Source organism: Streptomyces sp. NRRL S-37 (genome assembly GCF_000721605.1).
Taxonomy (GTDB): Bacteria; Actinomycetota; Actinomycetes; order Streptomycetales; family Streptomycetaceae; genus Streptomyces.
Genome location: NZ_JOIZ01000021.1, coordinates 114771 through 169207 on the forward strand (window position 1 = coordinate 114771; position 54437 = coordinate 169207).

A 54437-nucleotide genomic window follows, 5' to 3' on the forward strand; every position below is an offset into this window, starting at 1 on the left:
GGCCGAGGTCGATGGCGGTCTGCCGGACTTTGTCGGGGCCGACGTCGACGGCCATCTGGGCGTAGACGGCGTTGACGGATTTGTCGGTGGCTTCGCGGACGGTGATGTCGCCGTAGTCGCGGTGGTCCTCGTTCTCGGGGGCGTAGCGGTCGCCGGGCCAGCCTTGGACGGGGCGTTCGCTGGTGCCGTCGTAGCGGGTGTTGGGGGTGATGGGGTGGCCGTCGCGGGTGCGGGAGCCGTTTTCGACGGCGGCGGTGAAGACGAAGGGTTTGAAGCTGGAGCCGGTCTGGAAGTCCCGGCGGGTGGCGTTGGGGGTGTACTGCTTGACGTAGTCGATGCCGTTGTACAGGGCGACGATCTTGCCGGTTTTGACGTCGATGGAGGCGCCGCCGGCGCGGACGTAGGTGTCGACTTTGCGGTTCTTCTTGTCGAGGCGGTCCATGAGTTTGTCGTTGACGGCGTCGACGAAGGCGTCCTGTTTGTCCTTCTGGAGGGTGGTGGTGATGCGGTAGCCGCCGGCGTCGAGGGTGTTCTCGTCGATGATGCCGTTCTGGACGAGCTGGTTTCTGACGATGTTGACGATGTAGCCGCGTTGTCCGGACAGGCTGGTGGAGACGGTGGTCCTCTGGGGGGTGGGGAAGGTCAGGCGGGCGCGTTCGGTGGGGGTGAGCCAGCCTTCGTCGACCATGCCGTCGAGGACGTAGTTCCAGCGGTCTTCGACGGTGTCGCGGTTCTCGGGGTGGGTGATGACGTCGTACTGGCTGGGGGCGTTGACGAGGGCGGCGAGGTAGGCGGCGCGTGCGGCGTCGAGTTCGGAGGCGTCGATGCCGTAGTAGGCGTGGGCGGCGGACTGGATGCCGTAGGCGCCGCGGCCGAAGAAGCTGGTGTTGAGGTAGCCCTCGAGGATCTGGTCCTTGCTCTGGTTCCGGTCGAGTTTGATGGCGATGAAGAACTCTTTCACCTTGCGGGTGACGGTCTGTTCCTGGCGGAGGTAGTAGTTCTTCACGTACTGCTGGGTGATGGTGGAGCCGGATTGTCTGCCTTTGCCGGTGAGGGTGTTCCAGGCGCCGCGGACCATGGCCTGGGGGTCGATGGCGGATTCGGTGTAGAAGTCGCGGTCCTCGGCGGCGAGGACGGCGTGCCGGGCGTCTTCGGAGATCTGGGAGAGGGTGACGTTCTCGCGGTTGACCTCGCCGTCGCGGGCGAGGACGGAGCCGTCGGCGTAGAGGTAGACGTTGGCCTGCTGGGTGGCGAGGGCGTTGGCGGCGGGGATCTGTACGAGGTGGTAGCCGAGGAAGAAGCCGCCGATGACGACCGCGGCGGCGATGAGGAGGCCGCCGATGAGCATGCGCCAGGTGGGGAGCAGCCGGCGCCATCCGGTGCGTTCGGGCCTTGTGGTGGCGGCGGCCGTCTGGAGTGTTCTCGGTGCCCAGCCCTTCCCGGACTGCTTCCCGGACTGCTCTCCGGGCTGCTTTCCGGGTGGCTGCGGCTGAGGCTCGTCGCTCATGTCGTGCACGGACTCCTGTTTCGCCTGGCTTGTTCCACTACGCCGTGGTGTGTGCCTCTTATTCAAGACTGTCCCATCCGGCGGCGCGTCTCCGCCGACGCCGCGCGTGGCGCGCGTACGCGGCTTGTCACACACATGGCCCCAACGAAAATGCGTGGCCGGGGGTGTGGCGGGCGCACTAGGCTCCTGCGTTTTGGTGCCGGATGCGGGAGGGGGGCGGGGCGTGGGCTCGGCGCGCTTGTATCTGGCGGTCGCGGTGGGGGGTTTCCGGCGGTACGCGTCGTACCGGCTGGCGACGGCGGCCGGGGTGTTCACGAACACGGTGTTCGGGCTGATCCTCGTGTACACGTATCTGGCGCTGTGGGAGGAGCGGCCGGGGCTCGGCGGGTACGACCAGGCGCAGGCGGTCACGTATGTGTGGCTGGGGCAGTGTCTGTACGCGACGCTGGCGATCCAGGGCGGGGGTGCCGAGAGGGATCTGATGGAGCGCATCCGTACGGGTGAAGTCGCCGTCGATCTGTACCGGCCGGTGGATCTGCAGGTGTGGTGGCTGGCGGGTGACGTGGGCCGGGCGGCGTTCCAGTTGCTGGGGCGGGGGGTGGTGCCGTTCGTGTTCGGTTCGCTGTTCTTCACGATGGCGCTGCCGGCGGAGGTGGCGCCGTGGCTGGCGTTCGCGGTGACGCTGCTGCTGGCGGCGGTGGTGAGTTTCGCGATCCGCTATCTGGCGGCGCTGAGCGTGTTCTGGCTGATGGACGGCATGGGCGTCAACCAGGTGCTGATGATCACGGGGGTGTTCTTCTCGGGCATGGTGCTGCCGCTGAACGCCTTCCCGGGCGGGCTGGGCGAGGTCGCGCGGGCGTTGCCGTGGGCGGCGCAGATCCAGGTGCCGGCGGATGTGCTGATGGGGGAGCGGGATCCGTGGGGGGCGTTCGCGTTCCAGGCGGTGTGGGCGGTGGTGCTGCTGGCGGCGGGGCGGCTGCTGCAGTCGGTGGCGACGCGGCGGGTGGTGGTGCAGGGTGGGTGAGCGGGGCGCGGTCGTGGAGGGGCTGCGGGCGTACGGGCTGATCGCCGGGATGTGGGTGCGGTCCGGGATGACCTACCGTGCGTCGTTCGTCTTCACGGTGTTCGGGAACCTGCTGATGACGGGCCTGGACTTCGTGGCGATCCTGCTGATGTTCTCGCAGGTCGACTCGTTGGGCGGCTGGTCGCTGCCGGAGATCGCCCTGTTGTACGGGCTGTCGGTGACGGCGTTCGGGATCGCGGACCTGCTGCTGGGCTCGATGAATGTGCTGGGCGCGCGGATGCGGGACGGTTCGTTCGACGTGCTGCTGGTGCGTCCGGTGCCGGTGCTGGCGCAGGTCGGCGCGGACCGTTTCGCGCTGCGCCGGCTGGGCCGGGTCACGCAGGGCGCGGTGGTGCTGGGGTGGGCGCTGGCCGCGGTCGACGTCGACTGGAGTGCGGTGAAGGTGCTGCTGGTGCCGGTGATGGTGGTCAGCGGCGCGGCGATCTTCTCGGCGGTGTTCGTGGCGGGCGCGGCGTTCCAGATCTTCGCGCAGGACGCGGCGGAGGTGCAGAACGCGTTCACGTACGGGGGGACGACGCTGCTGCAGTATCCGCCGAGCGTGTTCGGGAAGGATCTGGTGCGCGGGGTGACGTTCGTGCTGCCGCTGGCCTTCGTCAACTGGGTGCCGGTCGCCCATGTGCTGGGCCGGCCGTATCCGGTCGGTCTGCCGGGGTGGGCGGTCTTCGCGTCGCCGCTGGTGGCGGTGGGCTGTGGTGTGCTGGCGGGTCTGGCGTGGCGGACGGGTCTCAGGTCGTACCGGAGCACGGGGAGTTAGCGGGACATGGATGAGGATTTCATCGAACTCGACGGTGTGGAGAAGGTCTTCGACGTCCGCAGGAAGACCGGTTTCCTGAGGCGGGAGCGGCACCGGGTGCGGGCGGTCGACTCGGTCTCGTTCACGGTGGCGCGGGGGGAGATGGTCGGCTACATCGGTCCGAACGGTGCCGGGAAGTCGACGACGATCAAGATGCTGACGGGGATCCTCACGCCGAGCGGGGGCCGGCTGCGGGTCGCCGGGATCGACCCGTCCCGCGAGCGGACCCGGCTGGCGCACCGTATCGGGGTGGTGTTCGGGCAGCGTACGACGCTGTGGTGGGACCTTCCGCTGATCGACTCGTACAAGCTGATGCACCGCATGTACCGCATCCCGGACGCCCGGTACCGGGAGAATCTCGGCCGGCTGACCGAACTCCTGGATCTGGGGGAGCTGTTGGAGGTGCCGGTGCGTCAGCTCTCGCTCGGGCAGCGGATGCGCGGGGACATCGCGGCGGCGCTGCTGCACGATCCGGAGGTGCTCTACCTCGACGAGCCGACGATCGGCCTGGACGTCGTCTCCAAGACCAGGGTGCGGGACTTCCTGCGGCGGTTGAACGCCGAGCGGGCCACGACGGTGCTGCTGACCACCCATGACCTGCAGGACATCGAGCAGTTGTGCTCGCGGGTGATGGTCATCGACCACGGGCGGCTGGTGTACGACGGTGCGCTCACCGGGTTGCACGAGGTGGGGGAGAGCGAGCGGACCCTGGTGGTGGACCTGGAGCGGGAGCTTCCGCCGATCGAGGTGCCGCCGCCCGCGCGGGTGGTACGGGTGGAGGGGCCCCGGCAGTGGCTGGCGTTCCCGGCGTCGGCGTCGGCGGCCGAGCTGGTGGCGCGGGTGGCGGAGCGGTATCCGCTGGTGGACCTGTCGGTACGGGAACCGGACATCGAGGCGGTGATCGCGAGAATGTACGAGGAGCGGGCCGGGCGGGCTCTCTCGTAGCCGGGCGGCGGAGACACCTCGTAGGCTGCTGGTATGACCGATGACGCAGCCGTCCCGGACCTCCGCGCCTCCGACGCCGACCGTGAGCGGGTCGCCGAGATCCTGCGGGACGCCCTCGCGGAGGGCCGCCTCGACATGGAGGAGTTCGAGGAACGGCTGGACGCGACGTACAAGGCGCGCACGTACGGGGAACTGACGCCGATCACCCGCGACCTGCCGGACCAGGGGACGTCCGCACCGGTCGTGTCCCTCACCAAGCAGCCGGAAGAAAGCGGCACTTGGCGCGACCGGATCGTCGGCGGCGACGACGCGGGCACGTCGTCGTGGGCCGTGGCCGTGATGTCGGGCTTCCAGCGCAAGGGCCGCTGGACGGCGCCGCGCCGCTTCAACTGCTTCGCCTTCTGGGGCGGCGGGGAGATCGACCTGCGGGACGCGTACTTCGCGGACCGCGAGATCGTCATCAACGCGGTCGCGATCATGGGCGGGGTGGAGGTGATCGTCCCGCCCGGTGTCGAGGTCGTCGTGCGCGGCATCGGCGTCATGGGCGGCTTCGACCACCGTGAGGAGGGCGTACCGGGTGAACCGGGCGCCCCGCGCGTGATCGTCACGGGCTTCGCCTTCTGGGGCGGGGTGGGCGTGGACCGCAAGCTCCCCCGCGCGGAGAAGCAGCGCCTGCGCGAGGAACGCCGCAGGGAGAAACTGGAACGCAGGCAGGAGCGCCGCCGCGAACTGGAGGACTCCCACCGGGACCACCTGGACCTCCACCCCCGCCGGGGGGAACACGAGCCCCACGGCCGCGACGACCGCTGAGCCGGCCCTTTCAGCCCCTCCGGCGTTTGAGGAGCGGGGTCCGGGGCGGAGCCCCGGTTTCGGGACGGGAAGGGGCGGCGGGGGCGAAAAACCCAACCCTCGCCCCCTGCGACCTACAACCGCGCCGGAGCCCCACCCTTCAGATCATCCAGATCAAAGACCTCCGCCATCCGGGCATACCCCCGGTCACTCGGATGAAGATGATCCCCGGAGTCGTACTCCGAACGGAACCGTCGCGGATCGTACGAATCCCGAACCGCCTCGTCGAAGTCGACGACCGCGTCGAACACCCGCCCCGCCCGGATCTCCGCGTTGATCACCCGCCGCACGTCCTCCCGCGCGCCGGTGTACCCCCGATGCCCACGGAACGGCATGAGCGTCGCCCCCACGACCTTCACCCCCCGCGCGTGCCCCCGCGCGACCAGCTCCTCCAGCCCCGCGACGATCGCGTCCGGATCACCCGCCCCCGGATGACGCAGGATGTCGTTGATCCCGAGCACCACGACGACGACCTTGACGTTCGTCCGCCCCAGCACGTCCCGCTCGAACCGGTTCAGCCCACTGGGATTCTCCGCGGGCCGCCCCAGCCCGTCCGTGAGCACCCGGTTCCCGCTGATCCCCTCGTTGACGACGCTGTACCGCGGCACGTCCCGCCCGTCGGCGACGGCCGACCGCAGCCGGTCGGACAGCACGTCCGGCCACCGGCTGTTCGCCCCGGTCGTCGAGGTGACGCCGTCCGTCAGCGAGTCACCGAGGACGACGACCGTCCCGTCCGCCTCGTCGCTCAGCACGTCCAGCGCGGTCACGTACCGCCAGAACGTGCTCTGTCCGGTGTACGCGGCCCCGGTCGTGTCCCGGGTGTGCTCGCCGTCGGCGACGTACGAGATCTGGCGCGCGTGCCGGTGATAGGTGACCGGACCGGAGGGGGTGGGGGAGTACGTCGTGATCAGGACGTCCCCGTCGTGCGGGACGGCGATGCGCACGACGTCGCTGACCACCTGCCCGCCCGCCGGGATGACGACCGTCGGGCTCCCGGTGAAGGTCAGCGGCCGCATGGTCTCCGCGAGCGCCGCCGCCGTGTCCGGGTCCGCGGACACGGCGATCGAGGCGTGCGTGAGGGTCAGCGGTGACTGGCCGTACAGGTTGGACAGCGTGACGCGGGCGCTCGTACCGCCGGCGCCGGTGTGGACGACGTTGCGCACCGAGCGGCCCGCGAGGCCCGTCGTCTCGGTGCCGGGTTCGCCCCCGACCGGGGAGGTGGCCCAGGAGCCGGCCCAGGTGCCGGTGGAGGCGGGCGCGGCCGGGCCGTTCCGCGCACCATGGCCACCGGCGACGGTGCCGCGCTCCCGTGTACCGTCGCCGTCTCCGACGCCGGCACCGGCGTAGATGGCGGCGGAGACCGCCAGGACCGCGGCGACGACCGCGGCGAGCAGGGCACGCTGCTTGGCGGGAGGCGCCTGCGGGCCCCCGTCACGACCCCGGGTCATGCTGTCTGTTCTCCTCGGACGACGGGAGCGGGAGGCTCCGATCTGATGAACCCATGATGATCCACGGGCGGGGAAGACTCACACGAGGGACCGCTGCGGAACCCCTAGGTGATCCCCCTGGACAAACCCCCTCCGAACAGACGCCGGGAACTCCTGTCGCGTTCCAGGAGTCGGTCAGGAAGGGACAATGTGTGAGAGATCACCGGACGGGTGGAGCGGATGGAACGGACCGGCACGACAGAGGAAGCGGAAGCGGCGAAAGCGGCGGTGACGGCGGAAAGCGCCGGCCGGAGCGCCGAAGGCCGGCATGCCCGCACCGGAGCCTTCACCAACCGCGCGATGAACACGTTCAGCCCAGCGGACGAGGAGAAGCGGCGCGGGGTGCGCCGGATGAAGCTCACCGCCACCGGCCTGCTGCTGTTCGTCGCCGTCGTCTACGTCCTCGCCAAGTGGGCCTCCCACCAGGGCGCCGGCCCCTGGGCGGGCTATGTCGCCGCCGCGGCCGAGGCCGGCATGGTCGGCGCGCTCGCCGACTGGTTCGCCGTCACCGCCCTCTTCCGTCACCCTCTCGGCCTGCGCATCCCGCACACCGCGATCATCCCCACCAAGAAGGACCAGCTCGGCGTCTCCCTCGGCGATTTCGTCGGGGAGAACTTCCTCTCCGAGGACGTCGTACGGCAGCGGCTGCGCGCCGTCGGCATCGGCAGCCGGCTCGGCGCCTGGCTTTCCGTCCCGGAGCACGCCGACCGGGTCACCGCCGAACTGTCGGCGGCCCTGCGCGGTGCGCTGACCGTGCTGCGCGACTCCGACGTCCAGGCGGTGGTCGGCGAGGCCATCACCCGCCGCGCCAACGCCCAGGAGATCGCGCCCGGCACGGGCAAGCTGCTGGAGCGGATCGTCGCCGACGGCGGCCACAAACGGGCCGTGGACGTCATCGTCAGCCGCGCGCACGACTGGCTGGTGCTGCACGGCGACACCGTGATGGACGCCGTCCACGGGGGCGCGCCCGGCTGGACCCCCAGATTCGTCGACCGCAAGGTCGGCGAGCGCGTCTACAAGGAGCTGCTGCGCTTCGTCACCGAGATGCGCGACATGCCCACCCACCCGGCGCGGGGTGCCCTGGACCGCTTCCTCACCGACTTCGCCTCCGACCTCCAGTCCGACACCGACACCCGTGTCCGCGTCGAACGCCTCAAGAGCGAGATCCTCGGCCGGGGCGAGGTGCAGGACCTGATCGCCTCCGTGTGGACGGCCGTACGGTCCATGATCGTCTCGGCGGCGGAGGACGAGCGCAGCGAACTGCGCCTGCGCGTGCGTGCCTCGCTGCTCTCGCTCGGTGCCCGGATGTCGCTCGAGCCCAAGGTGCGGGGCAAGGTCGACGGCTGGCTGGAGAGCGCGGCGGTGTACGTGGTCACCACCTACCGCAAGGAGATCACGTCCCTGATCACGGACACGGTGGCGAGCTGGGACGCCGAGCACACCACGAAGAAGATCGAGGCCAACATCGGCCGTGACCTCCAGTTCATCCGCATCAACGGCACGGTGGTCGGCTCCCTCGCCGGCCTGCTGATCTACACGGTGTCACGGGTCCTGGGGGCGTAGCGGTTGCCCGCACCTCTCGGGGTGGCCCGCCGAGAGTGTCCGCGGGCGCGGCGTAGTTGTTCGCGCAGTTCCCCGCGCCCCTGGGGGTGGCCTGCTGAGAGTTTCCGCGGGTGCGTCGTGGCCGGTCGCGCAGTTCCCCGCGCCCCTGGGAAGCGCCCCCACCGTGGCTTCCCCCTCCCCCTCGCCTTCCCGACCAACGGCGACAGCAACGCCCTCAGGGGCGCGGGGAACTGCGCGATCAACCCCAACGCACCCGCAGGAACCCACGACGGGCCGCTCCCCCAAAGGGGCGCGGGGAACTGCGCGAACACCCACGAAGCCCCGCCGGGCCCCACCGCACCCCCGGCGCTGAAAGGCAAGCGTGAAACCCCCACCCAAGGGCATACGGAGTTTCGCTTCGTCAGGGAGGGAGCCCATGACCACCGCGCACCCCGGGACCGGACACCGCACCATCACCACCCGCATCCCCGCCCGTCTGGACCGCCTCCCGTGGTCCCGCTGGCACTGGACCGTCGTCATCGGCCTCGGCACCGTGTGGATCCTCGACGGCCTGGAGGTCACGGTCGTCGGCAACATCGCGAGCCGCCTGTCCGAACCGGGCAGCGGACTGCCCATCACCTCCGGCGAGGTCACCGGCATCGCCGCCGCCCTCTACGTCGCCGGCGCCTGCGCGGGCGCCCTCTTCTGGGGCCGGCTGACCGACATCTGGGGCCGCAAGAAACTCTTCATGATCACCCTCGCGGTCTACCTCGCTGCCACCGCCCTCACCGCGGTCGCCTTCGACACCTGGTGGTTCTTCCTCTTCCGCTTCCTCACCGGCTTCGGCATCGGCGGCGAGTACGCGGCCATCAACTCCGCGGTCGACGAGCTGATCCCGGCGAAGTACCGGGGCCGCGTCGACCTGCTGATCAACGGCAGCTTCTGGCTGGGCGCGGTCGGCGGCTCCCTGCTGTCGATCCTGGCCCTGAACACCGACGTCTTCCCGGCGAACGTCGGCTGGCGCCTGACCTTCGCCCTCGGCGCCGTCCTCTCCCTGGTCATCCTCCTCGTACGCCGGCACGTCCCGGAGAGCCCGCGCTGGCTGCTGATCCACGGCCGTGACGAGGAGGCGGAACGCATCGTCGGTGACATCGAGCGCCGGGTCGAGGCCGAGCGGAACGAGCCGCTGTCCGACGTCGAGGACGAGCTGACGATCCACCAGCGCGAGAACGTCACGTTCACCGAGATCGCCCGCACCGTCTTCGCCAAGTACCGCAAGCGCTCCGTCCTCGGCTTCTCCCTCTTCATCGGCCAGGCGTTCCTCTACAACGCCATCACCTTCGGCTTCGGCGCGATCCTGACCACGTTCTTCGACGTCCCGTCCGGCAGTACCGGCTACTACTTCGCCGTCATCGCGGCCGGCAACTTCCTGGGTCCGCTGCTGCTCGGCAGGCTCTTCGACACGGTCGGCCGCCGGGTGATGATCTCCGGCACGTATCTGCTCTCGGGCCTGCTCCTTTTCGGGACGGCCTGGCTGTTCGACCGTGGCTCGCTCAGCGCCACCACGATGACGGCCTGCTGGTGCGCGGTCCTGTTCTTCGCCTCGGCCGGCGCGTCCAGCGCCTACCTGACGGTCTCCGAGGTCTTCCCGATGGAGACCCGGGCCATGTCCATCGCCTTCTTCTACGCCCTCGGCACCGCCGCCGGCGGCATCAGCGGCCCCCTGCTGTTCGCGAAGCTCACGGAGTCGGGCGTGGTCGGCGACACGGTCCTGGCCTTCCAGATCGGTGCAGGGCTGATGTGCGCGGCGGGCCTGGTCGCCGTGTTCCTCGCGGTGAAGGCGGAAGGCCGCTCCCTGGAGGACATCGCGGCCCCGCTGTCGGCGGCCGGGGCGAAGGCGGGGGCGGCGGGAAGCTGACCGGGCCGCGGGGCCGCGGCGGGACCCTTGTCGGACACCGGACGGCGACATCAGGCCACTGGTCTTTGAAAGTGCAACTACCCCCTTGTTCGAGGATCGTCACACGGGTGACACTCGCTGACGGCGGCCGGCCCCCTCGGCCCGGTGGTCCGGGCCGGCGGGAACGCCGTACCGCCTCGTGCGTCCCCATGCCCTCGATCATGGAGGTACCGATGAAAACAAGCCGTCGCGGGGCCGGATTACTCCTCGGTCTGTCCTCGGCCCTGACGTTCTCTCTCCTCGGCGCGTCCCCGGCGTCCGCCTCGACCTCGACGTGGACGCTGGAGGCCGAGGGGCAGGAGTTGTGTGTCCGTGGTGGGTTCTCATGGACGTACGCCTTGTCCCCGGTGTCCGGAAGCTGGTCGAAACCCATCACGACCGGCATCCGCAACCTGCCGGGCAAGTCCTCCGCCAACCTGGGCCGTCAGATCATCCCCCCGGGCACGAACGAACGTGACCCCGCTGACGGCAGCCTGCCCGTCAACGGCTACGTCTTCTTCTCCCTGGGGCTGGCGCCGGGCGGTGAGTACACCGCCGAGATCTACGCCACCGACGGCGAGCGGACCGAGACCGACCAGCTGAAGATCGTCTACCAGGACGAGTACTGCCAGTAGGCCCCGCGGAACGATCCTGAGCCATGGTGCCCGGGCACCCGGTCCGTCGGCCGGTCAGCCCGTCGGCCGGTCAGCCCGTCGGCCGGCCGGCCCGGGCATCATGGCGCGGTCGCCGGAACACCGTCGCGCGGCCGCCCTCCCTCAGCCCCGTCCCCGCCGGTCCGCCACCGCCCACGAGGCGAGCGCCACGGCGCCGGCCACCCCGAACACGGCGGGCCAGGCGCCCACCTTCTTCGCCAGCGGGTGCGACCCGGCGAACGCGGCGACGTACGCCACCGACAGCGCTCCCGCCGCCCGGCCCCCGGCCCGCTCCCGCCACTGCTGCGCGGCGGCGGCCCCGGCGGCGGCGAGGACGACCCCGCCGAGCTGCCGCTTCCGGGTCCAGCGGGCCACGCCGTACCCGCCGACGAGTCCGCTCGCGGCCACCACGGAACTGGGAACCTTCGTCATGCCTGCTGCCTCCTGCCACTGCCCCCGGCCCGCCGGGCCGGGGTCGTCCGGACTCCGAGGCTAGCGCTCCCGGAGGCGGTCCCCGCGCCCAGGTCCGCCGCCACCCGTGTGACACAACCTGAGTCCAGGCTTGTCAACTTTCCTCCACCGAGCTATATAAGAAGGCAAGACCGTAAGGGCATCGCACCGATGAACCCACGGAAGGAGATGACCGTGATGCTCATGCGTACCGACCCGTTCCGCGAATTCGACCGACTCGCGCAGCAGGTCTTCGGCGCCACCGCCACCGGCCGCCCCTCGGCGATGCCGATGGACGCCTACCGGGCGGGGGACGACTTCATCGTCCACTTCGACCTCCCCGGCATCGACCCCGAGACGATCGACCTCGACGTCGAGCGCAACGTCCTCAACGTGCGCGCCGAGCGCCGCTCCCCGGCTCCCGAGGGCGCGGAGACCGTGGTCGCCGAGCGGCCCACCGGCACCTTCACCCGCCAGCTCTTCCTCGGCGACACCCTGGACACGGAGCGCATCGACGCCTCGTACGAGTCCGGTGTCCTGACCCTGCGCATCCCGGTCGCCGAACAGGCCAAGCCGCGCCGCATCCAGATCACCGGCGGCGACAGCCGCAAGCAGATCGGCGGCTGACCCCCCCTCGCGGGGCCCGCGCACCCCGCCCACCCCACGCGTCCCGCGGACCCGCACGGTCCGCGGGACGCGCCCCCGCGCACATCCGGCCCGCAGGACGGCACATGCCCGGCAAGAACCGGGGCATGCGAGAACCGGAGACCGGGGCACTGGAGAACCGGAGAAGGAGAGAAGCACCGGATGACCACGCTGACACCGCAGAAGCCCGCGACCTCGAAGCCGGCCGGAGGCGTCCCGGCCCCGGCCGCAGCGCCCCGGGACGACAGCTGGCATCGACTGATCGACGCGGTGAAGGAGTCGGGCCAGTACCCGACACGCGCGCAGGCGGAGAGCGTCACCCGGATCGTCCTCTCCGCCCTCGGCGGTCACGTCGTCGGCGACGAACGCGTCGACCTGGCCCGCGCCCTGCCCGAGGAGGCGGCCAGAGTGATCGCCTCGCAGATCCCGGTGACCCGAGAGATGACCGCCGCGGAGTTCGTCGACTCGGTGGCCGCCCGTATCGAGGGCGCGACCCCGGCGACCGCCCGCTGGGACGTCAGCTCGGTCCTGAGCGTCCTGCCCGACCTGGTCGGCGACGCCCTGGTCACCCGCGTCCTGGCCCAGCTGCCGCCGGGCTACGCCCTGCTCTTCGGCCGCGCGGAGCTGTCCCTGGCGTGACGGCCGGGCCACGGCCCCTGCATACACCCCCGCACAGCAGAAAACCGCCCGACGTGACCCGGCCCCGGACCCGTGTCCGGGGCCGGCTCATGTCCGGATCCCGCCACCGCCCGCAAAACGGTTCGACGCCGCCCCTCCCCACCCGCCACCCTGTGGGCCGGACATCACACCGACCGACCGTCCCCGGAGGACCGTTGAACCCCACCATCCGCCACATCACCTTCGACTGCACCGGCGACCCCTACGACCTCGCCACGTTCTGGAGCGCGATGCTGGGCAACCCGCTCGCCGACGACGACAAGCCCGGCGACCCGGAGGCCCTGATCGCGGACCCGTCCGGCGGACCCGGTCTGCTCTTCGTGCGCGTACCGGAGGGCAAGACCGCCAAGAACCGCCTCCACTTCGACCTCAGGCCGACCGGCCGCACCCGCGCGGAGGAGGTCGCCCGCGCCATCGGACTCGGCGCCCGTCAACTGGCCGACCACACCCGCCCCGACGGCGGAGGCTGGGTCACCCTGGCAGATCCCGAGGGAAACGAGTTCTGCGTGGAGCGCGGCGACCTGGACTGAACCGGGGGCCCGACGGCCGGAGCGTACGTTCGTACACCCGGGAGTGTACGATCGTACGCATGCCGACGGACGACTACTTCGCGAACGACCCGCGCACGAATCTGGAGCGCATGCTCGCGGGCGACCTGTACATCGCCGACGACCCGGAGATCGCCCGCCGCCAGCAGCGCGCGATGCGGCTCGCGGCCCGCTACCAGGCCGCCTACCCCGAGAACCCCACCGAGGCGAGGCCGATCCTGACCGAGCTCCTCGCCTCGGTGGGCGAGGACGTCGAGGTACGCCCCCCGCTGTACGTCGACTACGGCAGCAACATCAGCATCGGCGCCCGTACCTTCGTCAACTACAACCTGACCGCCCTGGACGTCGCACGGATCACCATCGGCGAGGACTGCCAGATCGGCCCGAACGTCCAGCTCCTGACGCCCACCCACCCGGTGGAGCCCCAGCCCCGCCGGGACAAGCTGGAGGCGGCCCTGCCCATCATCATCGGCGACAACGTCTGGCTCGGCGGCGGCGCGATCATCTGCCCCGGCGTGACCATCGGCGACAACTCCGTCATCGGCGCCGGCGCGGTGGTCACCAAGGACATCCCCGCGAACGTCGTGGCCGTCGGCAACCCGGCCCGCCCGGTCCGCACCGTCTGAGCCCCGACCGCGAGCCATGGCCACCGGACACACCGACCCCCGCCGCCGCGAGCGCATCCTCGCGGCGGCGCTCGACCTGATCGCCGAGGAGGGCGTGGCGGGCGTCTCCCACCGCAAGATCGCCGCCCGCGCGCAGGTGCCGCTGGGCTCGATGACGTACCACTTCACCGGCATCGACGACCTGCTGCTCCAGGCCCTCACCGGCTACGCCGACCACGTGGTGACCCTCTTCGAGCACCACCTCACCGGCGCCACCACCCCCGACCAGGTCCGGGAAGCGGTCACCGACCTGATCCACACCCTCTCCGAGGGCCCCCGCCGCGACCTGATCCTCGTCCAGGAGCTCTACACCCTGGCCGCCCGCCACGAGCCGTACCGCGCCCTGTGCGCCCGCTGGATGCGCCGCAGCCGCACCCTCCTGGAACAGCACTTCGACGCCGCCACGGCCCGCCGACTGGACGCCCTCATCGAGGGCCTGCCCCTCCACCAGGCCCTGGACGACACCCCGCCCGACCGCGCACTGACCCGCGAGGCGGTCTCCCGTATCACCGCGGACACGTAACCGGCTTCCGGCCCCGGGGGCCGCCCCCACGGACGAGCCCCCGGGTCCCCAGGCCCCCGGGTCCCGTCAGGACGGGAGGGCGCCGAGCTGACGCAGTTGCGTGAAGACGTCGACGACCCCCCGGAGCTCGGTGATCCGCCCGTCCGCGAAGCGGAAGATGAAGATCTCGCCGTAGACGACGGACTTCCCGGTGGGCGGCAGCCCCCGGTACTCGCCTCGATGGGTCCCGGTCACCGTGTTCCTGCACACGACCTTGTCCCCCTCCGTGATCGTCTCCTCGACGGCGACATGCAGGTCGGGGAACGCCCGCAGCAGCACCTCCCACACCCGCTTCAGCGCTTCCGCACCCGTCACGCCCATCGGTACCGGCGCGTGGAAGAGCAGGTCGGGCGCGACGAGTTCGTCGACGGCCTTCGCGATGACCTCCGGATCGCCGCTGTTCACGGCGGAGTGGAAACGGTCGAGCACCGCCGCGTTGCTCGCTTCCGGCATACGGACTCACCCCTGTTCTCTGCTGGACACTGCCTCAGCGATATGACGACACGGCCGCCGCGCATGTGACACGACGCGCGGGACGACACCGGATCGTCCTCCCCGCCGCTGCCCGGCCGTCCTCCCTGTGGGTGAGCGACGGCTGCCGCACCGGCACACGTCCGGGTGAACGTGTACGCTCCGCGCCGGTGTTCGGCACGGCCCCCCGCAGGGGCCGTGGGCAGCCCTGTCGCGGGCCACGGAACGTCCGACGGCCGCGCGGAGCCCCGGACGGCCCGTGACGGAGCCGCCGGATCCCCTCGTCCGGCGTCGCTACGATCTGCGCCGCTGTGGGCCGATGCCTCCGCACTCACCGCCATGCACGCGATCGACCTGCCGTTATGCAGCGATGCAGGCGGCGTGGACGCCCGGCCGTTCCGCACGACCACGGGGAGAGACACATGGCGCACGAGCCGGAGGTCCAGGACCAGGGGCGACGGCCGGGGGAGCGGCTGGCGCGACTGCTGCGACGCTGGTGGGAGGAGGCCGGGAGCACCGCGCCCGGCGGCACACGGCCCACACAGCAGGCACTGGCCTCGAAACTGGGCATCGACCAGACGACGCTCTCCCGCTACCTCAACCCCAAGCACGCGTCGACCGCGCCACCGAGGGTGGTGGAGGCGCTCCACACCCACCTGCGCGCCCCGGCGGCGGAGCTGGAGCGGGCACGGGAGCTGTACAGGGCGGTGCTGGAGGAGAGCAGCGGCCAGGCGGCGGCGGCCGTCGGCAACGTCCCGGAGCCCGCCGGCACGGCCGGTGCCGTGGCCGACGCCGCGGACGGCACGGACGGGCGCGGCACCCCGGGCCGGCCGGAACGCTCCCGGTGGGTGCTGCCGGCCCTGGTGGCCGCGGTGACGGTACTGGCCTTCATCGCCGGGGCGGTCGTGCGCGACCAGTACGCCCCCCGCCCCGAGGCCGCGGCCGACAGCGTGGCGGCCGGCGCCGTCCCGGTGAGCGGCGCGCCGCTGGAGTGGCCGCTGCTGAAGAAGCGGAAGGAGGACCAGTTCACCCCCGGCCGCGCCCTGCAGCACCTGCTGAGGGCGCACGGCTACGAGGTGAGGACGGACGGGTTCTTCGGGGACGAGACCCAGGAGGCCGTCATGGACTTCCAGCGCAGGAACAACCTGTCGTCCGACGGCAAGGTGGGCAAGGACACCTGGCCCGAACTGGTGATCCCCCTCGGGCGCGGAGCCGACGGGCACGCGGTCCTGGCCCTCCAGGAACTCCTGCACAACACGGGCCAGGGCGGCACGGAGGTGTCGGGGAAGTTCACCGCGGCGACCGCCGAGGACCTGAAGTACTTCCAGCGCCACCACAGCCACCACGGCCTGCGGCCGAGCGGCAGGGCGGACGTCGACACCTGGCTGGCCCTGCTGGTGTTCCAGCGTCCGCCGTCCGCCGCCCCCACCTACCAGAGCCCCACGAGCCCGCCACCGTCCACACCGGCATGAGCGAACCGGGCGGCCCGCCCGCGTGAGGCGTCCGCGCGGGGGCGGGCCGCCCGTGTGAGACGTCGGTACGGGGGCGGGCCGCCCGTGTGAGGGGCCGTACGGACGGGCCGCCCGCCTACGTGGGAGTCCGTACGGCCCGCCCGCCCGCATGCCGCCCGCCCTCCCGTGCCGCATGATGCGCGACTTGCCCTCCTGGCAGGCATAACCACAGGTCAGGCCCCCTCCCCGCAGGCTGCACGGAGCCTGCATGGATGCGCCTGTGCAGACCCCCCGGAATGTCTTCCCGCACCCCGTTCCCACGGTCAGTCTGGTTGCTGTGCCCGGCGCTCCCCGGCCACCCCGATCCGCCCTCGTCGGCGGACGGCGTGCCCGGGGCGTGGCGCCGGTGCGCTTCCTGACCACTCTCCACCCGAAGGGGTACCTCCATGTCCGCTGTCCGCAAGTCCGTCATGTCCGCGCTGTCGACGATCGTCCTCGCCGGTGGGCTCGCCTTCGGCACCGCCGGCACGGCGAGCGCCGCCACCTGCCCGTCCACGGCGTCCCCGAAGATCGACGGCGCGGTCGCCGCATGGTCCCTGAGCTGCGTGAGCGGCGGCGTGCGGGTGTCCGGCTGGCTCGAGGACATCCGCATGGACAACAAGTGCGCCTTGGTCCGCATCGTCGGCGGCAACGGCGAGTACCGCACGAAGCAGGCATGCGGCTCCGGTGTCCGCGAGCAGTTCGACTTCACCTTCGGCGGGACGGACTCGGCCCAGGTGCGCCTGGCCATCGCCTGAACCCCGCTCCGGGGCGGGCGGTGACGCCCGCCCCGGAGCGTCCGGGGGTGCGCGCCCGCCCGGCGGGGGAGCCCGGGCGGGCGCGCACCCCGTGCCCGCACGACCGGCGGAACCGGCCGCGAGGAAAGAACGAGGAACGAGGCAGGCACGTGAACGCGAACAAGGGCCCCCTGCGCGACCTCCTCACGGCGTGGACGGTGATGACGGCCCTGGCCCTCACCCCGCCCGCCCTCGCGGGCACCCCCGCCGGAGCCGGAGCCGGAGCCGAGACCGGGACCTCCGGCATCACGACGGCCTCGGTGACGGCGAACGACCGCGAACTCCCCGGCACGATCCCGGAATCCGCGCGGCCCGAGGGACCCCTCAGGCCGCCGTCAGCGCCGCCAGGGCGCGCTCCATCGCGGCGTTGAACTCCTCCGGCGCCAGCGGCAGCCGCGACTTGACGTCCCGGCTCCACTGGTCGGCGAGGACCTCGGCGGAGCCCGCCTCGACACCGTCGAGCGCCGCGTCGGCCAGGTCCGACGGCGCGATCTTGGCCACGGGCCAGCCCGCCGCCATGTCGGTGTCGGCCAGGCCGAGGTGCACCGCCGTGACGAGCGTGCCCTGCTCGGCGAGCTCCAGGCGGACGCCGTTGGTCATGGCCCACGCGGCGGCCTTGGTCAGGTGGTAGGCGCCCGCGCCCCTGCCCCCGAACCACGACATGGCGGAGAGGACGTTGACGATCGTGCCCCCGCCGTTCCCGGCGAGCACCGGCGCGAACTCCCGGACCATTTCCAGGTGACCGAACACGTTGGTCTCCATCTCGCGCCGTACCGCGTCCGGCGAACCGGTCACCAGGTCGGTCCCCGTACTGATCCCCGCGTTGTTGACGAGCAGTGAGACGTCCGGGGCCGCCTCGGCGGCGGCCCGCACGGACGCGGGATCGGTGATGTCGAGGGGCAGCACCTCGACCCCGGGCAGGTCCACGGACTCCGGCCGGCGGGCCGTCGCGTAGACCTTGCGGGCGCCCCGTGCGAGCAGGCGCTGGGCGAAGGCGCGGCCCAGGCCGCGATTGGCTCCGGTGACAAGGGCGACTGAGTTGTTGATGTCCATGCCCGGTACGCTAAAAGTTGACGTCAACGTCAAAGGCAAGTGCCGGCCGTCAGAACCGGGGTGAGGGGCGTCACCATGACCGTCACGGAGAGCGCGGCCGGTCGGCTCGTCCGCATCGGCGAGGTGGCGCGGGCCGCCGGTGTCTCGACACGCGCCGTGCGCTACTACGAGCAGCAGGGGCTGCTCTTCTCGGAGCGCAGCCCGTCCGGCCAGCGCCTCTACCGGCAGGACGCCGTCACCCTGGTGCACTTCTTCCAGCAGATGTTCGCCGCCGGCCTGACCAGCCGGAGGATCGCGGAACTCCTTCCGTGCTGGGACTCCGGGCACACCGACGCCGACCAGCGCGCCATGCTGCGCGCCGAGCGCGACCGCATCCAGGCCAAGGTCGACGAGCTGCAGGCGGCCCTGGACCGCCTCGACGAGGTCATCGCGATCACGGACACGCACCCGTAGGCGACCGCGTCGAGGTCCGTCCCCACGTCGGGACGGGAAGGCGCCGCACGCTCCGGTGGGCGGTGAGGAGCGAACCGGTCCGGCCCCGGGCCCGGTCGGCTGTGCGGGGGTCGCTCCGGGCCCTCACCCCCGGTGGGGAGCGCCGGTGCTTCAGGTGCGGTCGAGGAAGCCGGCGATCAGCGGGGCGATCTCGGGCAGGTGCGTTTCCAGGGCGAAGTGGCCGGTGTCGAACAGGTGGAGCTCGGCGTCGGGGAGGTCGCGCAGATAGGCCCGGGCGCCGGCCTCGGTGAAGAACGGGTCACCGACGCCCCAGGTGATGAGGGCGGGCGGGGTGTGCGTGCGCAGCCAGGACTGCCACCGGTCGTAGCGTTCGAGGTTGGACCGGTAGTCGAAGGCCAGCGCCACTTGAGCGTCCTTGCGGCCGGGGAGGTCCAGGAAGTGCTGGTCGAGGGTCCAGCCGTCGGGGGCCAGCAGCTCCGGGCCGGGGACCCCGGTCTCGTACTGGCCGCGGGTGCCGGGCAGGGTGAGCAGGTCGCGGACGGTCTTCTCGGCACCGGGGGTCTCGGGGCGCAGTGCGATGAAGTCGCGGGCCGCGTCCGACAGGCCTTCCTGGTAGGCGTTGCCGTTCTGCACGACCAGGCCGGCGATCCGCTCGGGAAGCCGCTCGGCGAGGCGGAAGCCGACCGGGGCACCGAAGTCGAACATGTACATGGTGAAGCGGGTCAGGCCGAGCCGCCGTACGAAGCCTTCGGTGATGTCGGCGAGACGGTCGAAGGTGTGGACGAAGCCGTGCGGGACCCGGGTGTGACCGAAGCCGGGGTAGTCGGGGGCGACCAGGCGGTAGTGGGAGCCGAGGACGTCGATCAGCCGGCGGAACTGGTGCGAGGCCGACGGGAAGCCGTGCAGCAGCAGAAGCACGGGGGCGTCCGGACGCTCGGGAACCGACTCGCGGTAGAAGACGCGGACGCCGTCGACCTCGAGATGACGGTGAACGATGCGGGCCACCGGTAAGCGAACCATGACTAACCCCTTCTCTCGCTGACGATGCATTAGAAGTATCGTCCGACTGGCTAACGTGTCAAGCGTTGCCGGTACCATTAGGAGCATGAGTGGTCCCGTCCCCCTGACCGGGGAGCCCCTGGCCCTGGACCTGGTCAACACCCATCCGTCCGTCGGCGACCTGCTGACCGGCCCGGACGCCCTGCGCGCCTGGCTGCTCCTGCAGGCCGGCCGGTCCCCCGAAGCGCGGGAGTTCGCCACCGCCGGACTCACCGACGCCGACCTGAAGGCCGTACGGGAGATCCGCGCGCACACGGCCCGCGCGCTCGACCGTGCCCGCGCCGGCGAACAGCCCCCACCGGAAGCGCTGGACGCGCTCACCCGAGCCCAGGGCGCCGCGCCCGCCGTCCGCGCACTGGACTGGAACGGCACGGCCGTCACCGCCACCCCCCGCCGCACCGGCCCGACCGCCGCGCGGCTGGCGGCCTGGCTGGCCGAAGCCGCCGCCGACCTGCTCACCGACCCGGCGATCACCACGGTCCGCTCCTGCGCGGCCGAGGACTGCTCCCTGCTGTTCCTGCCCGCCCACCCCCGTCGCCGCTGGTGCTCGGCCGCCCGTTGCGGCAACCGCGTCCGCGTCGCCCGCCACTACCAGCGCCACCGCACCACCTGACGCCCCGTGCCGGCCGGCGGGATCACGTCGAGGCGGCTCCGAACCGGCCGGGGAGGCCGAAAAGCGATGCTTGACGTTTCAACATGATTGTTGTGAGCATGCAGTGACGTTCTGAGATCGGAGTCCTTCATGCGTCTGAAGTCCCTCGCCCTCGCCGCGATACCCGCGGCCTTCCTCGGTGTCATGGCATCCGCGCCCAGCGCGTCGGCGTGGTCCACCGGGAACTGCGAGACGGGCACGTTCTGCGTCTGGCCCGAGTACTGGTACGGCGACACGGACATGGAGCCGTCGCTGGTGACCGACGACGAATGGTCCGGCAGCGCTCTCGGCCACATCTTCTACAACCGGACGTCCCAGGACGTCGCGATGACGTACGTCATCGTCGGCCACGAGGACCAGGGGCCCCAGACCTCGTGCGTCTCCAGCGGCCACGGCAGCTACTTCACGATGCCCATGTACGTCACGGACATCGCCTGGCGCGAGGACGACGGCAGCCCCTGCTGGTGACCACCCCGAGCGAGGCGTCGTTTCCGGCGGCACCGGAGCGGGACGAGTGTCCCCGGCCCACGGCTGGGGACGCCTCCGGGGAGAGCCCCCACCGCTGACAGCCAGGACCAGTGGCGGGGCTCCACCGCGAAGGGGGCCGGGCCGAGCGAAGGCATGGGCGACGATGTGCGGGTGTTCTACGAGGACCTCAGCGCGTACGACTACCTGGACGACGACACCTTCACGGACCTGGAGTCGGGCTTCTACGGACTCTGGTACCGCCCCGCGTACACCCGCCTGAACGTCGGCTGGCTGGAGGCCGGCAAGCCGTACGCGACGGGCCCGGTCCCCGAGGCGTTCGTGGAGAAGCTGGAGGCCGTCCAGCGGGTCCAGTGGATGAACGTCTGCCTGGGCGTGCACGAGTGCGACCTGTGCCCGCCGGGGGACGAGCCGCCCCCGGAGGGCAACGGCGAGCTGCGCATCCCGGCCACCCCCGGCCTCGCCTACGCCGCCCCGTACCTCATCACGCACTACGTCACCGCCCACGCCTACCGCCCGCCCCGGGCCTTCATCGACGCCGTCCTCGCCGTCGACACCGACGCGTGGGTCTCCGCACGATGGCCCGACGTGCCGTTTCCCTGGGTGCCGGAGGACGCGGAGCGCATGGTGGAGTAGGTGCCGGGGCGCCGTTGAGGCTCCGCCTCGGATGGACGACGTCCGTTTCGCAGAGCCGGCCGGGTGTTCCCGGCCTGTGCCGGGACGGGCCAGGAGCACAGGTCCAGCGGCTGTGTGAAGCTGCATCCCACGGACATCGATTCCTCGAACGCACGGCCAGGCTGACCCCCCTGCGGGTGATGTCCTGACCCGGCCGGGACGCTTCCAGCAGCATGGCGCGATGGCGACCTTGACCCGTCTCCGTATTGCCTGATGCGCTGGGCCAGTTGGGCGCTGGAAATCGGGGGAAACAGGTGATCGCAAAGCTGTCCGGGCCGGGCGCGGACGCGTGGACGGCCCGCGGATGAGGGCGCGGCGCGGGGCGGTGATCGCCGTCGTCGCCGCCGGCGGTGCCGTGACGACGATGCTCGTGGGGCTCGTGACCAACGCGGTGTCCGAGTCGCAGTGGCCGGGCTGGCTCGGATGGCTGCAGGAGCACGCCTGGCTGTCGTTCGTCGTACTCGGCGCTGCCATGGTCGGGTTGTCCGTGCTCCTGGCGGCCCTCTCGGAGACCGGCACACCCACAGGAGCACCACGCGCTCCCTCACCGGGACCGGACGACGGAACACAGCCCCCGGGAGCAGCCCTGGTCCTGCGCTCCTTACCGCGTGACACGGCGGCCTTCACCGACCGCGGTGCCGAACTGGACGCACTGGTGCGATCCGTGCGGGAGTCCCAGGACAACGGCACCGCCCTGCCCGTCCACGTGATCGACGGGATGCCCGGCGTCGGCAAGACGACCTTCGCCGTCCACGCGGGGCACGTGCTGTCCGAGCGCTTCCCGGACGGGCAGCTCTTCGTGAACCTCAACGGGCACACGACAGGCCGCGCTCCGGTGCAGGCCACCGAAGCCCTGGCCTCGCTGCTGGCGGCGACCGGCGTGCCGTCGCAGCAGATCCCCGTGGGCGACGACGAGGGCGCGGTCGCCGAGGCACGGGCCGCGATGTGGCGCAGCCGCCTAGCCGGAAGGAAAGCACTGCTCATCCTGGACAATGCGGTCAGCTACCGCCAGCTGGAACCGCTGCTCCCGGGAGGCCGTGACTGTCTCGTCCTGGTGACCAGCCGGAAGCGGCTGGCGGCGTACGAGGAAGTGGTCGTGTCGGTGGACGCCCTGCCGCCGGACCACGCGGTCGACCTCTTCGTACGGCTCAGCGGCCGGCCGCCGGAATCACTCGACCGCGGGGTGATCCAGGAGCTGGCCGCGCAGTGCGGACACCTCCCCCTCGGCATCTCGCTGCTCGCGGCGCGACTGCGTCACCACCCGTCGTGGAGCGTGCGGGACCTGCGCTCACGGCTGGTGGCCGCCGGTGACCGGCTGGGCGAGTTCAGGGCCGGGGAACGTGGCATCGCGGCCACCTTCGAGCTGTCGTACCGGGATCTGGAACCGGGACGGCAGCACTTCTTCCGCTGCCTCGGCTGCTATCCCGGAACCGACCTCGACGCCCCTACGGGGGCGGCCCTCGCGGCGGTCCCGGTGAGCGCCGCGCGGGAGCACCTCGATGCCCTGTACGACGCCCACCTGATCGACGAACACCCCGGAAACCGTCACCGGCTGCACGATCTGCTGCGCGACTACGCCCGCGCTCTCGCCGACGAGGAAGGCACCATGGAACACACCGAGGCAGTGCGGCGTGTGGGGACCTACTACCTGACCGCCCTCGCCGCGGCCAACCGGCACATCCTGCGGGGCGGCGCCCCCGCACCCACGGTCCCCGACGGCGGTGCCCGCCTGGAGACGCCGCCTCTGACGTCCCGCTCCGAGGCGCTGGGCTGGCTGGAGGACGAGCGGGCCAATGTCCTGGCCTGCATCCGCCGTGCGAACGGGCTGGGGCTGCACGGACTGGTGGTCCGCATGGCCGCGGCCATGGCACCGTTCCTGCGGCAGGCCGGACCGTGGGACCAGGCCGTCGGCCTCCACCGAACGGCAGTGGAGGCCGCCCGGCAGACCGGCGACCGCCGTGCACTGGCGGCGGCGCTCACCGAGTCGGGCGTCATCCGGCGCTTCATGGCCGCCTACCCCGAAGCGATCGAAGCCCTGGAGCAGGCGATCACCGAGTACGAGGCGGTGGGCGAGAAACGCGGCAAGGCCGAAGCCCTCAACCAGCTCGGCATCGTCCGGTACATGATCGCCGACAACGAGGCGGCGGCCGAGGCGCAGACCGAGTCCCTCAGCCTCTACCGGGAGGCCGGTGACCGGCTCGGTCAGGCGAACGCCCTCGCCGACCTCGGTATGGTGCGCCGGCAGAGCAGCCGCTTCGACGCGGCCGTGGAAGCACAGAGTGAAGCCCTGACGCTCTACCGCGAGCTGGGCGACCGCTACGGAGAAGCCAACTCGCTGCGCGACCTCGGCATCGTGCACGGCCTGATGGGCGACTACGCGGCGGCGGCGCGCTGCCAGCACGAGGCGCTGGAGATCTACCGCTCCCTCGACGACCGCGTCCACCAGGCCTACGCCCTCAACGAACTCGGTGTCGTGCACCGGCTCACCGGCGACTTCGCCCAGGCACGCCTGATGCACGCCCGGGCTTTGGAGCACTACACGGAGCTCGGAGAACGCTTCGGCCAGGCGAACAGCGTCCGCCACCTCGGGACACTCGACCGGATGGAGGGCCGGGCGGCCGAGGCCGTCACCCTGCTCGAACGGGCACTGGACACCTACCGCGAACTCGGCAGCCGCGGCGGAGAGGCAGTCACCCTGGGAGAACTGGGGGCAGCACGCGCGCTGGCAGGAGAGGAAGAAGGCGCCGCCACGGCGTTCGGGCAGAGCCTTGTGATCCTGCGCGCCCTCGGTGACCGCTGCGGTGAGGCCCAGGTCCTGAACCACTACGGAGACCTGCTGCGCGCCTCCGGCGACCCGACGGCCGCCCGCAGCCACTACACGGACGCCTTACGCCTGGCCAGGGAGGTCCGCTGTCCCCTCGAGGAAGGGCGGGCGCTGGAAGGCGTGGGCCGCTGCGACCGCATGACCGAGGGCCCCGCGCGTGCCGCGGAATCACTGCGCCAGGCACTGGAGATCTTCCGGCGCCTGGGCGCGGACACCGCGGCCGACACCGTACAGGCGCTGCTCGCCGCGCAAACGGGCTGACCGGGAACCATGGCCGGATTCCCCGTGCCCCGGACATCCCCGCCGCTGCTACCTTTCGAGCTGATACCGCCCTTCGCCACCCACCGGTGGTCACGCCACGAGGAGCGCAGTATGCCGCCAGCGTCCGCCCCGCACGCCGCGACCTCACCGGACGGCGACCCCACGCGGGGAAGTGCCGTTCTGGCCCGTGTCGAGTCCCGTGTGCGGCAGCGGCTCGAAACGGAGCGGTCCGCCGCAGCCGCACGGACGGGCGACAGCGGCCACGCCGCCTCCCTCACCCGGCCGTGGCCCGCTGCGAGCACACCCGCTTGAAGGCTCACAGCGAGGACGCCGCGCCTTTCACGGCCTTCATCCTCAAGGTCGCCAACCGCTGCAACATCGACTGCGACTACTGCTACGTCTTCAACTCCGCCGACCAGGCATGGCGGCACCTGCCCGCCCGGATGAGCACGGCCGTGGCCCGGTCCGCCGCCCACCGGATCGGCGAACACGCCGCAGCGCACGGCCTGTCCGCCGTGCACGTGGTCCTGCACGGCGGCGAACCCTTACTGGCCGGCCCCCGCCATACGGCCGCCCTGCTCGCCGCCGTACGGGAGGGCATCCCCACCGCCACGACGGTTCACTTCGAGCTCCAGACCAACGGGACACTGATCACGGAGGAGTGGCTCGATCTCTTCGAGGAGTACGGGGTCGTCGTGGGCGTCAGCCTGGACGGGCCGCAGGCCGCCAACGACCGCCACCGGCTGACGCGTTCACAGCGTTCGAGCGCCTCGTCCGCCGTACGCGGCATTGAGCTGCTGCGCTCCCGCCCGCACCTGTTCGCGGGCCTGCTGGCCGTCGTCGACCTGGCCAACGAACCGGGCGAGGTCCATGACCACCTGGCCTCCTTCGAACCTCCGGTGATCGACTTCAACCTGCCGCACGCCACCCACGACGAACCGCCGCACCGCAACGATCCGGGCCTGCCCGAGTACGGGATCTGGATGAGCCGCGTGTACGACGCCTGGCTGGCCGGTGACGGGAACCGGCACAGCGTCCGGATGCTGGAGGACATCGTGGCCCTGAGCTCCGGGGTGCGGAGCTCGGTGGAGACCCTCGGACTGGCCCCGTCGGCGAGCATCGTCATCGAGTCCGACGGAACCATCGAGGACGTCGACACCCTGAGGTCCGTCGAGGAAGGCGCCTCCCGGCTCGACGCCGACGTGCACCGGCACTCCTTCGACGCGGTACGCCGGCACCCGAAGCTCGCACACCGCAGGACCGGAACGGCCACGCTCGCCGAGAAGTGCCGGGCGTGCCCACTGCTGGAGGTGTGCGGCGGCGGCTACCTCCCGCACCGCTTCAGCACGGCCCGCGGCTACCGCAACCCGTCGGTCTACTGCGCGGACCTCGAGTACCTCATCCGCCATGTCCAGGGCTCCCTGCGGCACCATGGCTGGCACCTGAGCCCGGACCGTGCCACCGTGCCGGAACCATCCGTGGATGCGGGCGAATGAAGAGACCGAGGAACAGGAGCTGTCGATGACCGTGACGATCCGCCCCGCCGACAAGCGGGACGTCGAGGCCTTGGCCGAACTGATCGAGGAGATCGAGCGGTTCTACGGATCCACCGACATCCAGCCGCTGGAGGAACGCCGGACACAGGTGGAGGAGGCGCTGTTCGGCTCGCCACCCCTCGCGTCCGCACTGGTGGTGGAGGACGCGGCCGGTGAACTGGCCGGCCTCGCCGCCTACTCCTTCCTCTGGCCGGCCGCGGGCTCCTCCCACTCACTGTTCCTGAAGGAGCTCTACGTCCGTGACACGCTCCGCCGCCAGGGCGTCGGCTCCCGCCTCATGAACGAACTCCGCGCCCTGGCGGCGGCCCGGCCCGGGTGCAGCCGGGTCGAGTGGATGACGGACCGGGACAATCCCCACGCCCGCGCCTTCTACCGGACGCTGGGCTTCACCGAGTTCGACGGGAAGATCGTGTACCGGGTGGACGCCGGGGCGGTGTGACGCGACCGTTCCTGCTCTTCGCGGGCTCCGTCAGCCGGCGCCGCCTCTCCTACACCCCTCGCTCACCGGGCAGCCCGCATGGTGACGGCCGCCATCACACCGCTCACGCGCGTGGATCCTCCTGCTTCAGCCGTGCCGCCAGGTTGGCGGCGCCGACGCGTGGGCCTCCGCACGGTGGCCCGACGTGCCGTTTCCCTGGGTTCCGGAGGACGCGGAGCGCATGGCGGAGCAGACGCCCGGGCGCCGCCGGCGATCAGTGCGGCCGAGGGCCGCCCTTGCGGACAGGAGCGGACCGGGCCGAGGACGGCTCAGGACGCGGAGGGCCCGATCTCTCCCGCGAAGACGATGACCTGGTCGATGAGGCTCCGCCTCAGATGGACGACGTCCGTTCCCGCCAGGCGGGGGCCACCGTCCGGAGTGGTGAAGACCCACTGGTACCGGGCCCACTCGTCCGGCATGTCCACCGCCGAGCAGCGCACCATCGTGCCGGTTCCCGCCGGGTGCCGCCGGATGTCCAGCACGAACCGCTCGACCGCCTCGATCCCCTCACTGCGTCCCAACGGCCCCCAGAAGACGACGTCCGAGGTCAGCGCCTGGGAGAGCAGCCCCGTCACATAGCTGTCGTCCGAGGCGTTGAACGCGGAGAGGAACGTGTCGATCGCGGCCTGCGCGGTCTCTTCATGCATGTGCCAGTCATACCAGTCCGTCCGCGGCGAAGTCCGTCCTACGGCCCCTTTTCCGGAAACGCGGGACCCTCCCGGTCACGGCACCGCCCTGCCCGTCCACACACCGCATGCGGTGCCCCAGGCGCCCGGTCGGCCCAAAAGGCGTTGCCGGGGCTCGCCGGGCCGGAGGAAGATCTCCCGCGGAAACGCGAGAGGGCTCACGAGGGGGACCGCATGGAACCGCTGGAACTCCGCCGAGCCGTCGAGGCGGCACGGGCTACGGCGTCGGACCTGGGCCTCGCGGTCGACGACGTGGTCGTCATCCACAACTCGGACCGCGTCGCACTGCGCCTGCTCCCTTGCGACGCCCTGGCCCGGGTCGCACCCCCGGGACATCTGGCCGACTCCGAGTTCGAGGTGGAGGTCGCCCGCCGCCTCACCGGCACCGGCGCTCCGGTGGCCGAACTCGACCCCCGCGTCGCCCCGAGGGTCCACGTACGCGACACCTTCGCCATCTCCCTGTGGACCTACTACGAACCCATGGGACCGGAGATCGCGCCGGCCGCCTACGCGGCCGCGTTCCTACGGCACCACGCCGCCCTGCGCCGCACCCGTCTGGACGCACCGCACTTCACCGACCGGGTCACCGCGGCACTGAGAGCGGTGAACGACCGCGAGCAGTCCCCCGACCTGCCCGACCCCGACCGCACACTCCTCAGCGACACCCTCACCGACCTGAGCGCCGCCATCAGCTCCGACACGGTCGCCGACCAGCTGCTGCACGGCGAACCCCACCCGGGCAATCTCCTGAACACAAGGCGAGGCCCCCTCTTCGTGGACCTCGCCACGTGCTGCCGCGGCCCGATCGAGTTCGACCTGGCCCACGCGCCCGAAGAAGTGGCGACCCACTACCCGGGAGCCGACCAGACCCTGGTCCACCGCTGCCGCGCCCTGAACTGGGCGATGTTCTCAGCCTGGCGCTGGCGCGCAGCCGACCAGATGCCCGACCGATCCCACTGGCGAGTCGAGGGCCTCGACAACGTACGCACCGCCCTTGGCCGTTGCTGACTGGGCTGACCCGAGCACGTCGTTCACCCCCGCACGGTGACGGCCGCCATCACACCGCTCACGCGCGTGGATTCTTCTGCTTCAGCTGTGCCGCCAGGACGAGGCCCTCCTGTACGGCGATGCCGAAGTCCGGGTCCTGGCAGAGGCGGATCCGCCCCCGGTAGTCGACGATCATCGCGGCGACTGCATCGAGGTCCACCTCCGAGGAGGCCTCCAACGCACGTTGGAGATCCACTTCAAAGGTTTCCCGGTCACCGGGGAAGCCGTGCCCGGACTGCAGAGCGGCCCGGATGTCGCCGATGGTCCTCAACGGCTTTTACTTCCCCAGATCGTCTGCACGAAGGATGCCCAGGCGTCGTGGCCTACTGCGATCACAGGGCCTTCCACGTTCTTGGAGTCGCGTATGAGCGTGCCGTCGTCGACGAAGGCGCATTCCACGCACTCGGTGCCGCTGCCGCCGCTGTAGGAGGACTTGAACCAGGTGGGCTGTGGCAGTGCTGTCATCAGGACTCCTTGCTGATCCGGTCGATGAGATCGGTGGAGGACTCAAAGTCGAGTGCCTGTGCGCTGAGGTATTCGAACGCCAACTTATAACGCTCCAGTTCCTCCGGCTTCTCCATGAACAACCCACCGCCGAGGAGATCCACGTACACAACGTCCAGCTCGGGAGCCTGTCCACGTAGGAAGGCGAAGCTACCGACGGCCGCTGCGTGAGCGCCTCGGTCAAAAGGTAGGACCTGCACGTTGATGTGCGGGCGTTCAGCCAAGGCGAGCAGGTGTTGTAGTTGCTTCCGCATGACTTCCGGGCCGCCTACCTGCCGCCGCAGCGCTGCCTCGTCGATCACGGCCCAGATGCGTGGTGGCTCTTGGCGGTCCAACAACTCCTGGCGCTTCATGCGGATGTCGACCATGTGTTGGACCTCGCGCTCCTCACACCGCACCTCTGAAGCTCGGTGTACGGCTTCGGCGTACGCGCGGGTTTGGAGCAGGCCGGGGATGTACATGCAGGCGTAGTGGTCCTCGCGTACGACCTCGTCTTCGAGAGTGAGCATGAGGTTCATGGACTCGGGGATGGGGTCGGCGAGGGACCGCCACCATCCCTGGATCTTGGCGCCCTTGGCTAGTTCGACCAGTGCAAGGCGTTCCTCGTCTGTCGCTCCGTACTCACGGCACAGGGCGTCGACGGCTGGCCACTTGACCGTGCCCTCCTTGGTCTCGTATCGGCTGAGAGTTGCCTTCGAGATACCGACTCGGGCTCCCGCCTCCTCCAGCGTTAGCCCTTTCAGTTCACGGAGTCGACGCAGGTCGGCGCCCAGTTGACGCCTCCGGGTGGTGGGTCCAACTGCCATGTCTCAAGCCCTTCTTATTTGTCGAATGGTCATGTCCGCCCGCTGGCAAGAGCAGTCAGACGGTGTGCGCCGGGGGCGCGTACGGCAATAGCGCGCTCCAGTAGGTCGCTAATGAGAGTTCCATTTTGAGAGTTCCAGTGCAACTCTCAGTATGGGTCACCTTGCAAGGCGTGACCATCGTGTCCCAGGCAGGAGTAGAACCGTGGACGAATTCGCCAACATCCCCCTAGCGTCTTGGGGGATCCCGTTCCTTGCCGAGCCAAAGGAAGTTTCAGTCCTGCGTGGCCTTACGCGGGCCCGGTTGAGCGACTGGGGGCTGCAAGAGCTCAGCGACTCGGCTCAACTGTGTGTCAGCGAGCTCGTGTCCAACGTGATCACGCACGTCGGTTGCGGCACCCCCGTCAACCTCACTGTCTCCCTGAGGGGAGCCCGCCTCCGCATCGAACTACGAGACCCGGACGCTCGTGCACTTCCCACGCTCGTAGAGGCGAGTGACGACGCGGAAGGCGGACGAGGTATGGCGCTGGTCGATGCTCTGACGGAACGCTGGGGCGTCGAACTGTACGACAACAGCAAGGTGACGTGGTGTGAGCTTGTCGCCACTCCCACCACTCCCGCCGCACCCGATGGGCATGCTGGTGTGCGCGTCACAAGAGCCGCCAAGGTTCTCAGCTCCTACGGTGACGGTGAGCTGTTCAGCACTTCCCGGCGTAGTCGACTGGGCGCGATGGCGGCAGAAGTAGCCGCCATCGACGTCATCGCCGACCTGCTGCACTGGCTCCAGACGTACGGCCATGACACGGACGAGATCCTGGACCGCGCACAGGCGCACTTCGAGGCCGAGCGGGAGGCGACCCGCGCCTCCCGCTGACGGTCAGCCCGCCGCTACCGCCTTGGCGTACGACAGCACATCCGCCGGGATCTCATGCTTCAACTTCCAGGTGATGGCCATCGGCTTGCTGCCCTCGTGACTCTGGTACTCGGCAGGTCCCAGAAGCATCCATGGCTGAGCACCGTTTATGTCGGTGGTCTTGTAGCGGCGGACGAAGAGCAGTACCTGGCTGCCCTGGGTGGCGTGATGTTGGTATCTCAGCCCGGTCGGGGATGTTTCGGAGGTCTGGTTCTGGGACTCCCAATGGAACTGCGTCTCGCTCAGCGCGAAGTCGTGGTAGCGGGTCTGAGGAGAAAAGTCCTTCTCGTCCTTCTCCAGGGTGATGAAGAGCGCGTCCGTCGCAATCGACTCGCACCACCTCACGCCCTCACGGAAGTCGCCGGGCATGAACCCTCCGATGTCTGCCTGTCTGAGCGCAGGGAGGATCTCTTCTCGGCTGTAGGAGGCGTGCACGGTCAGCGGGATACCCCGGTCGCCGGTCACGCCGAGGAGGGGGATGGGTGCGTGTTCAGTGTGGGCCAGGTTGTACGCCAGGACTTGGCGCAGCTCGCTACGGAAGGCCTGCTGCTTTCGGAGCATGGCAAACCCTGCGTCGTAGCTTGCGAAGCCTTTCCTGGTGACACCGCCCAGCGGCCATAGCTGGAAGAACAGCATGCGGGCGTATGCCTTCCCCTGCTCATCGAGGTCGCTGTAGGAGACGGCATCGTCTTCGAGCATGCTGGTGTATCTCTTCACCCGCAGAGGGTCGTCGACATGCAGAAACGCCGGCATGCGCCTGAGGAGGGCGTCCTCTCCTCCAGGTGCCTCAAGGTCCATCAGGCCGGAGCGGCGGAGCAGCCCGGTCCAGGAGTTTCCGGTCCCTCGGTATACCTCCTTGATGTCTCGGCCGCTTTCCTCCAGGTAGCGGCCGAGGAGGAGCTCGCCGTAGTCGGCGACTTCACGGGCCAGCGTGGTCACGTTGACGCTGAGTTGGTCCTTGATGTTGGCGATGATGGTGTGCTTCGCCTTCTCCTCCAGCACGATCTCGCAGCCTGAGGGGAGCTTCGGGAAGTCATGCTCGATGTGGTCCAGCAGTCGCTTGCGCGTCAGGTTCGTGAGGGCCCGGAACTGGTTCTCGAAGCGGAACTCCTTACGGTGCTGGCCGATGAAGTCCAGCACGGTCAACACGGCCTTGTTCTCGGAGCGCCGTAGTCCACGGCCGAGTTGCTGAAGGAACACAGTCGCGCTCGAGGTCGGACGGAGGAGGAGCAGGGTGTCCACGTCCGGGACGTCGACGCCTTCGTTGAAGAGGTCGACCGAGAAGACCACCTGGAGCGTCCCAGACCTCAAGTCCGCGAGCGCTTGCCGGCGCTGATCGGCCGGCGTCTCCCCGGACACCGCGACGGCGTTGAAGCCAGCCGAGCGGAAGGACTCCGCCATGAAGTGCGCATGAGCGACGGAGACGCAGAACCCCAAGGCACGCATGCGGTGTGGGTCTGCCACCTTCTCCTTGACGGCTTTGATGACGAGGCCAGCGCGGACCTTGTTGCCCGTCAGGACGTTGCTGAGCGAGCTCACGTCGTACGATCCGCGCTTCCACTCCACATCGCTCAAGTCAGTGGTGTCACTGATGCCGAAGTAGTGGAAGGGGCACAAGAGCTTGTTATCCAGGGCTTCCCACAGCCGCATCTCTGCGGCGATACGGCCATCGAAGAACTCGTCCTGAATGTTCTTGCCGTCCATGCGCTCTGGCGTGGCAGTCAGGCCCAGCAGCTCCATCGGCCGGAAGTGATCGATGATCTTCCGGTAAGTCGGTGAGGTTCCGTGGTGGAACTCGTCGATCACGATGACGTCGAAGTGATCGGGGGCGAGACGATCAAGTGTCCGTGCGTTGAGCGATTGAACGCTCGCGAAGACGTGTGTCCAGCGCTCCGGGATCTCACCGCTGTGCAGGGACTCTCCGAAGTTCGCATCGAACAGAATTTCCTGATAGGTCCGCAATGACTGCTGCAGGATCTCCTTGCGGTGAGCTACGAACAGCAGGCGCAAATCGCGCTTGTGTCTCTCGCGGAGCCGCTTGTAATCAAGTGCAGCCATGATGGTCTTGCCCGTGCCGGTTGCCGCTACCAAGAGGTTCCGGTGTCGGTCGTGTACCTCACGCTCGACATGGAGGCGCTCGAGCATGTCCCGCTGGTAGGGATACGGCCGTACCTCAAGGCCGGACAGTGTGATGGGGCGGTCTACTGATGGCGCACCGCCAGCCACTGCCAGCGCTTCTTGCAGACGCTCGCCATCAGTGTGAGGGTCGTATGCCTCGAAGGACGGGTCGTTCCAGTACGACTCGAACGTTGCTTCAAACTTCCGCATCACATCGGGCGTGGCTACGGAGGACAAGCGAACGTTCCACTCCAGACCATCGAGGAGAGCGGCCTTCGACAGATTTGAGCTACCGACGTACGCGGTGTCGTAGCCGCTGTCCCGTCGGAACAGCCAAGCCTTGGCGTGGAGCCGTGTTGAGCGGGTCTCGTAGTTGACCTTGACCTCGGCTTCGAATTCTTCGACCAAGCGGTCCAGCGCTCGCCGCTCAGTGGCGCCGATGTACGTCGTGGTCAAGACCCTTATCGGTACACCTCGCTCATGAGCTGCCCGCAAGGACCGCTCGATGACCCGCAGTCCGTGCCACTTGACGAAGGCGCATAGGAGATCTACGCGGTCGGCCGTAGCGAGCTCTGCGCGCAGTTCGAATCCGAGGCTGGGGTCCTCGGGTGAGTTGGTCAGGAGCGCGGTATCTGAGAGCGGGATGCCGGGGCGTACGGCGAAGACTCCTGGCGCCTCCTGCCGCGTGATCGCTAGGAGCTGCTGAGGGCCATCTGCGACGAGGTCCACCCATTCTTGGGCGCCCTTCAGCGTGCCGATGGACTCCAGGATGTGGTTGGCCGCGTGCACGCGCTCCTCGGCCGGCAAGTTCTGTAGAACGTGGCGCACGGTGTGTGAGACGTGTCGCGCAAGTACGTGAGGGACCGACTCCGAACCCACGGCTTCGCTCATCGGATGCCAGCCAAGTTGGGAGAGCTGCTGAAGCTTCTGTTCGAAACGGAGCGTGATCAGTTGCTCATACAGGCCCGCGGCAGGTTGGGACAGATCCTCCATCTCAGACACACGGACTCCTTCGATCACGCCGGACAACTCGACTCATGTGTAACAGAGCGCTCTGACAATCCAGGGTGAGGTTGGCCGAAGCTGTTCGCTGCGTGGTCACAACTCGGCTGTGCTAGCGAGGAGTTCGGCAAGAAATGATCACCTTCGATCCAATATGGATGGGTGAGAATCGAACGCGTCATCGGACATGTAGAGGGCGTGCCCGTGGGCATGGTCTTCCACCGACGAAGAAACGTGCAGCACGCAAAGCTGCACCAAACGAACCAAAAGGGCATCTCTTGGTTGCTCGACAAGGATGGCAGCAAGGTCGGGGATGCGATCGTCCTGCACGGCGGCTATATGGACGACGAGGACCACTGGGAGTGGATCCGATACACGGGGGCTTCGGAGGGGAAGGACAAAGACGAATCCACCGGAAGGCTTCTCCGCAGCCAGTCGTGGTCCTACCCGGACAATGCTGCGCTCCTGCTCAGCTATGAGCGCGGCTATCCCATCCGTGTGATTCGAGGCTACGAGGGAGACCCGCGGTATTCGCCCTTCGACTCCTACAGGTATGACGGCCTGTACGAGATCACGGAGGTGCGCACGGCGATCTCTAAGTACCCGGCTCCCGACGGTTCGCCGATTGAAATCTGCCAGTTTGACCTGAGGCGCTTGCGTGACCAGGAGCAGGTGCAGGCACCGGTCGAACGGCATGTCATCGACGTATTGGAAGAGCTCGACCATGAGCGAGGTGAGCAAGGAGACGGGCAGCAGGAAGGCGAGGAGTCTCCTGGCGAGCAGTGGGACGTGGAGAAGTTCCCGCGTTCGCGCAGCATGCAAGTGCGCCGCTTGATCAGGGACACGGCTGCCGTGCAACGGATCAAGCAACTCTATGACGGGGAGTGCCAACTGTGTGGCCTGCGTCTGACGGGCCCGGACGGTAGTCCGTACAGCCAGGGCGCCCACATACGGCCTCTGGGGAGGCCGCATTACGGCCCCGACGTCGAGCCCAACATCCTGTGCCTCTGCCCCAACTGCCACGTGCGACTCGACATCGGAGCGATCGCAGTGGATGAAGACTGGTCCGTCATCGTGCGATCAGATCTTGCAGGCGCGAGGCTCCTGCCGAAACTCACCGTTAGGGAGAGCCACCGGGTCCACCCGGAGTACTTCCGTTATCACCGAAAGTACTGGGAGCAGAGGGCTTCCGATCAGGAGCCATGAACTATGGGCGTCCGCCTCAGAAGGCAACGGCATGGCCATGAGATGACGAGTGCGGTAGACACACCCTTCGTGGATCAAGGATTAGCGGCGTTGCTAGGAGCGACGGTCGGTGTGGCCGGGACCGTCCTCGCGTCGGCGATCACCGGGTGGTCGGCGCGGCAGCAGGTGCAGGCTCAGGCGAGGGCCGAGCATGCGCACTGGCGGAGACAAGTGCGTCGGGACGCCTACAGTGCCTTCCTCGCTCCGGCGACCGAGTGCCAGCACGCTCTGAAGATGGCCGGTCGTGCGTTCGTGGGCGAACGGGATACCGAAGAGGTCGATCGCAGGCTGCAGCAGGCGCAAGGGCAGCTGGCGCTCGCGCAGGCCGCGTGGGCCAACCTTGCCGTCGAGGGGCCGGAGGCGGTGGAGCAGGCCGCCCGGAGCGTCTACACCACGCTCAAGTCGACGCAGACGACCCTGCTCGCCTTCCGTGACGCGTCGGCGAACGCCCCGGACGGCAACGTCCACTTCGTGGAGCGTCATGCCGTCGAGGTGGCCCGGCTCTCCGAACGCATCGGCGAGTTCACCGCGGCGGCGCGGTCGGCCCTGGATGATCTCGGGGACTGAGGTCCTGCGCTGTCGGTCCCATGGGGACAGGGGCTGCACGGATACAGGGACGGGACGCGTGATGTCGGCGGTGGTGCCGCCGACATCCGTGCTGAGGCCGTCGGGACCGGCGTCAGTGGACCGGTTCGGGGCGGTCGGCGCCCAGGTGGGTGGTGAGGAAGTGGGCGGCTCGGTCGAGGGCGGCGTCCGCCTCGTCGAGGTGGCCGTAGTGGTGCTGGAAGACGTGGGGGAGGCCGGGGCCGATCTCGAGGGTGACCTCGACGTCGGCGGCGCCCGCGCGGCCGGCCAGCCGGACCGCGTCGTCGAGCAGGACCTCGTTCGCCCCGACCTGGACGAGGAGCGGGGGCAGTCCGATGAGGTCGGCGAAGAGCGGGCTGGCCAGGGGGTGCGTCCGGTCGCCCGTGCCGACGTAGAGATCGGCGTAGGCGCGTATGCCGGCCTCGGTGAAGAGGGGGTCGGCGTCCTCCTTGGAGCGGATGCTCTCTCCGGAGAGGGTGAGGTCGGTCCAGGGGGAGAAGACGGCCACGGCGGCCGGCTGCGGCAGTCCGGCCTCCCGGGCCGCGAGCAGGGTGGCGAGGGTCAGGCCGCCGCCGGCGGAGTCGCCGGCCATGACGAGGTCCCGCGGGTCGGTGCCCGCCGCCAGCAGTGCGCGGTAGGCGGCGAGCCCGTCGTCGACGGCCGCGGGGAAGGGGTGCTCGGGCGCCAGCCGGTAGTCCACCGACAGCGCTCGCAGCCCGGCACGGCGGGCCAGTTCGCCGACCAGGCCCGCGTGGGTGTCCGGTGAGCCGACGACGTAGCCGCCGCCGTGCAGGTAGAGCAGCCGGCCGCGGCCGGAGGCTTCGGCCGGTTCCAGTTCCAGGGCCGGCCGCCCGCCCAGGACGGTCTCGCGGGTGACCACGTCCTCCGGCGCGGGGCGGGTGAGCGCCGCGTCGAAATCGTCGCGCTGCTCCTCGGGGGTGGGCCGGGTCTCGCCGCGAGGGGCGGAACGGAGTACGGCGTCCAGGGCCTTGCGCTGCTGTCGGGACATGCGGGCCTCCACGGGTCGGATGCGAGGATGGATTCCTGGGAATCCATCTGTCCGGTCCCAACCGGATTCCGTGGAAGATGATTCCCAGGAATCCATTGGAGGCTGGTGTGGGACACGTCACTTCTGTCTTTGTCGATCTCGTCCGTGTCGAGACCCGGCTCTACAACGCGGTGAACGCCCGGCTGCGCGCCGAACGGGGCCTGGGGCTCGGGCAGTTCGAGTTCCTGGAGGTCATCGACCGCGTGCCGGGGTGCCGCGTGCTCGACATCGTCGGCGAGCTGGCGATCACCGTGGGGGCCGTCAGCAAGGCGGTCGACCGGCTGGTGGCGGCGGGCTGGTGCCTGCGGGTCGCGCACCCCCAGGACCGTCGCTCGTCCGTCCTCCGTCTCACGCCCGAGGGCGAGGAGCGGCTGGCCGCTTCCCGCCCCGTCGTCGAGAGCGCGCTCGCCTCGCTGACCGGGGCGGTTCCCCCTGACGACCTGGCCCGCGTCGCCTCGACCCTGGCCACCCTGCGCGCGGCCCTCGAGGCGGGCTCCCACGGACAGCCGGGCTGAGGGGCGCGAGGCCGGCCACGTTGCGGAAGGGGGTGCGGCGGCAGGGGAGAATGAGGGCATGGCGATATGCAAGAAGTGCGGTGCGCACAAGCGCAGTTGGCCCCGTTCCTGCTCCCGGTGCCGCTCGGGGAGGGACTGGACGGAGCCCGCCGCGGACGCCGCCGACCTCGCTTCGGCGGCGGGACTGTTCGGCTGGCTCTGGCGAGGAGTCAAGGGGATCGTGCGGCTGGTGCTGCGCGCGGGCGACTGACCGGGCCCGGAGGACCGTACGCGCCCGGAGGTGTAGAACCGGCCCCGCCGCTCACCCGGCTCCCACGGGACCCACGTACGACGGAGGGAGCCGGCCGTGCGGCAGCATCCGCCCGAGGGCACCGCGGAGATCCTGTTCATCGGCAACGCCACCCTGCTGATCCGCTACGGGGAGCTGACGCTGCTGACCGATCCGAACTTCCTGCACCGCGGGCAGTTCGCCCACCTCGGCTACGGGCTGGTCGCGCGCCGGCTGACCGAGCCCGCCGTCGACGTGGCGGAACTCCCGCACGAGGACCTGGACGCCGTCGTGCTCTCGCACCTGCACGGCGACCACTTCGACCGGGTGGCCCGGCGCGGGCTGGACCGGGGCCTGCCGTTCGTCACCACCCCGCACGCCGCCCGCCTGCTGAAGGGGCTGTACGGGTTCCGCCACGCCACCGGGCTGCGCACCTGGCAGAGCCGCACCCTGCGGCACGGGGACTCCTCCGTGCGCGTCACCTCGCTGCCCGGCCGCCACGCGCCCGGCCCGCTGCGGGTCCTGCTGCCGCCCGTGATGGGCAGCATGCTGGAGTTCGGCGACCGCTCGGGGGAGGTCCGGCTGGTCCTCTACCTCTCCGGCGACACCCTCATGTACGACGGGCTGCGCGAGATCGCCGTGCGGTACCCGGACATCCACCTGGCCGTCCTGCACCTGGGCGGTACGACCCTGCCCGGCGGCCTGGTGGTCACCATGGACGCCGGGCAGGGCGCCGACCTGCTCGACCTGCTGCGCCCGCGACGCGCGCTGCCCGTGCACCACGGCGACTACACGGTCTTCCGCTCCCCGCTGGAGGACTTCCTCGCGGAGGCGGGACGCCGGGGCCACGCGGCGCGCCTGGTGCGGTGCGCCCCGGGGGAGCGGGTGACCGTCGGCGACCGGGCGCCGGCCTGACCGCACGCCCCTCGGCCGCCGTCGCTAGAGGAACGCCGCCACCCCCATGCCCATCCCGAACAGCACGAAGAAGATCCCCCAGGTCATGTTGGCGGTCGCCGAGTACGACACCTTCCCCGGCCGTCCGTCCTTGGTGTGGACGACCACCACCCTGCGCGGGTCCCTCGGGTCGTAGCGGAGCACGACCGGGATGCCGGCGTGGAGGGGGTGGGACTCGTGGTTGAGGGGGGCGCGGCGGTAGGTCTGGGTGGGCGGGGCGTCGAGGTTGTTCACGGGCGGGGCCTGGTAGCGGACCTGAGGGGGGTGGACGACCGGGCCCTCGCGGCGGGCGCTGCGGGCGACCTCGCCGCGGGTGCGGACGCCCCGGACGCCGAGGCGGTGCAGGGCCCGGCGCTGGCGCAGGGCGTCGCGCAGGATCGCGACGCCCAGGGCCAGCGCGCCGGCGGCCATGATGAGCATGATCGTGAGCCATGGCTGGTCCATGTGGCCTCCCCCGGGGCCGACTTCAGGTCTTCACGGAGACGGATGCGGTCGTGCGGCGGTTCCCCGGGCGCTCCCCGGGAGCGGGGCCGCTCCGGCGGGACACCGCCGACACCCCCGGGAGCGCCCGGGGCATGCCCGTGCGGGGAAGGATTGGACCGTTTCTCCAGGCGGAACGGCCGCCTGGCGGCGTGTCGTATGGAGAAACGGTCCAATCAGCCTCCTGTGACGGGGGATGCGCCGGCGGTGCTCACGGGACCGGTACCCGCGGGCGGCGGGTGGCCCAGCGGGTCAGCGTCGCCGTGGCCTCGGCGCGGTCCGCCGCGGAGAGGGCGGCGATACCGGTGTGGTGGTTGGCTCCGGGTGCCCACAGGACACGGGAGTCGCGGGGGCCGGGGCGGAAGGGCTCGGCGACCGAGGGGTCCCGCTCCCCGTTGACGAACAGCAGGCGGCTGCCGCGGCGGCGGACCCAGCGGTCGATGTCCGGCATCGCGCCGGTGTCGAAGCGCAGAGGGATGTCGCGGGGGACGAAGGTGCGCGGCTCGATGGCGTCCGGGTGGCGCAGCAGACCGGCCAGGTGGGCGGTGGGGACACCGAGGTAGCCCAGTTGGGTGCCGAGCTGATACCAGTACGGGATGTACACGCGGGCGATCGCGTCGGCGTACAGGGCCAGGCCCGTCGTGCGGTCCAGCCAGGTGTACAGCTCGTCGGCGGTGGCGTCCGGGCCGGGGACGGCGGCGAGGTCCGCCGGGCCGCCGCCGTTCTGCCAGAACATGAACGGGACGCGCAGGACGGCGACCTCGAACGCCTTGTCGGCGCTGCCGACGATGCGGAAGCCGTCACCGGCGGCGGCCGTCGCGGCCTCGTAGCGGGCGACCAGCTCCGTACGGTGCAGCAGGAGCCGGCGCTGGACCGTACGGAGCGCCTCGCGGTCGGCGGCCGTACCCACGGTGTCCAGGAAACGGAGGTAGGCGGAGTCGTCACGGTCGTCGACGTTGTTCGGGGCCCCGTAGGCCACGGTGCCGTCCACGTCGTGGGGGTGGAAGCGGCGGTGGTACACGCTCGCCATGCCGCCCTTGCTGCCGCCGGCGGAGATCCATGCGCCCGGGTAGAGCCGGCGGAAGGCGCGGACGACACGGTGGTGGTCGTCGGCGGCCTGGCGGATGGTCAGGTGGGAGTAGTCGTGCGGCGGCCGGGGGAGCGAGACGCCGAAGTAACGGTGCTCGACCTGGAGCTGGTTGGCACCCAGGAGGACGGTCGGTTCGGCGCGCCGGGGCGTGAGCGTGGCCTCGTAACCGGTCGTGAACAGGACGGTGGGGCGCTCGGCGGAGGTGTGGAGCAGGGTGAGGCGCTGCTCGAACGTACCGGCCGAGGGGTCGGCGTGGTCGACCGGCTGGCGCAGCCCGAGCACGAAGAAGCGGTACCCCGGCTCGGCGCCCGGCCGTTCCTCCACGATCCGCACACCCGGCAGGGCGCCCAGCCGCCGTACGAAGGCGTCGTCGGGAGCGCCGGCCGGGGGAGGCGGGCCGGTCACGGCATGGGCCGGTACGGGGACGGACGCCGTCACGGCGAGTCCGGCCGTCGAGACCGTCGAGGCGGCGGAGAGCAGCAGGTGTCGTCTCGTCCAGGTGCGCATCGGGTGTCCTTCCCTCGGCGTCGGCTGCCTTCAGTACAGCCGCCAAGGCGGCGCGGAAGATCCCGTGCGCGGGGGAACCGTCTCCCCCACGCGGGGGAGACGGCGGACGCGGATACGGCTATTCCGCGCCGTGGCACTCCCCGTACGTCCGTCCCGAGCCGCACCAGCAGGCCGCCGGCCGCTCCGGGGGCCACGCCACCGCCCGGCCGCGGGCCGCCAGGATCGTGGCGTACTGGGGGAGGAGGGCCGGGTCGGTGGGGGAGGCGAGCTCCGAGGCGGCGAAGGCCTCGTACGAGGGGACCGTGCCCGTGACGATGCCCAGGTTCGGGGTGCCGGACGCGGCCAGCTCGCGCAGGGCCGCCTCTATGGCCGCGAGGTGCTCCTCGTAGGACGGGTACTCCTCCGGTGCCCACCGGTGCGGCGAGGAGGGTGGTGGCCGCCGGGTGGTGGGGGGGCCAGCAACACCCCCGTCCGGGGAGCCAGCCGGATGGTCCGCGGCGTCGGCCCTCCGTAGCGTTCTGGCCATGGAGATGACGAAGAGTGCGCGGTGGGGCCGGTCCGGACGGTGGCGGGCGGGGCTGGCGGTGGCCGGGGTCGCCGTGATCGGGACCGCATCGCTTCTCGGGCCGGGCACCACGGCCGAGGCCGTGGGCGCCGGCGGCGGGGACGCAAGGTCGCGGCTGCAGCGGGACGCGGACGCGGTACGGGACACGGGAGCCACCGGGCTGACGGTGCTCGCCCGGGACTCGGCCGGGCGCGAGACGCGGGCCCGGTCCGGCACCGCGAGCCTGAAGGACGGGGGCCGGGTGCCCTTCGACGCCTACTACCGCATCGGCAGCGACACCAAGACCTTCACGGCCGTGGCCACGCTCCAGCTCGTCGGCGAGGGCACGCTGGGCCTGGACGACACCGTCGAGCAGTGGCTGCCCGGGGTGGTCACCGGCAACGGCAACGACGGCAGCCGCATCACCCTGCGCAACCTGCTCCAGCACACCAGCGGCCTGGCCAATTACACGGACGTCGCCTTCGAGGACCCGGCGGAGCTGACGCCCGAGCGCTTCCACGCACAGCGGTTCCGCTCGCAGACCCCCGAGGAGCAGGTCGCCCTGGCGATGAAGCGCGCCCCCGGCTGGCTGCCGGACGCGGACGACCCGGGCGCCGAGACACGGTGGGCGTACTCCAACACCAATTACGTGCTGCTCGGGATGATCATCGAGAAGGCCACCGGCAACCCCTGGGCGCAGGAGGTGCACGACCGGATCATCGAGCCGCTGGGGCTGCGCCACACGCTGATACCGGGCACCTCGCCGTACGTGCCGATGCCGACGGCCGCCGGGTACACGCAGTTCCCCGGCCGGGACGACCTCACCGACACCACGCTGGCCGTGGGCGGCGGCGCGGACGGCGGCATCATCAGCACCACCCGCGACATGAACACCTTCCTGCGCGCCCTGATGGGCGGCCGGCTGCTGCCGCCGGAGCAGCTGAAGCAGATGCGCACCACCGTCCCGGCGCCCGGCTACACCACCGACGGCAAGGCCCGCTACGGGCTCGGCCTCGCCTGGCGCCCGGCCGAGGGCTGCCGGGGCGGGATCTGGTACCACGGCGGCACGTCCTTCGGCACCGCCTCCGAGACCGCCGTCACACCCGACGGCCGGGTGTCGGCCGCGGCCGCTGTCTTCACCACGCGCTTCGGTGACGAGAAGCGCTTCCTCGAGCAGACGGAGGCCGCGGTCCGCCTGCTGGACCGGGCGGTGTGCGGCGACCGGAAGCGTGGGTGACCAGGGGCGCACACCCGTAGAAGACACCGCCTGATCTCTTCGACGGGAGTCGCGTGGTCGGGAGCGTGCGCCCACAACAGGTCCACTCGACCGGTCTCCGGACGTCGCAGGCTCGCCTCCGGCAATTTGCGCGTACTGCGGCGCGGAGGGCGGGTCAGGGCCCGTATCCGGCCGGCGGCGAGGGTGTCGACGCGCCGGGAGACGGCCGGGGAGGCGCCACGGCTATTCCGCGCCGTGGCACTCCCCGTACGTCCGTCCCGAGCCGCACCAGCACGCTGCCGGCCGCTCCGGGGGCCACGCCACCGCCCGGCCGCGGGCCGCCAGGATCGTGGCGTACTGGGGGAGGAGGGTCGGGTCGGTGGGGGAGGCGAGCTCCGAGGCGGCGAAGGCCTCGTAGGAGGGGACCGTGCCCGTGACGATGCCCAGGTTCGGGGTGCCGGACGCGGCCAGTTCGCGCAGGGCCGCCTCTATGGCCGCGAGGTGCTCCTCGTAGGAGGGGTACTCCTCCGCCAGGGACGGGTACGCCTCCGTCAGCTCCGCCAGTTCGCCGGCCGGCCAATGCAGTACCGCCACCGGGAACGGGCGGGACAGCGCCTCCCGGTACGCGCCCAGTTCCGCGCGCAGGCGGACGATCTCCGCCTCCAGCTCCACCGGGTTCTCCGAGCCGAGCGACCACACCCGCTTGGGGTCGTGGAGCTCGTCCAGGGTGATCGGGAGGGTGTGGACGGTGTCCGCGAGCGCGTCCCACTCGTCGTGCGCCGCGCCGAGCATCCTGCGCACGCGGTGGCGGCCGAAGAGGAGCGGGTGGGTGGCGCGCGGGGGCTTCTCGACACCGGTCAGGAGGAGGAGTACCGCCTGGGTGAACGTCTCGTGCGCCTGTTCCAGCTCGTCGTGCGCCTCCAGGGACTCCGCGACGATCACCCAGGGGGCCGCGTCGCGCGGGGCCGCGGTGCGGATGCCGGTGATGATCGCGCGGGCCTCCGCCTCATGGCCGTACTCCCAGAGGTTCGAGGCCTTCAGGGCCCGTACCAGGTACGGGTCGTCCAGCTCCTGGGAGGAGGCCAGCAGGCGGTCGTAGAGGGCGGTCGCGGCGGGGCGGTCGCCGGAGAGCTCGCGGTGGGCGGCGGCCCGCAGCAGCAGGGCCTCGGCGTCCTCGGGATAGCGGTCGGCGGTCCGCTCCAGGCGGGCGGCTTCGGCGGTGTGGTCGACGTTTTCGGCAGGCGTGTCGGGGCGCATGGGTGACACCGTACTGCCGGTGGGTGACAAAGGGGGACGGCCGCGGGCCGGAGCGGGGTCCGGGGCCGGTGGGGGCGTTCCGCCGTCTCCGGGGACGGGACGGCCGCGGCGGGCCTACCCTCCTTCGGCAGGGGCGGGCGATCGAGGGGGCGGGGCGTGCGCAGGACGTTGGCCAACGGGTGTCTGGTACTGCTGATGATTCCCGCCGCGCTGCTGGCCTACTTCTGGTTCACGGTCTGGCACACCGGGCATGAGAACGACCGGCGCCGGCAGGACGCGCTCGACTCGCTGCTCGGCCAGGCCCACGAGGCGGCGGACCGGACCACCGACGCGCTGACCAGGAGCGGCGACACCGGCACCGACGCGTTGACGGGCGTGGTCTGGAAGCACACGCACAGCCCCGTCATCACGTACGACGAGGAACGGCGCACGTTCACCGCCGTCGCCGCGCGGGCCGCCATGGTCGAGCAGGAATCCATCCTGCTCGCCGTCGGACCGGACATGGTGAAGCACTGCTTCACCTACACCTACGTACGCCGTCCCGGTCCGGGATGGACCTCGAAGGTCACCGAGCAGGACGCCGAAGTGTGCGGGGGGAGCAGCTGGATCGGTGACCGGGCCCGGATCGCGCAGGAGGAGATGGAGGGGATGGAGGAGAGGGAGGCGGCCCGGCTGACGCGTGCCGGTCTGCAGCAGGCCCTCGACCCCGCTGCCCGTCCGGGCGGCGAGAAGTGGGCCGACGTGCGGAGCGTCGTCCGGGAGGAGCGGACGGTCGTCGCCGTCGTCCTCCTCCGGTACCCGGACCAGTACCGGTCCCCGTCCTCGCCCCCGTCCCGGTCCCAGGGTGACGGGGCCGCGCCGGTCGAACAGTGCTACCGCCTCACCCGGTTCCTCGGCCTCCAGGGCGTCGGGAAGCCGGTCACCGCCGTTCCCGTGACGGCCTGCTGAGCCGCCGCGGGAACGGCGGCACGCCGCGGCCGAGACACCGGGCACCGGCCCGTACGGCGCGTGTCCGGCCCGGGGAACCGCAGGGCGGTGCCGGGCGTTGATGGGGTGCGGGGCCCGGACGGAGCCGGGACGGTGCCGAGGGGAGGGGTCGAGTGATGCGCGGACGGACGGTCCGGCTCGTCGGCGTGCTCCTGCCCCTCGTTCAGGTCGTCCTGCTGCTGATGCCCGCCGCCGGCGGGCTCTCCCTGGCCGACGTCGCGCTCGCCGCGACCGCCGCCGCCGGTGCCGCGCTCACCGTCTGCCTGCTCCTCGCCGCCCGCTGCGCGCCCGCCGTGGCGCCCACGCGGGTGCGCACGGCGATACGCGACCGTGACCGGCGTACGGCCTTCCTGCCCCAGCGCGACCCCGACGCCAGGGGGCGCACCAGACCCCGGGCACCGGGACACGCCCTCCCGGCGACCGCCGCGTAGGGCACTCCTTCCGCACGTTCCGTAGGTTCTGTGGGTTCACCACGCCCTGCCGCGGGTCGTCATGCCGTCTTTTCCGTACGTCCGGCACGACGAGACCCCCCGGAGGGCTCACCCATGTCCGTCTTCGCCAGCCTGGTCGAGCACCTGGCCGACCTGCTCCAGCCGCTGTTCGGCGTCTTCGCGGCGGCCGCCGCGATCGTCCTGTTCACCGCCTTCGTACGACTCCTCGTCCACCCCCTGTCCCGGGCCGCCGCGCGCGGACAGAAGGCACGGGCGGCACTCCAGCCGCGCATCGCCGAGCTGCGGCGCAAGCACCGCCGCGACCCCGAGAAGCTGCAACGGGCCGTGATGGAACTGCACGCGCGGGAGAAGGTGTCACCGCTGTCCGGGTGCCTGCCCGGCCTGCTCCAACTGCCCGCGTTCTTCCTGCTGTACCACCTCTTCTCCAGCGAGACGATCGGCGGACGGGCCAACGAACTGCTCGGACACCGGCTGTTCGAGGCGCCCCTCGGCGACCGGTGGGCGGACGCGCTCGGGAACGGCGGGGTGTTCGGCGGACCCGGACTCGTGTACGTCGGGCTGTTCGCCGTCACCACCGTCGTCGCCTGGTTCGGCTACCGGCTCTCCCGGCGGATGACAGCAGCCAACCCCGCGGTGCCCGCGGCCGGTGAGGGGGAGCAGGTGCCGGGGCTGGCGGCGGTGACCCGGGTGATGCCGTTCATGTCCTTCCTCACGCTCGTCACCGTCGCCGTCATGCCGCTGGCGGCCGCGCTGTACATGGTGACCAGCACGACGTGGAGCGTGGCGGAGCGGGCCGTGCTGTACCGCTAGCGCGGGGCGGGGCGCCGGTGGCCGGGGGTGCGGTTCTTCGAGGTCCAGTACGTGAACCGGGTCTTGCGGAGTGGAACGCGGGCTTGGAGGATCGACCAGTCCTCCGATGGCTGCGCACCGCCGCATCCGGGCCGTGTCCATCGGGCGGGCCCGCGATCGAGGGAGACGTGAATCATGAAACTGCTGCGAGTCGGCACGGCGGGACAGGAGCGGCCCGCGCTGCTCGACGACGAGGGGGTCCTGCGGGACCTGTCGGGTCTCGTCGCCGACATCGACGGGACGCTGCTCGCCGACGAGGCCGCGCTCGGCCGGATCCGGGCCGCCGCCGGCAGCGGGGAGCTGCCCGCGCTGGACGGGGAGGGGCTGCGGATCGGGCCGCCGGTGGCACGGATCGGGAAGATCGTCTGCATCGGGCTGAACTACCACGACCACGCCCGCGAGACGGGGGCCGAGCCGCCCGCCGAACCGGTGATCTTCTTCAAGGCGGCGGACACGGTCGTCGGGCCGAACGACACGGTGCTGGTGCCGCGCGGATCGGTGAAGACCGACTGGGAGGTCGAACTGGCGGTCGTCATCGGGCGTACGGCCCGGTACCTGGAGACGGCGGAGGAAGGACTCGCGCACGTCGCCGGGTACGCCGTCGCGCACGACGTCTCCGAGCGGGAGTTCCAGATCGAGCGGGGCGGGACCTGGGACAAGGGGAAGAACTGCGAGACGTTCAACCCGCTGGGGCCGTGGCTGGTGACGGCGGACGAGGTCGGCGATCCGCAGGACCTGTCACTGCGGCTGTGGGTCAACGGCGAGCTGAAGCAGGACGGGACGACCGCCGAGCAGATCTTCCCGGTGGGGGAGGTCGTGCGGTACGTCAGCCGGTTCATGACGCTGTATCCCGGCGACGTCATCAACACCGGGACGCCGGCGGGGGTGGCGATGGGGCGGCCCGAGCCGAAGCCGTACCTGCGGGCGGGGGACGTGGTCGAGCTGGAGATCTCCGGACTCGGGCGGCAGCGGCAGGAGCTGAAGGACGCGTAGCACTTCGCCGGGGCGGCGACTCCGGCGACTCCGGCGGCCCGACGGCGGCGGACGGCGCCCGGGCGGGCGTCGCCTCCGCCGGCGACCGCCGGACGGCCACGGCGTACACCGGCGTGACGGCGTACCGCGCCCGGATCCGGTCGGTAACCGGCGTCCGAGCCGTCCCTGTCCCGGGTGGCCGAAGGGCCCTCACCGCGTCACGGTGAGGGCCCGTCACGGCAGGGCGGGCCTCAGCCCGACGCGGCGGCGGACCCGCGGCCGGCCAGGAACCGCTCCAGGGCCTCCACCACCAGCTCGTGGTCCTGGAGCTGGGGCAGGCCCGAGACCGTCACCGCGCCGATGACGCCCACGCCCTCCACCGTGAGGGGGAAGGAGCCGCCGTGGGCCGCGTAGGTGTCGGGGTCCAGGCGGGAGGACGCCTCGAACGTCGTGCCCTTGGCACGGTGGCGGGCGCCCACCAGGTAGGACGCGGAGCCGTAGCGCTCGACCACCCGGCGCTTGCGGGCGATCCAGGCGTCGTTGTCCGGGGCGGAACCGGGCAGGGCGGCGTGGAAGAGCTGCTGGCCCGCGCGGTGGATGTCGATGGCGACCGGGGCCTGGCGCTCGCGCGCCATCTCCACCAGCAGGGAGCCGAGCGCCCACGCGTCGTCGTACGTGAACCGCTCGAAGACCAGGCGGCGTTCCTGCGCCTCCAGCTCCTCCACGCTCGGGACGAGTTCCGGGGTCTGCTTCGGGGTGGTCACAGCGACACCGTCACCTTCTCCAGGGCCGAGCGCCGCGCGGCCTCCAGTACGTCCAGGGCGGCGGCCGCCTCCCGCGCGGTCACCGGGTTGGGGGCGCCCTCGATCAGGGCCTTCGCCACGGCCGCGTAGTAGGCGGGGTAGTCGCCCGGGAGGGTCGGTACGGGGTGCCCGCCGCCGGTCACCGGGGACTCGCCGGCGCCGATGCGGCCCCACAGCTCCTCGGGTTCCAGGCCCCAGCCGGGACCGGGGCGCAGGCCGTCGCGCAGGGCGGCCTCCTGGGGGTCCAGGCCGTGCTTGACGTAACCGGCCTTCGAGCCCAGGACGCGGAAGCGGGGGCCGAGCTGGGCCGTGGTCGCCGAGACGTAGAGGTGGGAGCGGACGCCGTTCGCGTGCGTCAGCGCGATGAACGTGTCGTCGTCGGTCTGCGCGCCCTCGCGCCGGACGTCCGCCTCGGCGTGGACGGTGGTCACCGGGCCGAAGAGGACCAGCGCCTGGTCGACGACATGGCTGCCGAGGTCGTAGAGCAGACCTCCGATCTCCGCCGGGTCGCCGGACTCCCGCCAGCCGCCCTTGAGCTGCGGGCGCCAGCGCTCGAAGCGGGACTCGAAGCGGTACACGTCGCCGAGCTCGCCGTCGTCGATCAGCTTGCGCAGGGTGAGGAAGTCGTTGTCCCAGCGGCGGTTCTGGAAGACGGACAGGAGCAGGCCGCGCTCCTCGGCGAGGTCCGCCAGCCCGCGCGCCTCGGCCGCCGTGCCGGAGAGCGGCTTGTCGACGACGACCGGCAGACCGGCCTTCAGGGCGGCCGTGGCGAGCGGGACGTGGGTCCTGTTCGGGGACGCGATGACGATCAGGTCCAGTTCGCCGGCGCGGGCGAACAGCTCGTCCGGGGACGCGGCGACGCGTACGTCCGGGAACTCGGCGCGGGCCTGCCGCTGCCGCTCGGGGTTCGAGGTGACCACCGTGTCGAGCGCGAGGCCCTCGGTCGCGGCGATCAGCGGGGCGTGGAACACGGAGCCCGCGAGGCCGTAGCCGACGAGGCCGACGCGGAGAGGGGTGCCAGTCATGCCCCCTACTTTCGCAACGCTGTTGCCAAAGTGCAAGCAGCGGAGAGAATGGGCGGGTGAAGAGGACGAACGACGGCATCGGCGGGGCGCACGGTGCGTACGGCGCGCACGGGGCCCCGCTGGGAGCGAACCTGCTCGCCCTGCGCAGCCACAACACCGCGCTCGTGCTCGACCTGCTGCGGACCGCGGGGGCGGAGGGGATCAGCCGGCTGGAACTCGCCGAGCGGACCGGGCTCACCCCGCAGGCGGTCAGCAAGATCACGGCCCGGCTGCGGGCGGACGGACTGGCGGCCGAGGCGGGACGCCGGGCTTCCACGGGCGGAAAGCCGCGCACGGTACTGCGGCTGGTCCCGGAGGCGGGCCACGCGGTGGGCGTCCACCTGGACCGGGACGAGCTGCGGGCGGTCCTGGTCGACCTGGACGGCGCGGTGGTGGACCGCAGGCGGGCGCCGCTGGACCTGGGCGCGGGGGAGGAGGCGGTACTGGCCCGGGTGGCCGGAGTCGTCGAGGCGCTCCGGGTGCCGGGGACGGCCGGGGCGGACCGGGTGCCGGGGACGGCCGGGGCGGACCGGGTGCCGGGGACGGCCGGGGCGGACCGGGCCCCGCTCGGGGTGGGGGTCGCGCTGCCCGGACCGCTCGACCACGAGAAGGGCGTCCTGCACCGGGTCACCGGCTTCCCCGAGTGGGACGGCTTCCCGCTCCGGGACGCGCTGGCGCGACGGCTCGGCGTACCGGTGGTCGTCGACAAGGACACCAACGCGGCGGCGCTGGGACTGGCGGTCGGCGGCGAGGGGGGCTCCTTCGCCTACCTGCACCTCGGCACGGGGCTGGGAGCCGGGCTGGTGATCGGCGGAAGCGTGTACCGGGGGGCCAGGACCGGCGCCGGCGAGTTCGGGCACCAGGTCGTCCAACTGGACGGGCGGCCGTGCACCTGCGGGGCCCGCGGATGCGTCGAGGCGCTGTGCCTGGACGCCGTCGCCCGCGGTGACGTCGCCGAGGCGGCCAGGGTGCTGGGGGCGGGGGCGGCGAACCTCGTCGGGCTCCTCGACATCGACCTGGTGCTCCTCGGGGGACGCACCGTGGCCGCCGCGCCCGAGGAGTTCGTACGGGGGGTCGGCGCGGTTCTCGCCGCGCGGGCCCGGCGCGAGGGCGGGGGCGACGGGGGCGTGCCGGTACGGGTCGCGCCCGGCGGGGTGCAGGGGGTCGCGGAGGGGGCCGCCCAGTTGCTCCTCGCCCCGCTGTTCGGGCGGGGGGACGCCTGACCGGAGGGAGCCTGAGCCCCCTCCGGTATCAGGCTCGGTGCGGCCTTCGTACGGCCGGCGGGCGGAGGTTTCCCTCACCGGCGTTCGCGAGGTGCCTCCCCAGGCCCTTGAGGCACCGGGGAGGCACGATCACCCGCAGTCGCGCGTCAGCGGCCCACCGCGCAGGCGTCCCCGTTCAGCGTGAACCGCGGGGGTGCCGTCGTGTCGCCCGTGTGTTCCGCCAGGTACCCCAGCGTGATGCTCGCGCCCGGCGCGATCGTGGCGTTGTGCGTGGCGTCGGACGCCCTGACCACATTGCTCAACTGGGTCAGGTCCGTGTTCCAGTCGGAGACGATCGTCTGGTCGAGGGTCAGCGGGAACTCCAGGCTCCAGCCGTTCACCGGGGTGCTGCCGGTGTTGGTGACGGTGAGGTCGACCGTCATGCCGGTGCCCCAGGCCCTCACCGTACGGTCCACCCGGCAGGTGGGTTCCTCCCGCGCGAAGGACACCTTGTGCAGACCGCCGGGCAGGTCGTTGACCATGTAGAACTCCCCGTCGACGGTCGTGCCGACCGACGTCACCTGCGTGGGCGTCCTGCCGATCTCGGCCTGCTCGTAACCGCCCCGCCCGTCGGGCCGCAGCGCCCACACCGTGGAGGAGCAGTAGTCGGTGGCGATGTACGTGCCGCCCACCAGGTCGGCGTACTGCCGGCCCCGGTACACGTGGCCGCCGATGACCGAACAGCCGCCGGTGTAGGGGGAGTAGGTGAAGACCGGCTCGGTGTACTGCTCGCCGGGCCGGCAGTCCCCGTCCGTGAACTCCTCCAGGCCCTCGTAGCAGGACCAGCCGAGGTTCAGTCCGCCCGCGCCGGGGGCGAGGTGATCGATCTCCTCCCAGTGGCCCTGGCCGACGTCGCCGATCCACATCGAGCCGTCGGCCCGGTCGAAGGAGAACCGCCACGGGTTGCGCAGTCCGTACAGCCAGATCTCCGCGCGGGCGCCGGGCGTGTCCACGAAGGGGTTGTCGGCGGGGACGCAGTACGCGAGCGGGGCGCACGCGCGGCTCACGTCGATCCGCATGATCTTGCCCAGCAGGGTGTCCAGCCGCTGCCCGGACTTGAAGGGGTCACCGGAGCCGCCGCCGTCGCCGATGCTCCAGTACAGGTTGCCGTCGGGGCCGAAGGCGAGCTGGCCGCCGTTGTGGTTGCTGTACTCGGCGTGCTCCTGGGAGAGCAGGGGTTCCAGGCGGGAGTCGTCGAGCCGGTAGCGGGCGAGGGTGACCGCGCCGTCGGGCAGCGCCGTGTACGCCAGGTACAGGTCCTGGCTGTCGGCGAAGTCGGACGGCAGGGCGATGCCGAGCAGACCGCGCTCGTTGCCCGACTCGTCGACGGAGGCGGTGATGTCGATCAGCGGGGTCCGCTCCAGGCCGGTGTCCGGGTGGTAGACGCGGACGGTGCCGGACTTCTCGGTGATGAACAGCCGGTCCGTGCCGTCGTCGGGGGCGACGACGGCGGTGGGCCGTCTCAACCCGGAGGCGACCTGGGTGGTGGTCGCGCTGAGGGAGGGCAGGGGGACGGCGGACGCGTCCGCCTTCTTCTCGGGGGCCGCGGTGGCGGACGGGACGAGGGCCGGCAGCACCGCGAGCAGCGCGCACAGGACGAACGCCAGACGGAACCGCACCCTAAGGGCATGCATATGACAAGCCACGATCTCCTTCTTTCCGTGTGCTGTCGACGGCCGGTGAACGGGGCTGAGGGCACAGGAGGTCGTGGGAGCGCTCCCGCCACCTCAGGCTGCGACGCACACGACACAGCGGCAACACGTGTTCGCGCCACTTTCGCGCCGTCTGGCGCGAACACCGCCCCTCGCCCCGCTGCCCCCGGACCGCCCGTCCGTCCGCAAGGCCGAGCCGTATCCGGCATTCCCTCAAGATCCCGGCCTGTTTAGGCTGAGGCGCACGCAGGACCGCGTACGGCAGGAGATCCCGCACATGGCAGACCGCAAGCCGATCGAATCGTGGCTCACCGACATGGACGGGGTGCTGATCCACGAGGGCGTACCGATCCCCGGCGCCGACGCCTTCATCAAGAAGCTGCGCGACTCCGGGAAGCCCTTCCTGGTCCTCACCAACAACTCGATCTACACCGGGCGCGACCTGCACGCCCGGCTGCGCCGCATGGGCCTGGAGGTGCCGATCGAGAACATCTGGACCTCCGCCCTCGCCACCGCCAAGTTCCTGGACGACCAGCGCCCGAACGGCTCGGCGTACGTCATCGGCGAGGCGGGACTGACCACCGCGCTGCACGACATCGGCTACATCCTCACCGACCACGAGCCCGACTACGTGGTCCTCGGGGAGACCCGGACCTACTCCTTCGAGGCCATGACGAAGGCGGTCCGCCTGATCAACGACGGCGCCCGCTTCATCTGCACCAACCCCGACGAGACCGGCCCCTCCGCCGAGGGCCCGCTCCCGGCGACCGGCGCGGTGGCCGCGCTCATCACCAAGGCGACCGGCAAGCAGCCCTACTTCGCGGGCAAGCCGAACCCGCTGATGATGCGCACCGGCCTCAACACCATCGGGGCCCACTCCGAGAGCAGCGCGATGATCGGCGACCGGATGGACACCGACGTACTGGCCGGCATCGAGGCCGGGATGCAGACGTTCCTGGTGCTCACCGGGCTGACCCGGACCGAGCAGGTGGAGAACTGGCCGTACCGTCCTTCCAAGGTCGTGGACTCCATCGCGGACCTCGTCGACCTGATCTGACACCGACGTTCACCCCTACGGAGTAATCGCCGCGCTCGCGGGGATGCGGCGCCGGGGCCCGCGCGGGACCCTCCACATGTCTGGAGGTGCGCGATGGGTTCCGACGAGGAACGCTGCCCGTCCGGCACCGGGCGGCTGCTCGCCGGTGTGGCCTGGGTGGTGCTGCTGCTCGGGCTGTGGCTGTGGGGCGGCGGGCGGACCGGCGTGCCCTCCGGGACGTCCGGGATCGCGACCGGCGACATGGCGGCGGCCGGACGACCGCCCCGGGGGGAACTGCCGCCCGCGCACAGTCCGTTGCCCGCAGCGGAGCCGGAGCGCCTCCACATCCCCGCCCTCGGCCTCCGTCTGCCGGTGGCCGCCGGACACGAGGGGCCGGACACGGCCGTCTGGTCCGCGGAGGGGGTGACGCCGGGCGAACCCGGCACCGCGCTGATGGCGGTACCCGTCCCGCTCCCGGACGTGGAGAGGCTCCGGCCCGGCCTGACCCTCCAGGTGCGGCGCGCGGACGCCCGGACCGCCGAGTTCACCGTGGAGGACGTCCGGGCCGTCACCGGCGAACGGCCCGCCGTACAGCGGGTCCACGAGCGGCCGGGCCCTGCCGGACGGGCCGAACTCCGGCTGGTCGCCCCCGCCGACGGCCCCCGCACGGCCGGCGTGCTCGTCTCGGCGTACCTGACCGGGACGACGACGGCGCCCTGAGCCCCGTAGGCGCCCGCCTCCGCCGCCGGCGGTAGAGGAACGCGCACGCCGGTCCCGCTTCCCCGCCGCGGCTTGAGCGGCGGTGAGCCGGCCGCCGGGCCCCCTGTCGTACGCGCCCGGCTCAGGCCTCCAGCAGGGCCCGCAACGTGCGGCGGAGCCGGCCGGCATCGTCCGGGCCGACCGCCGCGAGGAACGCGCTCTCGGTCTCCTCGTACGCCTTCCGCGCGGCGTCGTAGGTGCGTTCCCCCTCCTCGGTGAGCTCGACCACGTTCCTGCGCCGGTCCGCCGGATCCGGCCGGCGCGTGACGATTCCCTTGCGTTCGAGCACGTCGAGCAGCGCCACCATCGTGGTGCGGTCGATGCCGAGCGTCTGCGCCACCTGGAGCTGCGACGTCGGTTCGCGGTGGGCCAGCACGCGCAGCGCCCCGAAGTCCTTGCTGTCGATCCCCAGCGGTTCGAGCGCCGCGTCCGTCATCGCCGTGAACTTCGAGGTCGCGTGCTTGAGGAGATACCCCAGGACGTCGTGCGGATCGGCGGAGGAGCTCGCTTCGGTGGACATGCGGCCATCTTACGCTTAGGCTGATCGTCAGTAACACTGATAATCAGCACCGCGTCGAAAGGCATCGTCATGATCCTCGTCACCGGAGGGGCCGGCTTCATCGGCACCCACACCGTCCGCGCGCTCACCGAAGCGGGTGAGGAGTGCGTCCTCCTCCAGCGCCGCAGCCCGCAGGTCCCGCCCTCGCTCGCGGACCTGCCCGTGCACGTCGTCCAGGGCGACGTCGCCGACCTCGACACCCTGCTCGCCGTCGGGCGGAAGTACCCGGTCACCGGGATCGTGCACCTCGCCGTCGCCCTGCCCTGGCCGGTGACGGGCGACGACCCGATCGGCGCGACCGGACGGGCCCTCGACGCGTTCCTCAACATCGGCCGCGCCGCACAGGCCTGGGGGGTGCGCCGCGTCGTGACCGCGAGCACCATCGGCGTCTACGGCGGCACCGCGTCCGCGGGCGCGCTCACCGAGGACATGCCGCTCTCCCTGGCGTACTCCCACGTCATCCCGGTGTTCAAGAAGATCACCGAACTGCTCGCCGGCCATCTGTCGGACGTGACCGGCGTGAGCGTCGTCAACGCGCGCATCTCCGGCACCTGGGGGCCGGGCGGACACCTGCCCGACCCGTTCTTCGCCGCCCCGTCGCTCGCACACGCCGCCGCGCGGCTGACCGAGCCCGACCTGACGGGGCTCATGGCACCGCCGC

General features: G+C 71.2%; 57 protein-coding genes and 1 pseudogene (2 of these 58 cut by a window edge). 38 read left to right on the forward strand and 20 right to left on the reverse strand.

Annotated elements, in window-relative coordinates; genetic code table 11:
• A protein-coding gene (locus IH50_RS0129130; protein WP_030868694.1) for a transglycosylase domain-containing protein crosses the window boundary here: on the reverse strand, positions 1-1507 show its 5' portion. 830 nt of this gene lie to the left of the window's left edge; the window shows 1507 of its 2337 coding nt (coding positions 1-1507); its start codon is at positions 1505-1507; its stop codon lies beyond the left edge, outside the window.
• 223 nt (positions 1508-1730) lie between these two features.
• On the opposite strand from IH50_RS0129130, the gene IH50_RS0129135 reads away from it, so the two are divergent.
• The 4 genes from IH50_RS0129135 to IH50_RS0129150 are packed head-to-tail and all read left to right on the forward strand — an operon-like array spanning position 1731 to position 5139.
• Positions 1731-2531, forward strand: a complete 801-nt coding sequence (locus IH50_RS0129135; RefSeq protein ID WP_037873078.1) for an ABC transporter permease — start codon at positions 1731-1733, stop codon at positions 2529-2531.
• Between the two features lie 49 nt (positions 2532-2580).
• The gene (locus IH50_RS0129140) at positions 2581-3345 is read left to right on the forward strand and encodes an ABC transporter permease (protein ID WP_420709139.1); all 765 of its coding nucleotides are present in this window, start codon (positions 2581-2583) and stop codon (positions 3343-3345) included.
• A gap of 6 nt (positions 3346-3351) precedes the next feature.
• A complete protein-coding gene (locus IH50_RS0129145) occupies positions 3352-4329 on the forward strand; it encodes an ABC transporter ATP-binding protein (protein ID WP_030868701.1) in 978 nt (325 codons plus the stop codon).
• Between the two features lie 33 nt (positions 4330-4362).
• Positions 4363-5139, forward strand: a complete 777-nt coding sequence (locus tag IH50_RS0129150; protein ID WP_051767488.1) for a DUF1707 SHOCT-like domain-containing protein — start codon at positions 4363-4365, stop codon at positions 5137-5139.
• Positions 5140-5252: 113 nt separating this feature from the next.
• Here IH50_RS0129150 and IH50_RS0129155 read toward each other — a convergent pair whose 3' ends face one another.
• A complete protein-coding gene (locus IH50_RS0129155; protein ID WP_030868705.1) occupies positions 5253-6626 on the reverse strand; it encodes an SGNH/GDSL hydrolase family protein in 1374 nt (457 codons plus the stop codon).
• A 210-nt stretch (positions 6627-6836) separates the two neighbouring features.
• On the opposite strand from IH50_RS0129155, the gene IH50_RS0129160 reads away from it, so the two are divergent.
• The 3 genes from IH50_RS0129160 to IH50_RS0129170 all read left to right on the forward strand — a co-directional run bounded on the left by IH50_RS0129160 (position 6837) and on the right by IH50_RS0129170 (position 10778).
• Positions 6837-8228: a DUF445 domain-containing protein gene (locus tag IH50_RS0129160; RefSeq protein WP_420709135.1), complete on the forward strand. Its 1392-nt coding sequence runs from the start codon at positions 6837-6839 to the stop codon at positions 8226-8228.
• A gap of 415 nt (positions 8229-8643) precedes the next feature.
• Positions 8644-10125: an MFS transporter gene (locus IH50_RS0129165; protein WP_030868711.1), complete on the forward strand. Its 1482-nt coding sequence runs from the start codon at positions 8644-8646 to the stop codon at positions 10123-10125.
• 212 nt (positions 10126-10337) lie between these two features.
• Positions 10338-10778, forward strand: a complete 441-nt coding sequence (locus IH50_RS0129170) for a DUF5980 family protein (RefSeq protein ID WP_030868716.1) — start codon at positions 10338-10340, stop codon at positions 10776-10778.
• A gap of 141 nt (positions 10779-10919) precedes the next feature.
• Here the strand turns inward: IH50_RS0129170 and IH50_RS0129175 are convergent, their stop codons facing one another.
• A complete protein-coding gene (locus IH50_RS0129175; protein ID WP_030868719.1) occupies positions 10920-11228 on the reverse strand; it encodes a hypothetical protein in 309 nt (102 codons plus the stop codon).
• A 216-nt stretch (positions 11229-11444) separates the two neighbouring features.
• Here IH50_RS0129175 and IH50_RS0129180 point away from each other — a divergent pair, with 216 nt between their 5' ends.
• The 5 genes from IH50_RS0129180 to IH50_RS0129200 all read left to right on the forward strand — a co-directional run bounded on the left by IH50_RS0129180 (position 11445) and on the right by IH50_RS0129200 (position 14305).
• The gene (locus IH50_RS0129180; protein WP_030868722.1) at positions 11445-11873 is read left to right on the forward strand and encodes an Hsp20/alpha crystallin family protein; all 429 of its coding nucleotides are present in this window, start codon (positions 11445-11447) and stop codon (positions 11871-11873) included.
• Positions 11874-12053: 180 nt separating this feature from the next.
• Positions 12054-12530 (forward strand): DUF2267 domain-containing protein, encoded by a 477-nt coding sequence (locus tag IH50_RS0129185; RefSeq protein WP_030868724.1) that lies wholly within the window; start codon positions 12054-12056, stop codon positions 12528-12530.
• A gap of 194 nt (positions 12531-12724) precedes the next feature.
• Entirely contained in the window at positions 12725-13099 is a 375-nt protein-coding gene (locus IH50_RS0129190) for a VOC family protein (protein WP_030868727.1), read from the forward strand.
• 59 nt (positions 13100-13158) lie between these two features.
• Entirely contained in the window at positions 13159-13743 is a 585-nt protein-coding gene (locus tag IH50_RS0129195) for a sugar O-acetyltransferase (RefSeq protein ID WP_030868731.1), read from the forward strand.
• 16 nt (positions 13744-13759) lie between these two features.
• The gene (locus IH50_RS0129200) at positions 13760-14305 is read left to right on the forward strand and encodes a TetR/AcrR family transcriptional regulator (protein ID WP_030868733.1); all 546 of its coding nucleotides are present in this window, start codon (positions 13760-13762) and stop codon (positions 14303-14305) included.
• Positions 14306-14371: 66 nt separating this feature from the next.
• Here the strand turns inward: IH50_RS0129200 and IH50_RS0129205 are convergent, their stop codons facing one another.
• A complete protein-coding gene (locus IH50_RS0129205) occupies positions 14372-14797 on the reverse strand; it encodes an ester cyclase (protein WP_030868735.1) in 426 nt (141 codons plus the stop codon).
• A 440-nt stretch (positions 14798-15237) separates the two neighbouring features.
• On the opposite strand from IH50_RS0129205, the gene IH50_RS0129210 reads away from it, so the two are divergent.
• Positions 15238-16287, forward strand: a complete 1050-nt coding sequence (locus tag IH50_RS0129210; protein WP_037873080.1) for a peptidoglycan-binding protein — start codon at positions 15238-15240, stop codon at positions 16285-16287.
• Positions 16288-16712: 425 nt separating this feature from the next.
• A complete protein-coding gene (locus IH50_RS0129215) occupies positions 16713-17063 on the forward strand; it encodes a hypothetical protein (protein WP_030868741.1) in 351 nt (116 codons plus the stop codon).
• A 363-nt stretch (positions 17064-17426) separates the two neighbouring features.
• Here the strand turns inward: IH50_RS0129215 and IH50_RS0129225 are convergent, their stop codons facing one another.
• Positions 17427-18155 carry an SDR family oxidoreductase gene (locus IH50_RS0129225; RefSeq protein ID WP_030868747.1) on the reverse strand — a complete coding sequence of 243 codons (729 nt, stop codon included), beginning with the start codon at positions 18153-18155 and terminating at the stop codon, positions 17427-17429.
• 75 nt (positions 18156-18230) lie between these two features.
• Between IH50_RS0129225 and IH50_RS0129230 the strand changes: the two genes are divergently transcribed.
• On the forward strand, positions 18231-18608 hold the full coding sequence (locus IH50_RS0129230) for a MerR family transcriptional regulator (RefSeq protein WP_030868749.1): 378 nt from the start codon (positions 18231-18233) through the stop codon (positions 18606-18608).
• Between the two features lie 150 nt (positions 18609-18758).
• Here the strand turns inward: IH50_RS0129230 and IH50_RS0129235 are convergent, their stop codons facing one another.
• Positions 18759-19628, reverse strand: coding sequence for an alpha/beta fold hydrolase (locus tag IH50_RS0129235; RefSeq protein WP_030868752.1), 870 nt, complete (start codon positions 19626-19628; stop codon positions 18759-18761).
• Positions 19629-19713: 85 nt separating this feature from the next.
• Between IH50_RS0129235 and IH50_RS0129240 the strand changes: the two genes are divergently transcribed.
• The 7 genes from IH50_RS0129240 (at position 19714) to haaN (ending at position 26560) form a co-directional block, all read left to right on the forward strand.
• Entirely contained in the window at positions 19714-20280 is a 567-nt protein-coding gene (locus tag IH50_RS0129240; protein ID WP_030868754.1) for a CGNR zinc finger domain-containing protein, read from the forward strand.
• A 129-nt stretch (positions 20281-20409) separates the two neighbouring features.
• Positions 20410-20787: a hypothetical protein gene (locus IH50_RS0129245; RefSeq protein WP_051767489.1), complete on the forward strand. Its 378-nt coding sequence runs from the start codon at positions 20410-20412 to the stop codon at positions 20785-20787.
• A gap of 153 nt (positions 20788-20940) precedes the next feature.
• On the forward strand, positions 20941-21441 hold the full coding sequence (locus IH50_RS0129250; protein WP_234328255.1) for a hypothetical protein: 501 nt from the start codon (positions 20941-20943) through the stop codon (positions 21439-21441).
• A gap of 343 nt (positions 21442-21784) precedes the next feature.
• Positions 21785-24565, forward strand: coding sequence for a cyclophane-containing RiPP biosynthesis TPR protein HaaT (haaT, locus tag IH50_RS0129255; protein ID WP_030868761.1), 2781 nt, complete (start codon positions 21785-21787; stop codon positions 24563-24565).
• 111 nt (positions 24566-24676) lie between these two features.
• Positions 24677-24877: a HaaA family cyclophane-containing RiPP peptide gene (gene haaA, locus IH50_RS43360; RefSeq protein ID WP_078914132.1), complete on the forward strand. Its 201-nt coding sequence runs from the start codon at positions 24677-24679 to the stop codon at positions 24875-24877.
• Entirely contained in the window at positions 24874-26061 is a 1188-nt protein-coding gene (locus IH50_RS0129260) for an FxsB family cyclophane-forming radical SAM/SPASM peptide maturase (RefSeq protein WP_051767499.1), read from the forward strand. The genes haaA and IH50_RS0129260 overlap by 4 nt, the downstream gene beginning before the upstream one ends.
• Positions 26048-26560 (forward strand): cyclophane-containing RiPP N-acetyltransferase HaaN, encoded by a 513-nt coding sequence (haaN, locus tag IH50_RS0129265; RefSeq protein WP_324617156.1) that lies wholly within the window; start codon positions 26048-26050, stop codon positions 26558-26560. Before IH50_RS0129260 ends, haaN begins: the two co-directional genes overlap by 14 nt.
• Before the next feature lie 308 nt (positions 26561-26868).
• Here haaN and IH50_RS0129270 read toward each other — a convergent pair whose 3' ends face one another.
• Positions 26869-27246, reverse strand: a complete 378-nt coding sequence (locus IH50_RS0129270) for a hypothetical protein (protein WP_030868772.1) — start codon at positions 27244-27246, stop codon at positions 26869-26871.
• Positions 27247-27459: 213 nt separating this feature from the next.
• Between IH50_RS0129270 and IH50_RS41750 the strand changes: the two genes are divergently transcribed.
• Complete coding sequence (locus IH50_RS41750) at positions 27460-28293, forward strand: phosphotransferase (RefSeq protein ID WP_030868775.1); 834 nt, start codon at positions 27460-27462, stop codon at positions 28291-28293.
• A gap of 58 nt (positions 28294-28351) precedes the next feature.
• Here the strand turns inward: IH50_RS41750 and IH50_RS42790 are convergent, their stop codons facing one another.
• The 3 genes from IH50_RS42790 to IH50_RS0129290 all read right to left on the reverse strand — a co-directional run bounded on the left by IH50_RS42790 (position 28352) and on the right by IH50_RS0129290 (position 29642).
• A complete protein-coding gene (locus tag IH50_RS42790; protein WP_234328256.1) occupies positions 28352-28492 on the reverse strand; it encodes a hypothetical protein in 141 nt (46 codons plus the stop codon).
• Positions 28493-28599: 107 nt separating this feature from the next.
• Positions 28600-28797 carry a DUF397 domain-containing protein gene (locus IH50_RS0129285; RefSeq protein WP_030868782.1) on the reverse strand — a complete coding sequence of 66 codons (198 nt, stop codon included), beginning with the start codon at positions 28795-28797 and terminating at the stop codon, positions 28600-28602.
• Positions 28797-29642 carry a helix-turn-helix domain-containing protein gene (locus IH50_RS0129290; RefSeq protein ID WP_030868785.1) on the reverse strand — a complete coding sequence of 282 codons (846 nt, stop codon included), beginning with the start codon at positions 29640-29642 and terminating at the stop codon, positions 28797-28799. The genes IH50_RS0129285 and IH50_RS0129290 overlap by 1 nt, the downstream gene beginning before the upstream one ends.
• Positions 29643-29793: 151 nt before the next feature.
• On the opposite strand from IH50_RS0129290, the gene IH50_RS0129295 reads away from it, so the two are divergent.
• Positions 29794-30513 (forward strand): ATP-binding protein, encoded by a 720-nt coding sequence (locus IH50_RS0129295; RefSeq protein ID WP_107062174.1) that lies wholly within the window; start codon positions 29794-29796, stop codon positions 30511-30513.
• Positions 30514-30516: 3 nt separating this feature from the next.
• Here the strand turns inward: IH50_RS0129295 and IH50_RS0129300 are convergent, their stop codons facing one another.
• Positions 30517-33663: a DUF3427 domain-containing protein gene (locus tag IH50_RS0129300; RefSeq protein ID WP_030868790.1), complete on the reverse strand. Its 3147-nt coding sequence runs from the start codon at positions 33661-33663 to the stop codon at positions 30517-30519.
• Positions 33664-33834: 171 nt separating this feature from the next.
• On the opposite strand from IH50_RS0129300, the gene IH50_RS0129305 reads away from it, so the two are divergent.
• Both IH50_RS0129305 and IH50_RS0129310 read left to right on the forward strand, forming a co-directional pair.
• Positions 33835-34878 carry a YDG/SRA domain-containing protein gene (locus IH50_RS0129305; RefSeq protein ID WP_158801320.1) on the forward strand — a complete coding sequence of 348 codons (1044 nt, stop codon included), beginning with the start codon at positions 33835-33837 and terminating at the stop codon, positions 34876-34878.
• A gap of 111 nt (positions 34879-34989) precedes the next feature.
• Complete coding sequence (locus IH50_RS0129310) at positions 34990-35484, forward strand: hypothetical protein (protein WP_030868795.1); 495 nt, start codon at positions 34990-34992, stop codon at positions 35482-35484.
• 112 nt (positions 35485-35596) lie between these two features.
• Here IH50_RS0129310 and IH50_RS0129315 read toward each other — a convergent pair whose 3' ends face one another.
• Positions 35597-36511 (reverse strand): alpha/beta hydrolase, encoded by a 915-nt coding sequence (locus tag IH50_RS0129315; protein WP_030868797.1) that lies wholly within the window; start codon positions 36509-36511, stop codon positions 35597-35599.
• Positions 36512-36618: 107 nt separating this feature from the next.
• Here IH50_RS0129315 and IH50_RS0129320 point away from each other — a divergent pair, with 107 nt between their 5' ends.
• The 3 genes from IH50_RS0129320 (at position 36619) to IH50_RS0129330 (ending at position 38248) form a co-directional block, all read left to right on the forward strand.
• Entirely contained in the window at positions 36619-37065 is a 447-nt protein-coding gene (locus IH50_RS0129320; RefSeq protein WP_030868799.1) for a MarR family winged helix-turn-helix transcriptional regulator, read from the forward strand.
• A 58-nt stretch (positions 37066-37123) separates the two neighbouring features.
• Positions 37124-37315 carry a hypothetical protein gene (locus IH50_RS0129325; protein WP_030868800.1) on the forward strand — a complete coding sequence of 64 codons (192 nt, stop codon included), beginning with the start codon at positions 37124-37126 and terminating at the stop codon, positions 37313-37315.
• A gap of 96 nt (positions 37316-37411) precedes the next feature.
• Positions 37412-38248, forward strand: a complete 837-nt coding sequence (locus IH50_RS0129330) for an MBL fold metallo-hydrolase (RefSeq protein WP_030868802.1) — start codon at positions 37412-37414, stop codon at positions 38246-38248.
• Positions 38249-38272: 24 nt separating this feature from the next.
• On the opposite strand, the gene IH50_RS0129335 is transcribed toward IH50_RS0129330, so the two are convergent.
• The 3 genes and pseudogenes from IH50_RS0129335 to IH50_RS0129345 all read right to left on the reverse strand — a co-directional run.
• Positions 38273-38731: a DUF3592 domain-containing protein gene (locus IH50_RS0129335; RefSeq protein ID WP_030868805.1), complete on the reverse strand. Its 459-nt coding sequence runs from the start codon at positions 38729-38731 to the stop codon at positions 38273-38275.
• Between the two features lie 247 nt (positions 38732-38978).
• Entirely contained in the window at positions 38979-40364 is a 1386-nt protein-coding gene (locus tag IH50_RS0129340; RefSeq protein ID WP_030868808.1) for a S28 family serine protease, read from the reverse strand.
• 118 nt (positions 40365-40482) lie between these two features.
• Positions 40483-40764, reverse strand: a pseudogene (locus IH50_RS0129345) (SEC-C domain-containing protein); the annotation flags it as partial.
• A gap of 124 nt (positions 40765-40888) precedes the next feature.
• Here IH50_RS0129345 and IH50_RS0129350 point away from each other — a divergent pair.
• Complete coding sequence (locus tag IH50_RS0129350) at positions 40889-42145, forward strand: serine hydrolase domain-containing protein (protein WP_234328257.1); 1257 nt, start codon at positions 40889-40891, stop codon at positions 42143-42145.
• Positions 42146-42367: 222 nt separating this feature from the next.
• On the opposite strand, the gene IH50_RS0129355 is transcribed toward IH50_RS0129350, so the two are convergent.
• Positions 42368-43381, reverse strand: a complete 1014-nt coding sequence (locus tag IH50_RS0129355) for an SEC-C domain-containing protein (RefSeq protein WP_030868818.1) — start codon at positions 43379-43381, stop codon at positions 42368-42370.
• A gap of 156 nt (positions 43382-43537) precedes the next feature.
• On the opposite strand from IH50_RS0129355, the gene IH50_RS0129360 reads away from it, so the two are divergent.
• The 4 genes from IH50_RS0129360 (at position 43538) to IH50_RS0129375 (ending at position 46662) form a co-directional block, all read left to right on the forward strand.
• Positions 43538-44329, forward strand: coding sequence for a hypothetical protein (locus IH50_RS0129360; protein WP_030868821.1), 792 nt, complete (start codon positions 43538-43540; stop codon positions 44327-44329).
• A gap of 155 nt (positions 44330-44484) precedes the next feature.
• Entirely contained in the window at positions 44485-44799 is a 315-nt protein-coding gene (locus tag IH50_RS0129365; RefSeq protein WP_030868824.1) for a DUF6412 domain-containing protein, read from the forward strand.
• A 114-nt stretch (positions 44800-44913) separates the two neighbouring features.
• Complete coding sequence (locus IH50_RS0129370; RefSeq protein WP_030868828.1) at positions 44914-45630, forward strand: YidC/Oxa1 family membrane protein insertase; 717 nt, start codon at positions 44914-44916, stop codon at positions 45628-45630.
• A gap of 174 nt (positions 45631-45804) precedes the next feature.
• Positions 45805-46662, forward strand: coding sequence for a fumarylacetoacetate hydrolase family protein (locus IH50_RS0129375; protein WP_030868830.1), 858 nt, complete (start codon positions 45805-45807; stop codon positions 46660-46662).
• A gap of 230 nt (positions 46663-46892) precedes the next feature.
• Here IH50_RS0129375 and IH50_RS0129380 read toward each other — a convergent pair whose 3' ends face one another.
• Together IH50_RS0129380 and IH50_RS0129385 are read right to left on the reverse strand one after the other, a co-directional pair.
• The gene (locus IH50_RS0129380) at positions 46893-47405 is read right to left on the reverse strand and encodes a heme-degrading domain-containing protein (protein WP_030868833.1); all 513 of its coding nucleotides are present in this window, start codon (positions 47403-47405) and stop codon (positions 46893-46895) included.
• Complete coding sequence (locus IH50_RS0129385; protein ID WP_030868835.1) at positions 47402-48469, reverse strand: Gfo/Idh/MocA family oxidoreductase; 1068 nt, start codon at positions 48467-48469, stop codon at positions 47402-47404. Before IH50_RS0129385 ends, IH50_RS0129380 begins: the two co-directional genes overlap by 4 nt.
• Before the next feature lie 56 nt (positions 48470-48525).
• Here IH50_RS0129385 and IH50_RS0129390 point away from each other — a divergent pair, with 56 nt between their 5' ends.
• Complete coding sequence (locus tag IH50_RS0129390; protein WP_199822159.1) at positions 48526-49731, forward strand: ROK family transcriptional regulator; 1206 nt, start codon at positions 48526-48528, stop codon at positions 49729-49731.
• 146 nt (positions 49732-49877) lie between these two features.
• Here IH50_RS0129390 and IH50_RS0129395 read toward each other — a convergent pair whose 3' ends face one another.
• Entirely contained in the window at positions 49878-51389 is a 1512-nt protein-coding gene (locus IH50_RS0129395) for a PQQ-dependent sugar dehydrogenase (RefSeq protein ID WP_037873085.1), read from the reverse strand.
• Between the two features lie 310 nt (positions 51390-51699).
• Between IH50_RS0129395 and IH50_RS0129400 the strand changes: the two genes are divergently transcribed.
• Positions 51700-52479 carry an HAD-IIA family hydrolase gene (locus IH50_RS0129400; protein WP_030868843.1) on the forward strand — a complete coding sequence of 260 codons (780 nt, stop codon included), beginning with the start codon at positions 51700-51702 and terminating at the stop codon, positions 52477-52479.
• A gap of 93 nt (positions 52480-52572) precedes the next feature.
• A complete protein-coding gene (locus IH50_RS0129405) occupies positions 52573-53178 on the forward strand; it encodes a class F sortase (RefSeq protein ID WP_030868846.1) in 606 nt (201 codons plus the stop codon).
• A 121-nt stretch (positions 53179-53299) separates the two neighbouring features.
• On the opposite strand, the gene IH50_RS0129410 is transcribed toward IH50_RS0129405, so the two are convergent.
• Positions 53300-53737, reverse strand: coding sequence for a MarR family winged helix-turn-helix transcriptional regulator (locus IH50_RS0129410; RefSeq protein WP_030868851.1), 438 nt, complete (start codon positions 53735-53737; stop codon positions 53300-53302).
• 69 nt (positions 53738-53806) lie between these two features.
• On the opposite strand from IH50_RS0129410, the gene IH50_RS0129415 reads away from it, so the two are divergent.
• Positions 53807-54437 carry the 5' portion of an NAD-dependent epimerase/dehydratase family protein gene (locus tag IH50_RS0129415; RefSeq protein WP_030868854.1) on the forward strand. Its footprint extends 317 nt past the window's final position, so only the first 631 of its 948 coding nucleotides appear in the window; the start codon lies at positions 53807-53809; the stop codon falls past the right edge of the window.

What these genes read in the sequence shown, in the direction of transcription:
- IH50_RS0129140 (WP_420709139.1), top strand. Translation starts at nt 2,581, where the DNA reads ATGTGGGTGCGGTCCGGGATGACCTACCGTGCGTCGTTCGTCTTCACG.
- IH50_RS0129145 (WP_030868701.1), top strand. Translation starts at nt 3,352, where the DNA reads ATGGATGAGGATTTCATCGAACTCGACGGTGTGGAGAAGGTCTTCGAC.
- IH50_RS0129150 (WP_051767488.1), top strand. Translation starts at nt 4,363, where the DNA reads ATGACCGATGACGCAGCCGTCCCGGACCTCCGCGCCTCCGACGCCGAC.
- IH50_RS0129155 (WP_030868705.1), bottom strand. Translation starts at nt 6,626, where the DNA reads ATGACCCGGGGTCGTGACGGGGGCCCGCAGGCGCCTCCCGCCAAGCAG.
- IH50_RS0129165 (WP_030868711.1), top strand. Translation starts at nt 8,644, where the DNA reads ATGACCACCGCGCACCCCGGGACCGGACACCGCACCATCACCACCCGC.
- IH50_RS0129170 (WP_030868716.1), top strand. Translation starts at nt 10,338, where the DNA reads ATGAAAACAAGCCGTCGCGGGGCCGGATTACTCCTCGGTCTGTCCTCG.
- IH50_RS0129175 (WP_030868719.1), bottom strand. Translation starts at nt 11,228, where the DNA reads ATGACGAAGGTTCCCAGTTCCGTGGTGGCCGCGAGCGGACTCGTCGGC.
- IH50_RS0129180 (WP_030868722.1), top strand. Translation starts at nt 11,445, where the DNA reads ATGCTCATGCGTACCGACCCGTTCCGCGAATTCGACCGACTCGCGCAG.
- IH50_RS0129185 (WP_030868724.1), top strand. Translation starts at nt 12,054, where the DNA reads ATGACCACGCTGACACCGCAGAAGCCCGCGACCTCGAAGCCGGCCGGA.
- IH50_RS0129195 (WP_030868731.1), top strand. Translation starts at nt 13,159, where the DNA reads ATGCCGACGGACGACTACTTCGCGAACGACCCGCGCACGAATCTGGAG.
- IH50_RS0129200 (WP_030868733.1), top strand. Translation starts at nt 13,760, where the DNA reads ATGGCCACCGGACACACCGACCCCCGCCGCCGCGAGCGCATCCTCGCG.
- IH50_RS0129205 (WP_030868735.1), bottom strand. Translation starts at nt 14,797, where the DNA reads ATGCCGGAAGCGAGCAACGCGGCGGTGCTCGACCGTTTCCACTCCGCC.
- IH50_RS0129210 (WP_037873080.1), top strand. Translation starts at nt 15,238, where the DNA reads ATGGCGCACGAGCCGGAGGTCCAGGACCAGGGGCGACGGCCGGGGGAG.
- IH50_RS0129215 (WP_030868741.1), top strand. Translation starts at nt 16,713, where the DNA reads ATGTCCGCTGTCCGCAAGTCCGTCATGTCCGCGCTGTCGACGATCGTC.
- IH50_RS0129225 (WP_030868747.1), bottom strand. Translation starts at nt 18,155, where the DNA reads ATGGACATCAACAACTCAGTCGCCCTTGTCACCGGAGCCAATCGCGGC.
- IH50_RS0129230 (WP_030868749.1), top strand. Translation starts at nt 18,231, where the DNA reads ATGACCGTCACGGAGAGCGCGGCCGGTCGGCTCGTCCGCATCGGCGAG.
- IH50_RS0129235 (WP_030868752.1), bottom strand. Translation starts at nt 19,628, where the DNA reads ATGGTTCGCTTACCGGTGGCCCGCATCGTTCACCGTCATCTCGAGGTC.
- IH50_RS0129240 (WP_030868754.1), top strand. Translation starts at nt 19,714, where the DNA reads ATGAGTGGTCCCGTCCCCCTGACCGGGGAGCCCCTGGCCCTGGACCTG.
- IH50_RS0129245 (WP_051767489.1), top strand. Translation starts at nt 20,410, where the DNA reads ATGCGTCTGAAGTCCCTCGCCCTCGCCGCGATACCCGCGGCCTTCCTC.
- IH50_RS0129250 (WP_234328255.1), top strand. Translation starts at nt 20,941, where the DNA reads ATGGGCGACGATGTGCGGGTGTTCTACGAGGACCTCAGCGCGTACGAC.
- haaT (WP_030868761.1), top strand. Translation starts at nt 21,785, where the DNA reads ATGAGGGCGCGGCGCGGGGCGGTGATCGCCGTCGTCGCCGCCGGCGGT.
- haaA (WP_078914132.1), top strand. Translation starts at nt 24,677, where the DNA reads ATGCCGCCAGCGTCCGCCCCGCACGCCGCGACCTCACCGGACGGCGAC.
- haaN (WP_324617156.1), top strand. Translation starts at nt 26,048, where the DNA reads ATGCGGGCGAATGAAGAGACCGAGGAACAGGAGCTGTCGATGACCGTG.
- IH50_RS0129270 (WP_030868772.1), bottom strand. Translation starts at nt 27,246, where the DNA reads ATGCATGAAGAGACCGCGCAGGCCGCGATCGACACGTTCCTCTCCGCG.
- IH50_RS41750 (WP_030868775.1), top strand. Translation starts at nt 27,460, where the DNA reads ATGGAACCGCTGGAACTCCGCCGAGCCGTCGAGGCGGCACGGGCTACG.
- IH50_RS0129285 (WP_030868782.1), bottom strand. Translation starts at nt 28,797, where the DNA reads ATGACAGCACTGCCACAGCCCACCTGGTTCAAGTCCTCCTACAGCGGC.
- IH50_RS0129290 (WP_030868785.1), bottom strand. Translation starts at nt 29,642, where the DNA reads ATGGCAGTTGGACCCACCACCCGGAGGCGTCAACTGGGCGCCGACCTG.
- IH50_RS0129295 (WP_107062174.1), top strand. Translation starts at nt 29,794, where the DNA reads ATGGGTCACCTTGCAAGGCGTGACCATCGTGTCCCAGGCAGGAGTAGA.
- IH50_RS0129300 (WP_030868790.1), bottom strand. Translation starts at nt 33,663, where the DNA reads ATGGAGGATCTGTCCCAACCTGCCGCGGGCCTGTATGAGCAACTGATC.
- IH50_RS0129315 (WP_030868797.1), bottom strand. Translation starts at nt 36,511, where the DNA reads ATGTCCCGACAGCAGCGCAAGGCCCTGGACGCCGTACTCCGTTCCGCC.
- IH50_RS0129325 (WP_030868800.1), top strand. Translation starts at nt 37,124, where the DNA reads ATGGCGATATGCAAGAAGTGCGGTGCGCACAAGCGCAGTTGGCCCCGT.
- IH50_RS0129335 (WP_030868805.1), bottom strand. Translation starts at nt 38,731, where the DNA reads ATGGACCAGCCATGGCTCACGATCATGCTCATCATGGCCGCCGGCGCG.
- IH50_RS0129340 (WP_030868808.1), bottom strand. Translation starts at nt 40,364, where the DNA reads ATGCGCACCTGGACGAGACGACACCTGCTGCTCTCCGCCGCCTCGACG.
- IH50_RS0129350 (WP_234328257.1), top strand. Translation starts at nt 40,889, where the DNA reads ATGGAGATGACGAAGAGTGCGCGGTGGGGCCGGTCCGGACGGTGGCGG.
- IH50_RS0129355 (WP_030868818.1), bottom strand. Translation starts at nt 43,381, where the DNA reads ATGCGCCCCGACACGCCTGCCGAAAACGTCGACCACACCGCCGAAGCC.
- IH50_RS0129365 (WP_030868824.1), top strand. Translation starts at nt 44,485, where the DNA reads ATGCGCGGACGGACGGTCCGGCTCGTCGGCGTGCTCCTGCCCCTCGTT.
- IH50_RS0129370 (WP_030868828.1), top strand. Translation starts at nt 44,914, where the DNA reads ATGTCCGTCTTCGCCAGCCTGGTCGAGCACCTGGCCGACCTGCTCCAG.
- IH50_RS0129375 (WP_030868830.1), top strand. Translation starts at nt 45,805, where the DNA reads ATGAAACTGCTGCGAGTCGGCACGGCGGGACAGGAGCGGCCCGCGCTG.
- IH50_RS0129385 (WP_030868835.1), bottom strand. Translation starts at nt 48,469, where the DNA reads ATGACTGGCACCCCTCTCCGCGTCGGCCTCGTCGGCTACGGCCTCGCG.
- IH50_RS0129400 (WP_030868843.1), top strand. Translation starts at nt 51,700, where the DNA reads ATGGCAGACCGCAAGCCGATCGAATCGTGGCTCACCGACATGGACGGG.
- IH50_RS0129405 (WP_030868846.1), top strand. Translation starts at nt 52,573, where the DNA reads ATGGGTTCCGACGAGGAACGCTGCCCGTCCGGCACCGGGCGGCTGCTC.
- IH50_RS0129410 (WP_030868851.1), bottom strand. Translation starts at nt 53,737, where the DNA reads ATGTCCACCGAAGCGAGCTCCTCCGCCGATCCGCACGACGTCCTGGGG.